We start from the raw sequence: 57,671 nt of genomic DNA on the forward strand, positions 1-57,671 counted from the left end.
AAGAAAAGCTGATAAAGAAAAATCTAAAGAAGAAGGAGAAAAAGTATCTGCTGATACAGATGCTGATTTCGATGCAGAATAATAGAAGATTTTCTTTTATATAGGAAAAACGCTGGATTTCGGTCCAGCGTTTTTTTATTATTTATATACTAAGGCTTCTTAGGACATACTGTAAATTCAGGGAAATCAGGATCTGTAGTTGGAACAACTACTCCTATTCTACATACACCACTGCAGCACATTTCGCCCATTTCGAAATTACAGCCGTCGATACAGCTTCTGTATCCTCCTTTGATTGTTCTAAGCTCACTTCTTGAGACTTTTTTTAAATTTTTCATGGTTTTAGTTTTAGTTTTTTTCCTACTCTTAACGCTTTTCGGATTCCGCGATTATTGAGTTCTAAATATAGGGAAATATCTATTACGGATGAGATTTGTAAAATAATATTTTGATTTAGTGGAATTTAGCTTTTATACAGCTATTCAAAAAAATAAAACCCACAGAATTCTGTGGGTCATATTTTAGTTTGAAAGTTTTATAGAATAAGACGTTGTGACAAATTTTGTAGATTGGTAGGCCGAGTTACAAACCACTCCTGATAATCTATAGTTTTGGTTTTTCGGAACCATGGTATATCCTATCTTTCCAGAACCAATCGGGATTTTCTTGAAGAAACTACCTCCGCTTACCGTAAGCACAATATTGCATGGAGATTGGTTTTCTACGGAAATAGAGGTCCTGGGATTCTTAGGATCATCACTGTTAAGAAGATCATTAAGAACATCAGCGGTCTCTGGTTTATAGGTCTTAATAAGTTCACTATACTCTCTTTCTGCATTGGCTCTGTTCCCGGTATTGCTTGTAGGGTAAGGGTAGGAGGTTCTTCCCGGATAGCTGCCGTAATTTACATTACAGCTGGCAAGGATCAATGAAATTCCGGTAAAAACTAATAGTTTTTTCATCCTATTTTATTTTTTGATTTTTCTTTTTTTGAAGACTTTTCCGGTGTTGGTTCCTTTTGGGCAGATTTCACTTCTGTACTAGCCTGCTTCGGATTGTCTATCGTTACAAATATACTTTTTTTAATGTCTTTCTGTGAGGAATATTTCATATCGCAGATATTGCTGTTGAGTGCATACGAATCCTTCTTAAGGACAATGAAATTTTCTGCACGAGCTGGAACAGCAAGGTTGTAAAACTCTTTTCCTTCAATTCGCAGGACGATATTACAGTCCGAATTATTTTTGAATAAAAGAATAGCTTCATTCCGGTTGATATCCTCATTAAACATGGCATTCAGTAGCTTTGCCGTTTTTTCCTTGTGCTGAACAGAGGTTTCAGCAATGAGCTTCTTAAATTCTTCAGCTTCATCTGAATTAGGATTTCTTAAAGCACTTTTGGGGATATCTGCAATCACCGGCCTTGTTTCCATAGGTTTGGCTGTACGGGCACCTTTTGTCCATTCGGAGTTTTTTAAAGCAATAAGCTTAGGTTTCAGCACACTCTTTTTCGGATCGTCAGGGTGTGCGTTCTTCAGGTATTCTTCAATTTCTTTAATGTTTGTGCTTTTTAAAATGTCTTTACTGCCTTTTTGAGCCTGTGTAAAGTTGGGAATAAGAAATGTGAAGAATAGAATCGTTAAAAATTTTTTTTTCATCAAGTTTTTCTATTTCATCAGCTGATCCGGAATTTAATGTAAGTAATCGTTTTTCCTTTCGCCGAGAAGAGCTCTTCATAATACGTTTTGATATCTCTCAAATGTTCTGTATTAGGATCGTATTCTGGAGCACCATAGATGTCATGGTGAGCAGAAATGATCTCATAACCTGCTCCCTGTAAATATCCAAGGGTATACCCATGCAGAAACTCTGAATCGGTTTTCAGGTGGATAATCCCTCCTGGCTTAAGGAATTTTTTATAACGGTCTAAAAAATCCGGATGTGTTAATCTGTGTTTTGTTCTTTTATATTTTATTTGTGGATCCGGGAAGGTAATCCATATTTCATCTACTTCATTTTCAGCAAAGAAATAATCTACAAGCTCGATCTGCGTTCTTAGGAAAGCTACATTCGTCATGTTACTATCTACAGCTTCTTTAGCACCAAACCAAAATCTAGCCCCTTTAATATCAACTCCGATAAAGTTTTTTTCAGGAAATGTTTTGGCGAGTCCTACAGAATATTCTCCTTTTCCACAACCTAATTCCAATACAATTGGATTGTCATTCTTAAAGAAGTTTTCTCTCCATTTTCCCTTAAGTTCGAAACCTTTTAAAGCATCTTCCCTGGTTGGTTGGATTACATTTGGTAATATTTTGTTTTCTGCGAATCTTGCTAATTTATTCTTGCCCATTGAGTTATAAAATGATTGCAAAAATAGTGAAAATTTATGGAGAATCTTTGCCTTTTGGAGGTAAAAGACATAGAGATAATTCGTTTTTGATTGATATTATTGACCTCCTAAAGCTACCATAATTGCCTTTTCAATTGTTTTTTGTGAAGCATATTGAGCTCCGCAAACAAGGCTGGTGAAAAGATATTGTCCTTTTTCTATAACAATTGAACCTTCGCCATGAGCAGGAACGGCCAGTCTGTATTTAGTAGTGCCCACGCCTTCCATTCTTACAATGATATTACAGTCTGATTTATTTTGAATCAATATAATAGCTTCTTTAGCATTAGGGTCATTATCAAATAAAGAATTAAGAATTTTTACAGTTTTGTTTTTATGCTCTACAGGGGAAACCGCCATAAGCATGTTGAATTCTTCTGCTTCAGCATTGGGAATTGCTGTATTAGCAGAGGTATTTACAACATAGGTATTTTGGGCATTACTTGGTGTATAAACATCGGTAGGTTGTTTGGCAGCCAATTCGGCCTTATATTTTGCAATCTGCTTTTGTTTGATGATCGCATTCATCTCATCAAAAGTGATCTTTGTAGAAGGTCTTCTCCTTAGCATGGCCAGCATTTCCTGCATATCTTTTACTTTCTGATCGGCAGGATGTGCATTTTTGATGTATTCTTTCATCATTTCCATTACCCTTGGCTTGAGTACAGATCTTCGGGGATCATCAGGATGGGCATCTCTTAAAAACGCATTGATTTCGTAGATGCTCTTACTTTTCAAAATTTCACTGTAGTCTTTCCCTTTTTTTTGAGCAGACACAGCAACGAAAAACATACAACAAAGAAGTAAAAGTACTTTTTTCATTAATTACTATTAAATTAAAAATTGGGTGCTTCTCTTTTAATTTGCTTTCTGGGTTAGTTTTTACTTGAATAACGAAATACAAGCATTTTTATTTTTAAACACTTGTTTGTGAGATAAAAATAAACATATTTTTGAATATTAGAGAATAATCTATTGTTAAAGTTAAACAATTTGTATTGAAGACATTCTAGAAAGACAGTGCTGCTAATTGTTTGGACAAAAAAATCCATGTGAAGTACATGGATTATATTTTTTTAGTTATTACTTACAACCTCTTGTAAGTGAGAGCTTTTAAGCCTTTTCTGATAGATAGGCATGTATTTTTCAATAGGAACCTTTATCGCTTCAAAATTTCCTGCCAGGACATAAGCCTGAATATTTTCAGAACTATAAACGAATTGAAGGAAGTTGTCAATCAGGTTTTCAGGAATTTTAAACCTTGTAAAATAATCTTTTCCCAAATAATTTTTGATCTGCGCAATAGAGGTATTCATCCTTTCATAAGCCTGATAACGCTGTTTTTTCTTTCTGTCACCCGAAAGGATGTCATAAATACTTTCAAGGCTAAAGGTAAGCCCACCATCCCGTAATCCGGCAACAGGTAGTTCCGGTGGAGTTCCATCACCTTTTGGTTCTGGAAGGCCGATTACTTTCTTAAGAGCATATGCTTTATCTTCTTTTCTTAAAGAATTTACATCATACCGGAGATTTCCGGTAGGTTTGAACCTGCTGAGTACAATTTCCTGAATTTCATAATAAGCAATTTTAAGCTCAACCAGATTCTTTTGCACCATGGATTGAGGAGTTAGCTTAATATCTTTTCTCTCAGTAACAATAGAGGTAAACCTGATTACATCGCCGGTATTAGCCGGGATATTAAAATTACCATTGTAATCTGTAAGAACGGTCTTTTGAGTATTCAGGTTCGTAACATATACCTGGTTAAGATATAAAATAGAGTTGTCTCTCAGAAATACCTCTCCGGAATATATTTGTGCATTAATTTTTGCCAGAAAAATCAATAGCAGTAGAGTAAACAGTTTCTTCATATAATGCGCAAAATTACGTAGAAATAAAGCAATTCTGCCTAATTAGATGATGAATAGTGGTTAAAGTTATATTAAACTTTAAGATTTAATTGTTAAGGAGTGTTAGAAATTTATCAACAACCTAAAAAAGAGTGAATATAAGTAAAGAAGCCAGAAGAAAGAATACTTGAAACTCAGTGTCTCTTTCTTCCGGCTTTCTTTGTTTTATCTGTGCTTTACAAGGAGCCAGCTTGAATATTTTACAGTGAGCGTAGAGCCGTATTCCGTCCAGGTGATAAAATACCAGTACGTTGCTGTAGGAACATATCTTCCTCCTATTCTTCCATCCCAGGTAAATCTGTTTTCCGGAGTTCCTCTGAAGACTTCGGCACCATATCTGTCAAAGATTCTGAATACAAGATTATCGTTCGCCATCAAAGCAGAATAGTCTATTCCTTCATTATAGCCATCTCCATTCGGAGTAATGGTATTGATGAGATTGATAATAGCAAATGGTTTTTTCACCTCTTCACACATTTTTGAGTCTCTCACAAATACATTGTGAGCTCCTCTTGGTACGTTGGTGAAGACATTCGAACTCTGCCATGACACTCCATCTAAAGAATATTCATAAGGAGGAGTGCCGCCACTTACCCCAACTTTTACCGTTGTTCCATCTATTTCAATAGAAGTAATCATTGGAAGCGGAAGTTCTGTAACGTTCACATACTGTTTGTAAACACAGCCATTGAAGGTAAGTTCTACCCAATAACTTCCTGGTGCAACGTTGGTGATGGAAGGGGTTGTCGCTCCCGTACTCCATAAATATCTCTCAAAGCCAGGCCCGGCATCCAATGTTGTGGTAGTTTTCGGACAAATAGCTTTATCTACTAATATATCAGATTTTTTAGGAACTTTAATATTGATGATAAGGCTACCAACTTCAGGGCATACTCCATTTTTTTGAAAACGGATATAATACGTCTGGGAAGTGGTAATATTAACAGGTGATGAAACGATATTCACATTGTTCTGAGCATCTGCTAATGTTGCATGAAAAGTGTATGTTACATTTGGATCCAGGGTAAACTGAGGTATAAACTGAGTTAAGTTGACGCTTTTTATGCCATCCAGGTTGTCATCACAAACGCTTTCTGTAACGGTTTTGGTAATCAGTGTTACTTTAGCTCCGATACTGAACTGTAAAGGTTTAATCACGGTGGCACATCCATCCGGAGAATCTACCCTGATGTAAATAGTCGTTGTAGCAGTGTAGCTCCAGTTGTTAGGGAGTGTATTGTTATTTCCGGCGTTGGCATCTGTCAGATTTGCATAATATCTTACGTTGGTAAAATAATTAGGATTATTAAGTACAATAGGAGTGACATTGGAAAGGTTCACAGTGACTGTTCCATCCAGATTATCATCACAGAAAACACCATTATAGTTATCCAGAACAATTGCTTTATTGAAAAGAGATAATGTTATCTGTGCAATACTTTTACAGCCGATACTGTTTTTTACAACAGCATATACGATAGTACCGGTTGGTGCGGTGTAAGCCGTTGTATTGGTAATCAGTGCTGCTGCATTTTCATTCTGAGCATCCAAAAGGGAAGGATAATAAGTAATGGTGACAGGTGAATTATTGGTTATGTTGGCTGTAGTCAGGTTAAATGTTCCCTGTCCATTAATGTCGCAAGCAAATAATGTGGTATTCATTACTGTAAGAGCCTGAATATTGATAGTAACGGTTACTGTTTCACAATCCGGAAAATCCGGGTCATTGCCGCAGAATGTATAGGTGAATGTATCTGTTCCAGATGTTCCGGGAGTATTTACAGTATAAGTAATCACTCCGGTTGCAGCATTTACCACTGCTGTTCCCAATGTAGGGGTTGTTGTAATCGCTACCGTATTCGGGGCTGTGGTTTGCGTAGAACTGCTTAATGCAGGAGTTATAACCTGAGAAGTACATACATTGTAGGCTTTAGTGCTTAGTTTTGTACAATTCAGTACTTTAATTTGTTCAGTGACTAAGGGAGCACAGCTTCCCATTGTAACAGAACAGGTATAATATCCGGGTAGTGTGGGGGTAATTGTAGATGTTGTAGCTCCGGGAACAATCGTTCCGTTTCTATACCACTGATAGGTGTCATAGATAAGTGGGTCTACCGTAAGAACAATTCCTGGAATACAGCCGGTTCCTGATTTTAAAATAACGGGTTGTGTAGGAAATCCTGCGAAGAATCCTCCGTATCCTACAGCATCACTTCCCGCGGTAATTCCTGCCATAATAGCTTTGTCTGAAACAACGGTGATGGTTCCGGTTACATTGGGAATTCCATAGGTAACCCAATTGGTGGTTCCAGTCATATTATAAGGTCCCGTTATGGCGAGAGGGGTTGCACTGTTTACCGTAACGTTGGCTCCTCTTTCTGTAATGAGATTCAATTTTGTTGGAATGTTCAGAACTCCTCCAACATTCCCATTGGAATGAACGAAGTTTTCGTTAATGAGCCCCAATTCATTGATCTGTTTTGGAAGATAGCAGTTTAAAGCAGGAATAAAGTTGAAACCTCCAGTAGCTGTTTCATTTCCAGAGTTGGAATCCCCGGCCAGAATCTGATAGACATAGGCATTTTTTGATGTTTTGACATACAAATTATAATGTCCGTTTCCCTGAAGGATGTATTTTGAATCAGGAATCACATAATATTTTCCTGCGTTGATGGTGGCTATTGGAGGGATTTCATTGTTGACAAAAATCTGAGTATTATCTTCAGTGGCAATAACCACAGCCCCTTCCATATTGGAGCCGATAGGTCCGTTACCTTTTACCAGGGCAAATTCATTTCCCAGTCTGTTGACCGGTACTGCCTGATCCATCAAAATATCTGAACTAGAAGGAAAATTCCCGGCATATTGCCCGTTAAAGTTTCCATTAGTGACATTGATGGGTTTATTTGAAATAATTTTTGAACCAATAAATCCGTCAAAATTTCCTGTAATATCTCCAATTCCGTCAAGAATATAAGACTGTCCTTTATTTAAAGTGAAAGTCATTGTTGGATTAGTTGCTCCTGTCATCCCATTGGAAAACTGAACAGTGGGGCTGTATCCGGAAATGGTAACGGTGGTGTTATCTTCTGTTGCCAGTACGCTGGTCATGAAGTTGAGGATATTATTGCTTACCGTGATAGGAGCGGAGGCTGCATAGAATGTCATTCCTGTAGAGGGAATTCCTTTGGATGTAATGATTTCCGCATGGTTGAATACCGAGAACCTTAGGTTAGCATAAAATGGAAATTCTGCTTTAAGATACAGCCCTTTGGTAGTTGGGGTAAATAGATCCGTCTGCTGTGTGGTAATAATATAATTCCTTAAAACATCAAATTTTTGTGGATTGTTTTTGCTGATATTCACTGTTCCGATCAGAACATTATTGTTATAAATACTTACCGGAAAAGGGGTTGTTCTACTGGTAGATAAATACAGTTTCTGGTAAGGATTGGGAGCGCCTGTCCTGTCTACCATCGGAGCAAACCAGTGCTCTCGGTCCAATTGGGCGAAGGCAGAGGTGAAAATATAAAATATAAATAGAAAAGATAGAATTTTCTTCATTCAGTATTAGTATTTATCACAAATTTAACAATAAAAAGCATTGAATGCTTGAAAACATAATAAAAAAGCCTCGATTTCAAAATCGAAGCTTTTAAAAACTTTATGACTGTAGTATTACTCTCTGTTTTTAACCATAATCCAACCAGTGAATTTTATCGGTGTTTGCTTGGCATTAGGTTCGTTCCAGCCTATTTCGTACCAGTAATTTCCTGTAGGAACTCTTTTGCTGCCATCTGCCGTTCCGTTCCATTTGTATCCGTTGGTTTTGTCTGCCTGGAAGATTTTACTCCCATATCGGTCAAAAATGTTAATGACAAGATTATTTTTAACAGCTAGCGAAGAATAATCTATAGCATCGTTTACCCCATCATTATTTGGTGTGATCACATTAATCAGATTAGGAATGGTGATATTCACCTGTATTGGTTCACAATTATAGTCATCTTTTACATAGATGGTGGCATTTCCTCTGCTGATATTGGTGAATACATTAGAATCCTGCCAATTGATATTATCCATAGAATATTTGTAGGGTAGAGTTCCTCCTGCAACATTTACGGTTACAGTATTATTTGAGATATCAATATTGGTAATAACCGGCTGTTCCGATGCATATACTTTTACAGTCTGTGTGGTTACACATTCTCCGGTTTTTAGTTTTACCCAATATACTCCTACTCCTACATTCTTTATTGTTTGGGTAGTTGCTCCAGTGCTCCATTCATAGCTTTTGAACCCTGGTCCTGCATCTAATGTAGTTTTTCCTTCCATACAGATGATTTTATCCGTCAATACATCTGATTTTACCGGAGCTAAAACTACAAGAGTTACCATGGCTACTCTGTAACATCCGTTTGCATTAATTACTTTGATATATACAACACCATTGGGCGCGATGTAATTATTAGGAGTTAAAATTTCGTTGGTTCCTGCGTGAGCATCTGCAAGGGAAGGATAATATTTCTTGGTAATTCCGGTCGCTAATGTTACGCTGACATTGGTAAGATTAAATAAACCGGTAGCAGGATTAGCTTCTAGGAAACATGTTCTTATTAAAGCGTCATTTACTATAGGGCTTTCAGATACAGTTAGATTTAAAGTCACTTCTTCACAATCTGTAAAATCTGGATTGTTTCCACAGAATTTATAAACGATTTTATCAGGGCCAATATAATTATAAGCTGGTGCATAGCTTATTACACCTGTAACCGGATCAATAACTGCATTTCCATTAGTAGGGGCGGTGATGATTGTTACAGTTCCCGGTACTACAGTTTGGATAGAACTTGAAAATGTAGGGACAATTTGTTTTACTCCATCACATACCGTATCATTGATAATCGTTTTCTTAAGACAGGTATACACTTTATATACCGGAGTGATCACTGGCGGACATGAGCCTACAGTAATTTTTACCGTATAATTTCCTGATTGTGTAGGTGTATAAGAATGATTTGTAGCCCCCGGTATAGGATTGTTTTCTTTATACCATTGGTAGGTATCAAAGCTGTCATCTACTTCAAGAACAATTCCCGGAATACATTCACCATTTTGTTTTGCAATAACGGGAATGGAAGAGAATCCTGCAAAATAGCCACCATATCCCACTACACCACTTCCTCCGGAAATACCGGCTGTAACGGCTTTTGTTGAATTAATAGTAACATCTCCTGAAATATCGGGAACAGAATAAGATACCCAGTTGGGTGTTCCTGTTACTTGATAAGGGCCTTGTGAAGCTGGCAATTGTGCTCCGTTTACAGTGACAACAGCTCCTGCTTCTGTCAGGATGTTCAGTTTAACAATATGCCCTGAAAGGGTTGTAGAATAAGGGAGATCTTTAATTTTTCCAATTTCATCAATTTTTCTTGGAAGGTAACAGTTTAATGGCGGGATATAATTAAACCCAAGTGTTGCGTTGCTGGCTCCAACCCCTGCCATAAGTTGATATACATATACATTTTTTGTGGTTCTGATGTACATGTTGTAGTGATTATTCCCTTGATTGATATAGTTGGTATTATTGATTTTGTTGACTCTGTAGCTTTCACCTTCAGCCAATGTTGCAGCTGGTGTAGTCGCGTTGTTAATATATACCTGAGTTCCGCCTTCTGTAGCAACAATTAAGGCATCTTCCATGTTTCTGCTGATGTCTCCGTTTCCTTTTACAACTACAAATTCATTTCCTAATCTGTCTACGGGTACAGACTGGTCCATGATAATATCAGAACCCTGATAGGAACCGCCCGCTGCCATGGCAAATTGACCGTTAAAATTTCCATTGGTTACTGAAATGGGTTTATCGGCCTCTATTTTAGCACCAATGAAAGCTTCTTTATTTACAGTTTTGTCACCTATGCCTTCAATGATATAAGATTGTCCTTTATTCAATGTAAATGTAAGGGTTGGATTGGTAGCTCCTGTCCATCCATTGGTAAATACCACATTGGGAGAATAGTTGGAAACGGTAACGATGGTATTGTCTTCTGTTGCCAGAATTCCGGCCGTGAAATTATACTCGCTGTTGAGTTCTTCAATGGGAGCGGTGACCGCATAGAATTTTGTGCCAATTCCTGCTTTCCCTTTTGAAGTTAATATTTCTCCATGTTGGCTTACTGAGAATCTGTAGGTGACAAAGTAAGGTTTTGAACCTTTAGTATAAAGGCCTTTATTTCCCACAGTGAATAGTTCCCCATTGATAGTGGCAACCATTCTGTTCAATGGAATATTAAATGTCTGTGGTGAGCCTTTGCTTATGGTGACTGTTCCCAATACCGTATTATTGCTGTAGATGTCTACAGTGAAAGGGGTGGCAGAATCTGTAGAGAAGTACAGGGCCTGCATGGGAGTAACTACTTTTGGAGATCTGGCCGCCATTGGGGCAAACCAGTGTTCTGTATCTCTTTGGGCAAAAAGCATGTGAATTGGTGCCCATAAGAACAGAAAAATCAATAGAGTCTTCTTCATGTATATTTAATTAGTTTTTTTACAAAAATAACAGAATAATTCATTATACATAGAAGTATTTCATTATATGTGGTGTTGAATTAACAAAATAAGCCACGATAATACAATCGTGGCTTATAAAATATAGTTTTAAACTAATTATTACTCTCTGTTTTTAACAAGAATCCAACCTGTGTATTTTATTGGAGTCTTTTCTTTGTTGGCTTCATTCCATGTGATATGATACCAGTATGTTCCTGTTCCCAGTTTTTTATCAAAGTGTTTTCCGTCCCATCTGTAGTTATTGAACTTATTTCCGGTAAATACCATATTTCCGTATCTGTCATATACTACAAAACTTAGGTTTTCTTTGTAAGCAAGCTCGCTGTAATCTATGTAATCATTTACATTATCTCCATTAGGTGTAATGGCATTTAATAGATTAGGAATTGTAATTTCTACAGAAGTAGGAGTACAGTTGTAGAAATCTTTTACATAGAAAGTGTGCTGTCCTCTGCTTAAACCTGTGAAGACATTTGAATCCTGCCAGTTAGCAGTTCCATCAACCGCATATTTGAAAGGTGCTTTACCGCCGCTCACAATTACTGTTGCTGTATTGTTGTTAATCTCAATTGTTTGGATTACCGGATCTTCAACTTTTTTCACTTTTACGGTCTGAGTAAGGAAACATCCGTTTTTACCTAGTACTACAGTGTATTCTCCAACACCTATATCTCTGATACCTGAAGAAGTCGCACCTGTGCTCCATTGGTATGAATCATATCCGGAACCTGCATCAAGATTAGTTTTTGCATCCATACAGATGTACTGATCTACCAGGATTGGAGATTTCTTGATTGGAAGTACAATTAATTCAATTTTTGCATTCGCTGTACATCCTTCAGCAGTGGTTACTTTTACATATACGAATCCTCCTGTTGATGGGAAGTTAGTAGGTGTTGTAATTTCGTTGATCCCAGCTGTAAGATCATTTAGAGTACGGTAGTATTTTTTAGTAACCGCATTATAGTCTGTTACTTTAGCTTTCGTAAGGTCAAAATAAGCATAAGGATCTACATCATACCAACATGCTTTAATAGAAGTATCTGTTACGATGAATGGTACTACAGTAAGGTTTAATGTCACCTGCTCACAATCTGTGAATTCAACTGAATTTCCACAGAATTTATAGATGATTTTGTCTGCTCCTAAATATCCTGCATTTGGAGTATAAGTGATTGTTCCGTTTGGATTCACCACTGCTGTTCCTTTTGTAGGAGGAGTTAAAATTACCACTGTACTTGGAACCACAGTTTGGGTGGAAGAAGTAAATGTAGGAGTAATAATTTTAGTAGAGCAAGCATTAAGAGCCTGTGTTGTTTCTTTTAAACACATTTGTACTTTATAGATAGGTGTTGTAACAGGAGGGCATGTTCCCATTGTTACTTTAACCGTATAATTTCCAGATTGTGTAGGAGTATAAGTAAAAGAAGTTGCCCCTGCAATAGCTACACCATCACGGTACCATTGGTAGGTTTCGTATCCGTCATCTAATTCAAGAATAATTCCCGGTACACATTCACCTGTCTTTTTAGCAATTACAGGGATGGAAGAGAATCCTGCAAAATAACCTCCGTATCCGGCAGAACTAAATCCTCCGTTAATACCAGCTGTTACAGCTTTTGTAGAAGTAATATTAATGTTTCCTGTTACCCCGGTAATTCCATAGGTAACCCAGTTGGTGTTTCCTGCCACCGGATATGGTCCGTCTGTTGCAGCTATAGGCATGCCATTTAGCAGTACAGTAGATCCTGTTTCTGTTAAGATATTTAATTTTACAATGATATCCTGAACAGCACTGGCTCCTCCGGTACCAATAGGCATTTCATTGATTTTTCCGATTTCATCAATTTTTCTTGGAAGGAAACAGTTCAATGGTGGAATATAGTTGAATCCATTGGTAGCATCACTTCCCAGAATTCCAATAAATTGATATAAATATACATTTTTAGTAGTCGAAATGAACATATTTGAATGTCCCGAAGTACCCTGAGCTACATAGCTGGTTTCATTAATTCTGTACCATTCTCCTGCAGCAAGTGTTGCAACAGAAGTACCTCCGCCATTTAAAAATACCTGAGTGTTATCTTCAGTAGCAACAATAAGACCTCCCTCCATATTCAAGTTAGGAGCAGTAGATCTTGTTTTTACCATTGCGAATGTATTTCCAAGTCTGTCAACCGGTACAGATTGATCCAGAACCGGGTCACTTCCTGATGGTGCAGTAGAGAAGTTGGCATTACAGCTTCCGTTGGTAAGTGTTATAGGTTTATCAGCAACTATTTTTGCACCAATAAAACCCGTGTTATTTGCAGACTGACTTCCTGATCCTGCAAGAATGAAAGATTGTCCTTTCTGAAGTGTAAAAGTTTGAGTGTTACCTGTAGGTGTTCCGTTAATAAAAACAACTCCGGCAGCTGCATTCCACGATACTGTTACATTAGTGTTGTCTTCAGTAGCAAGAACACCGGCTGTAAAGTTTTGGATACTGCTGGTATTGGTATTGGGAGCAGTAGCAACGAAAAATGTTTTTCCAATTCCAGCCTTTCCTTTACTGGTAATTACTTCCCCGTGAACACTTTGGGCAAGTCTTAAACTACAGTAAAAAGGTTTGGCTGCTTTTAAATACAGTCCTTTATTACCAACATTGAATGCTTCAGTAGTGGTACCTGTAGAAATAAGGCTATTGGTAACCTTGTAAGTTTGCGGGCTACCTTTACTGATGGTAACCGTAGTAACTACAGCATTGTTGTTATAAACGGTTACATCAATGGGAGTTAATGAATCAGTGGAAAGGTATAGCATATTGGTATACCCTCCAACACTGTCATAATAAGGAGCAATCCAATGCTCGGTATCCCTTTGTGCAAAGAGTGGATTAATTGTCAAAAAAATTAATACCAAACTGAGTAGAAATCTTTTCATGTGTATGGAATTAGGATTTCTACAAAATTAAAATAAAAAATGAAATACTTTTAATAAAATTTAAATAAATGTTAAAAAGTTACTCTCGATTTTTAATTAAAAGCCATCCTGAGTATGAAACTGGTAATTGGGTATCAGGTTCATTCCATCTGATAATATACCAATAAGTTCCCGTAGGAAGATTTCTTCCATTGGCTGTTCCATCCCATGTATAATTCTTGTCAGAAGACTTATAAACAGAAGCTCCGTAGCGGTCAGCCACTTCAATAATTACATTTTTTTTGATTTTTAATTCTGAATAATTGAGTACATCATTAATTCCGTCTCCGTTCGGAGTAATGGTATTGATCAGGTTGAGCACCAGAAACTCTTTGGTTACATGTGTACATCTGTCAGAACCCAATACATATACCGTATGGAGACCTCTTGATAATCCTGTGAAAATGTTGGAAGTCTGATAGTCGAAACCATTTAATGAATACTTATAAGGAGCAGTTCCTCCGGTTACAAAAACCGTTGCAGTAGTGCCTGTTACCTCTATTTTAGCAATAGTAGGAGCCTGTGAAGAGGTTATATTGACATACTGACGGTATACACATCCGTTGAATCCAAGGTCTACATAATAGGTTCCGGGTCCTACAGAAATACTAGGGGAAGCAGCACCTGTACTCCACAAATATGAAGTGAATCCGGGACCTGCATCCAGCATTATTTTTTCATCAGAACAGATCACATGATCATTCAGTTTGTTTGATTTTTTTGGAGTTTTCAGGTTAAGCGTTAAAACAGCTGTATTCGGGCATGCAGTACTACTTTGGAATCTTACATAGAAAATACTCGTCAATGAAGTAAGAGTCTGTGATGCAGAAATGGGGTTTAAGCCAGCCTGAGCATTTGCCAGGGAGGTGTAAAATGATAAGATAACACCTGGATCTGCGGTAAATAGAGCTTTATAATCATTAAGATTCACTGCTTCGGAACCATTGAGATCATTGTCGCAGATATCAGCTTGTGCATTATTGGTGATTAAAGAAATTTTATTTCCGATAGTAAAATTGATCTGGCCAAATACAGGTGCACATTCCCCGGTAACACCGGATACTCTTACATAAACAGTGGTATTAGCGGTGAATGTCCAGTTGGCAGGAAGTGTATTATTGTTTCCGGCATTGGCATCAGTCTGATTAAGATAATATTTTACCGTGAAGTTGGCAGGATTGGTAACAATTTGAGGAGTTACGTTCGTGAAATTGATACTTACAATTCCATCAAAATTATCATCACAAATAGCCGCATTGAAGTTACTTGTGTTAATATTTGGGGTAGGATAAGTATTTAAAGTAATGGTTGCTGTTTTAGAACATCCATAGATAGAAGTTACATTGGCATATATTGTTCCGGCTTGTCCTGAGTAGGCAGCTGGATTAGTAATCTGACCTGTTAAGTTTTGATTGGTAAAGTAAGTAACGGTGGCACCAGGTTCCTGAGTAACACTAGCAGTAGTAAGGTTGAATGTTCCATTTCCGTTAGCCGCTGCACAGGAATTTAATGAAGCATTGTTTACCTGAAAAACGTGGGTGTTAATTATAATTTTAAAATATTCAAAAGCTGCCGGATTTCCGTTCCCCTGAATATAATAAGTAAATGTATCTGTAGTATTGGCTGTAATACCAGCATTAGGAGTATATATAAGTTGTCCTGTTGTCGGATTTATGCTTACGTTTCCGTTCGTGGGTGATACAATAATATTTGTATAAGAAGGATCAATAGTTTGGGTTGAATTACTAAATACCGGATTGATGATTTTGGTATTACAAGATCCAATATCATAAGTAGTTGTAGTGATAGGCGGACATGCAGTATAATCAAATTCTGCAGTAAGCCTGGATTCGCAGTTTGTTCTGGTGATATAACAGGTGTATATTCCAGAACCATATAAATCTGGATTGATAGTTGGGGTAGTTGCTCCTGTAATCGGATTTCCGTTCAAATGCCATTGATAAGCATCATAACCGGATTCTACAGAAAGCTGAACTCCATTATAACAGTCTCCTGTCTTGGTAATTACCGGAACAGAAGAGAATCCTGCGAAATACCCTCCATATCCTACGGCCCCATTTCCTGCGGCAATACCTGCAGTAACCGGTTTTGTAGAACCTACAGTAATATTTCCTGTCACACTTGGAATAGAATAAGTAACCCAATTTGGATTTCCAGTTACCGGAGCGGGGCCTGTACCTGCTGCAATAGGGTTTCCGTTGATCGTTACTGCAGCACCAGCTTGAGTAATAATATTAAGTCTTGTATTGAAGGTATCAGTCCCTATTGTATTGATAAATCCGATTTCGTTGATCTCTTTAGGTAAGAAACAGCTTAATGGTGGTATAAAATTCATTCCTCCTGTAGCATAAACCGTACCTGTGGAAGTTCCTGCCAGAAGCTGATATACATATACATTATTATTGGCGGAAATACTCATATTGTAATTTCCGTTCACCTGACTTACATAGTTTGTTCCCTGAACAACATAATATTGTCCTGCATTCAGAGTAACATTATTCAAAAGCGTTCCGTTTACAGTAAGTTTTGTATTATTTACCGTAGCAATCACTACGGCTACTTCCATTCCGGAATTGGCAGGACCATTTCCTTTCATCATTACAAAATCTTTCCCCAATCTTTCTACGGGAACAGCCTGATCCATCAAAACATCTACATTGGTATTGTTTTGAGTGGTATAGATACTGTTGAAGTTTCCGTTGGTGACAGAAATAGGTTTGTTGGCAACAATTTTTGCACCTACCAGACCTGTTAAATTATTAGGATTGAGATTACTCTGCGCCTCAAGGATATATGATTTCCCTTTATTGATGGTGAAAGTTCTCGAAGGAGCGGAAATTCCATCAGAGAAAACAACAGCAGGGTTGTATCCTGATAAAGTTACAGTGGTATTATCTTCAGTTGCAGTAATTCCAATAGTGGAGTTTACATAAGGTTTGGCAGTTGTATTGGGAGCCATTCCTACAAAGAATGTTTTCCCAAGTCCAGCCAATCCTTTTGATGTAATAAATTCAGCCTGATCTTGTACAGTAAATCTGTAACTGGCAAAGAATTTTTTGCTTCCTTTTACATACAGTCCCATTGAATTGGACGTAAACAGTCCGGATGGAGTAGAGGAAATCATCATATTGTTCGGGATAGTTACCTGAACAGGATTTCCTTTGCTTACCTGAACGGTAGAAAATACATTGTTGTTATTAAATACCTGTACAGAGAAGGAGGTTGTTTCATTGGTTGAAAGATAAAGGTAACCTTTCGGAGTTCCAAGAAGGCTGCTTGCCGACATAGGAGCGATCCAATGCTCAGAATCCAATTGTGCATTCACAAATAAACAAAGAAAAGTGCAAAAAGCTAGTAGAAGTTTTTTCATGCGTTATTATAAGGGGCCGCAAATTTAAACATTAATAATCAATTTTTTATGCAAAAAAAGTTTTGAAATAACGTTTATTCTGTATTTGCTGAATATTTAAAATTCCCGTCATATTCTGTTAATAATCACATGCTTTTTTGGAATAAAAAAATCCCGGTGAACTTCACCGGGATTCTATATTTTTTGAAAAGGGTTAGCTTATAGGCTTACTCTTACAAATCCTGTTACTTTTAGGTCTGCATTTACAGATTTTACGTAGTCAGCAACTGAGATACTTCCGTCTTTAATGAAATCCTGGTGTACCAAAGTGTTGTCTTTGTAGAATCTCTGCATTTTACCTTTAAGGATATTATCGATAATGTTAGCAGGCTTACCTTCTTCAGTAAGTTTGTGTCTTTCGATCTCTAATTCCTTATCGATAGTTTCCTGAGAAACTCTAGTTTCGTCCAAAGCAATTGGGTTCATAGCAGCAACCTGCATAGAAACAGCTTTAGCAGCCTCGTCAGCTCCATCTACTTTAGCAGAAAGAGAAGAAATTGCAGCAATTTTGTTTCCAGCGTGGATGTAAGCTCCTAAGAAATCTCCCTGGATTCTTTCGAAAGATCCGATTTCAATTTTCTCACCGATAACTCCTGTTTGCTCAACTAATTTTTCAGCAACTGTCATTCCGTGGAAATCTGTAGCTAAAAGCTCTTCTTTAGTAGCAGCAAAAATTGCCATTTCAGCTAATTCGTAAGCTAGTTCAATGAACGCTTCATTTTTAGCAACGAAGTCAGTTTCGCAGTTTAGAGAGATTACTACACCTAAAGTGTTGTCCTCGTTTACTCTTGCGATTACTGCACCTTCAGCAGATTCTCTGTCAGCTCTGTTAGCAGCAACTTTCTGTCCTTTTTTTCTAAGGATGTCTACCGCTTTTTCGAAGTCTCCTTCAGCTTCAACTAGAGCTTTTTTGCAGTCCATCATACCTGCACCTGTTTGGTTTCTCAATTTTGCTACGTCTGCAGCAGCTGGTGTATAAGACATAATATCTATTATTTTTTTTATTTAAGATTAGTATTAATTTTTAGCTTAAATTTAGAGCAGTGCAAAGATAATGATTTTAATGATAAACTAAAAAATGACTTTTCACGTTATTAATATATTTAATACTATTTTAAAGATTTGATTAATGAAAAAAATCTTATTCCTTCTATTTATATGCATTTTCTCTCTTGGATTTTCCCAAAAAAAGAAAAAAACAAAATCTAAAGCTGTTGTTGAAAAAGAAACGGTCATCATCTATACAGAGCAGGAAGCTGAAATTTCAAAAGAAGCCAGAGTGATCGCCGGATTCCTGAAACAGAATCCCGGACACGCTAAAACAGATTATTTTAAAAGAAAACTGATTGATATTATTATGGCGGGTAATTCTCCTGAAGCAAAGCCTACCATTAAGCCAATCAGTAAAGAAAAAATTGAAAACATTTTAAAAAATAATGAGCTGAATAGCGGTAAAACAGTAGCTGTTAATAAAACTAATACTGTTAACGGTAAGCCTGTTTCTGATAATACAGCGGCTGCTATTGAAGCGCTAAAAGAAGAAAGAAGAACCACAACGTATGCATCAGTAGGTTCAGCAGGCTCGGCAAAAAGCGCTGGAACATCTGCAACAGGATCTAAAGCAGAACCGAGTGAGGAGAATAAAAGAAGAGCTGCAATGCTTACCCATCTTTTTAATAATGATGTGAATAAGAATGAAGCATATGTGAATATTAAAAACAGATCTGCCTGTAATCTTATCGTAAAGATAAGCGGTAAAAAATATTATAATCTAACAGTTCCTGCAAAAGGGGAAAATTTTATACTCGTAGATAAAGGAGAGTATGTAATGACAACCGCAGTATGTGATGCCAAATATTCTTCTTTGAAGAAAATTACACAGGATATTGAGATTGTACTCAACGTTGCAGAATAGAATAAGATAGAAGAAAGCTAAAGAAAAAAGGTTAAGAAGAAATTCTTAACCTTTTATTTTTTATCCTTTAAACTGACCCATTGCAATGAATTTGTCCTGTCTCTGGGTTTCAAGCTCTTGTCCTGTAAATTTGGAGAAAGCTTTAATATTTTGTAAAATTGAATTTTTCAGGTTCAAATAAGTTGTCTCCTGATCATAATGAGCACCCCCAAGAGGTTCCTCAATAATCCCATCGATGAACTTTTCTCTTAAGGCATCTGCCGGGGTAAGATTTAATGCATTGGCTGCATCTTCTTTGTGATCCCAGTTTCTCCATAAGATAGAAGAACAGCTTTCCGGAGCAATTACTGTATACCATGTGTTTTCTAACATATATACCTTGTTTCCTACACCTATTCCTAATGCTCCACCACTGGCACCTTCTCCGATGATGTAAGTGAAGATTGGAGTTTTCAGCTGTACCATTTCAAAAATATTTCTTGCAATAGCTTCACCTTGTCCTCTCTCTTCAGCTTCCAATCCTGGGTAAGCTCCCGGTGTATCTACTAAAGTTACCACAGGGATATTGAATTTCTCAGCAAGCTTCATTAATCTTAAAGCTTTTCTGTATCCTTCCGGATTTGGCATTCCAAATCTTCTGTATTGTCTTTCTTTAGTTGTTCTTCCTTTTTGAGTCCCTATGATCATTACTTTTTGACCATCAAGGGTAATCAATCCTCCAATCATTGCCGGATCATCAGCGAAATTTCTGTCTCCATGAAGTTCTAAGAAACTGCCTTTGTCTGCCATTCCGTTGATGTAGTCTAGTGTATAAGGACGATCCGGGTGGCGGGACAGTTGTACTCTCTGCCAAGGTGTAAGACTTGAATAGATTTCTTTTTTCTTTTCTAAAATCTTATCCTCAATCTGGCTGCATGCTAATTTTACATCAACACCACTTTCTTCTCCTACTAAAGAACACGTCTGGTATTGATCCATCAATTCTTTGATAGGAAGTTCGAAACTTAAATATTCCATTTCTTGAAGTAAATTAAATCTTTCAAATGTATGAAAAATTATGGTTATTTTAGTTAAAATTATTTATAGCATTCTTTATTCTGGCGATACTTTCTTCTTTACCAAGGGTTTCCAGAATGTCCGGTACGTCTGGTCCTTTCAGTTCTCCTACTAAAGACAAACGTAAAGGCATCATTACTTTACCCATGCCTAATCCCTTGCTTTCCGCGAAATCATGCATTTTTTCTTTTAAAGTTTCAGCGATAAAGTCTGTAGATTCAAAAGCAGTCGCCAATTCTCCTAAAATTGCAGATGTATCATCATTCCACGCTTTTTTCGATGCTTTTTCATCATAAGAAACAGGAGCTTCAAAGAAAAATTTCCCATTTTCATAGATGTCTTTCGGGAAAGTAGCTCTTTCTTTCATCAGCTGAATTACTTTCAACAGTTTTTCATCAGAAGTACCGGAAAGATCAAGATCAGTATTTTTTAGGATCTGAAGAAGCTCTTCATCAGATTTCATCTGAATATACTGGTGGTTGAACCACTCAGATTTTTCTTTACTGAATCTTGCACCCGCTTTATGTACTTTATGAAGATCAAATTCTTTGATCATTTCTTCCAATGGAAGAATTTCTTTATCATCAGCAGGAGACCATCCCAATAATGCTACCATATTAATGAAAGCATCAGGAAGATAACCATTTTCTCTATATCCTTTAGAAACTATTCCTGTAGCTGGATCTTTGAAATCAAGCGGGAATACTGGGAATCCGAATTTATCTCCATCTCTTTTGCTTAATTTTCCTTTTCCTTCAGGTTTTAAAATTAAAGAAAGGTGTGCAAACTGTGGTGCTTCCCACTGCATAGCCTCATACAATAAGGTGTGAAGTCCTAAAGACGGCAGCCATTCTTCTCCACGGATTACGTGAGAGATTTCCATTTCGTGATCATCAATAATGTTGGCGAAATGATAAGTTGGCATTCCATCATTTTTTACCAGCACTTTATCATCTAAAGTATTGGTATTAACAGAAAATTTTCCACGGATAATATCTTCCAGATTCAATACTCTGTCAACAGGCATTTTAAAGCGTACTACATAAGGAGTCTTTTCATTCAATAGTCTTTGAACTTCTTCCTCCGAAAGAGTAAGGCTGTTTCTAAGACCATTTCTTGTTTTATTATCATAGGAGAAAACATCACCTTTTGCTTCGTATTCCGCACGAATTGCATCTAATTCTTCTGCAGTATCAAAGGCGATATAAGCATAGTCTGTCTTTAAGATCTGTTCTGTATATCGATCGTAGATGTCTCTTCTTTCAGATTGTCTGTAAGGAGCATATTTTCCTCCTTTTTTAGGACTTTCATCAGGGATGATTCCGCACCATTCTAGTGCTTCTTCAATATATTCTTCAGCACCTTCTACATATCTGGCAGTATCAGTATCTTCAATTCTCAATACAAATTCTCCTCCTTGATTTTTAGCAAAAAGATAATCATATAATGCAGTTCTTACGCCTCCCAAATGTAACGGTCCTGTAGGACTTGGAGCAAAACGTACTCTTACTTTCTCCATTTCAATTTTAATTTTTGCAAATTTACTTAAAATTATGCGTTTACGGACTGATTTCTGACCAGGTATTCGCTTTTTGATTTTAGCTTTTGTATTTATTTCTTTAAATTTTCTTCAAATGTCGTTTTAACTGTCTCACACTATATCTTCGGATCATTTTTAATCTAAATATTACAATTCATGAATGTCATGTTGTAGAAGTTGAATCTGTAAACAAAAATTATTGAATTAGTTTTAATATTCTTTTTATGATCTGTTCAAGTTTGTTTTTATAATTGTTTTTAATTAATAAATCACTTATTTGTGATTGATAAATCCTTTATTAATGGATGATTAAGCAATTGTTAAAATCACGTATTGATGATATATATCAGTTGTGATTATGTATTTCACTCAGTATTGAAGGTTATATTTGTGAGGAATTTTAAAATAATAACTATGAAAAAACAAATTTTATTTAGCTTCAGTACAGCGCTGATGCTTTTCATGGGATCATGTTCTTCGGAAGATCTGAACACCGAAACCTCTACTTCTGACAGCCCGGCAAAAGCTAATCGTTTGTCTGCAGCAAAATTTGCAGGAGATGGAATTTATGATGTCTTAGGACACGGTTTTGATGCGGCTGGTGAGTATGCTAACGCAAATTCTGCCGGTTTTAAAGTAATTGATATCGATAGATTCAAAACGGAGCAGGCAGCGAGGCTTATTTCTGAAAATGCAAATACTCAACAATACGTTGAAGAATATGGAGAGAATGCACAGACTTATTCCAAAATGGTTTCTACGAAAGTAGATGCTACTGCCGGAATTCCTTTGTTCAAAAAAACATTATCAGTGGGATTCAACTCTGCAGTGACTACCAATCATAAATTTGATGCAAAATATATCTATGGAAGTTATAATCTTTTAATTAAGCAGAAAAGATTGAGATTTAATGCCACAACAGACATGCTTGCTGATTATGTAACACCTGAATTTACACAGGACTTGCAGACTAAATCGCCACAGCAGATTGTACAGGATTACGGTACCCATGTAATGGTTGATATTTATACAGGAGCAAAAATGGATATCATGTTCCAGTCTGAAACCAGCAACGAAAGTCGTGAACGCGCTGCAAGAATAGGAGTAAAGGTTGGAATGCTTAAAGCTTTTGATGTAGATGTTCAGAATGATGTGAATACATCAGAATCTTCCATGAACTATTCTAAAAAATTATCATACAGAACAAGAGGTGGAGATCCGTCAAAAGGTTTGGTAGGAGAGTTGAATCTTGATCAGGCTACCCCAAAAATAAATATTGCGAATTGGCAAAACAGTTCGACCGTGAATAATTCTGTTTTAGTGGAATTTGGAAATAACGGATTGGTTCTTATTTACAATTTAATAAAAGATCCTGCTAAAAAAGCTCAGCTTAAGGCTTATGTAGATCAATATTTGATTGATAATCAGATTTCATTGGAATATAATACAACGATGTTATATGGTTATCAGAATCAGGCGGACAGTAATCATTATTTTACTTTTAATACCAATCTTCAGCCTTCTTCTTACTGGACCAATGAAGGGCCTACTTTTAAAGTATTCCAGTATAAAGCACCTAATACAGTTCCTATTTACTGCTTTAAGAGTAATTCAGGAGCGCACCATTATTACACGCAGTCTAGCACATTACAGCCATCATCTTATTGGGATGTTTATATGGGAGTTGCATTTTATGCGTATAAAGATCCGGCTGGAGACAGAGTTCCGGTTTACAACTATAAAGCAAGAAATCAATCAGATCATTATCTGACAGTGAACCCGAACCTTGGACCAACAAGTTATTGGGTAAAAGAGGGAATAGCGTTTTATATTCCTGCTAATTAATTTTTGGATTTATATTAAATCAATTTGGTTATACATTTAGGTGAAGTCAGACTTTCTGGCTTCACCTTTTATTTTCAGCTATGCTGTATTGGTTAATGAACTGTATTTTAATTAATCATTAAATTCACCAAATAATGATATAAATCATTGTGTAATTATTTTTTCACTCGCTGTTGAATATTATATTTGCGGAAACTTATTAAATAATCATGAAAAAACAAATTGTATTTTGCTTCAGCTCTTTGCTGATGCTTTTTATGAGTTCTTGTTCTACAGAAGAACTAAACAGTGAGGTAACACCTGAAAGCCCGGCAGCAAAGGCTAATAACCGATTGGCTGCGTCCAAATTTGCAGGGGACGGAATTTACGATGTTCTGGGACACGGTTATAATGTTGCCGGTGAATATGCCAATGCAACAGCAGCCGGTTTTAAAGTGATCGATATTGATCGTTTTAAAGCAGAACAGACCAACAGACTAATCAGCGAAAACACATTCTCACAGGAATACACTGAAGAGTATGGTGAAAATGCTGAATCCTATTCTAAAATGGTTTCTACTAAAGTGAATGCTACTGCTGGTATTCCATTATTCAAAAAAACACTTTCTGTAGGATTTAATTCTGCCGTTACTACCAACAATAAATTTGAAGGGAAATATATTTATGGAAGCTATAACCTTACTATTAAGCAAAAAAGAGTAAGATTCAATGCTACTACAGATATGTTAGGAGACTATCTGACTCCGGAATTTGTTCAGGATTTACAGACAAAAACGCCACAACAGATTGTACAGGACTATGGAACTCACGTAACGCTTGACATCTATACAGGAGCAAAGCTTGATGTTTTATTCCAGGCAGAAACAAGAAGCCAAAGCCGTGACCGTGCAGCAAGAATTGGAGTAAAAGTGGGAATGAAAGACATTTTTGATGTAGATGTAACAAACGATGTGAACACGTCAGAATCATCTATGAACTATTCTAAGAAGTTATCATTTAAAACAAGAGGAGGAGACCCTTCAAAAGGTTTGTTGGGAGAACTGAATCTTGATACTTCAAATCCTAAAATTAATATTTCTAACTGGCAGAACAGTTCTAGTACGAGCAATTCTGTGTTGGTAGATTTTGGAAGCAACGGATTGGTTATCATCTATGACTTAGTGAAAGATGCTGCTAAAAAAGCTCAGCTTAAAGCATACGTAGATCAATATTTGATCGATAATAAAGTGTATATGGAATTCAACACAATTCCGGTTTACAGATATTATAACGGAGTAGATCATTATTATACCAAAACTCCGGGAAGCTACAGCGGATATTCTTATGAGGGAACTGAATTCAATGCATTCTTATATAAAGCACCAAATACGATCCCTATTTACAGATATTATAACGGTAAAGATCATTATTATACAAAAACTCCGGGATATTATCAGGGATATGTTGACGAAGGAATAGAGTTTAATGCTTTTGCAACACAACAGCCTAATACAGTTCCAATCTACAGATATTGGAATGGTAAAGATCATTATTATTCAAGATCCAGTGTAAGGCCATCAGGTTATGTGGCTGAAGGAATTGAATTCTATGCCTATTAATTAAAAAATATTAATATTTTACAGCAAAGAAGCCGTCTCAGTTTTGAGGCGGTTTTTTAATATAAAGAAGCAGATTTACTGTTTGTAAATATATTTTCGATTCTCTTATCATTAAAAATGTATTTTTGTAGCTTATAAATTTAGCCTATCAATGAAAAAAGCGATCTGCCTTTTTATAGTTGGAGAAAAATATCAGAGAATATTTAATAAGAGTAAGGTTCAGTTTGAGAAGTATGCACAAAAGTGTGGAGCAGATTTGATCATTCTTGACAAACCTCTGGATGAAACTTTTTATCGCCCTTTATTATCCCAAAAATTACTGATACCATCCCAAACAACGCAATATGATATCGTTTTGTTTCTTGACCTCGACATCGCGATCTCAGAAAAAGCCCCATCTGTATTTGAATATCTTCCTGATAACAAGTTTTTTGGCGCAATTCTTGATCCCAGAGGAACAGAAGAGTTTAATAAAACATGGGAACATATTCCAAGAATACTAGAAGAAACGTCTGAAATCTATTTCACAGATAGGCATTTTGATGCTCATCCTTTATTAGAGGGAAGTATTAACGGAGGGGTGTTTATTTTTCGCCCACAGAAAATAGCTGATACCTTCAAAGAGTATTATTTTTCTGAACATAATCAGGGAGAATTAAATAGTTTTGAAGAAACTCCTTTTGCTTATATTTCTCAGGTCAACGGATGGTTTGAAGCGTTGCCTCCTGAATTTAATGTTCAGGTTATGTATAAAATAAAGGGAACCAATGAGGGTAATCAGGTTGAGGTTGAGGAGAGAAATACTCCAAGATTTATAAAAAAATATTTCTATAAAAAGAGTGGATATTGCATGCTCCCAACAAAAAGATACAAAAGATTTATAAAAAATATTATTGTAGAAAATTATTTTGTTCACTTTGCAGGTAACTACCCGATAATTTATAATTAGCTCTATGAAAGTCATTAGAAGAATTTTAAAAAGATTCGTAAGCATTTCTTACGGTATAACAGTGAACAATGAAGCGGATGAAATTGCCCGACTTTTGAATGCTTTACTCCCTTCCATAAATAAAAATGATGAGGTTATCGTGCTACAGGATATTACCCATAAGAATCAAGAAGTTGCAGATATTCTGGATACATATGGCAACAAAATTAAAAGAATTGAAGCACATCTGGACGGAGATTTTGCAACATTTAAAAATAATCTGATAAAAGTTGCGTGTAAAGACTATTTATTCCAAATTGATGCGGATGAGATACCAGAGCCTTCCCTAATAGAAGAGATAAAACCTTATCTATTTAAAAAAAGAAAAATAGATGTTTTCATGGTTCCCAGAATCAATATTGTAAATGGAATTACAGATGAACATATAAAACGCTGGAATTGGCAGGTAAATGATAAAGGATATATTAATTTCCCGGATTGTCAGCATCGTATTTTTAAACTCAACGGAGGCATCAAATGGAAAAATAGGGTGCATGAAAAGCTTTGCAATTATAAAAAGATTGCAAGCCTTCCGGTTTCTGATTATTCCATGTGCCTGCTCCATATTAAAGAGATTAAGAGGCAGGAACAACAAAACTCTTTTTACGACACCATTGTATAATATTTTATGAGTATAAAAGTAATTTTAGATGCAGATGTTATAGCAGATTTCTATAAGGATAACAGGACCGGAATTTTCAGGGTTACTCTGGCGTTCTTTCGGGAATTAAGTAAGAATAATGCTATTGAAACATTTTATTCCCATCTGAGCGTACTCCACAACGAAACATCTACGAAAGAAGTAAATGATTTTTTTTCTGAGAATTCAATATCAATAAAAGAAACCAATAAAAGACATAGGAGAACATTCTTACCCTTCAGAAAAGAAAAGCTTTTCCGCTATTTTTATAATAAAATAGGAATTTATAATTATAAGAATGTCCATTTTGAAGAAGTTCTTGGAAAAGCTAAAATTTTTCATTCATTCTATTATCCTATCAATAATGATATAAGGAAGTATGGAAATTTAAAAAAAGTGATTACTATTCATGATTTAATACCTATTTTGTTCCCGGATCTGCATTTTAATGCAACGTTTATAGAGAATATTATAAAAAGTATAGGAGAAGATGGATATGCTGTCTGTGTCTCGGAAAACACAAAAAAAGATTTACTCAATTATGCTCCTCATCTCAATCCTGAACATGTCTTTGTTAATTTACTGGCTGCATCAGAATCCCTTTTTTATGAGTGTAACGATGTTGAGAAATTTAGCTCAATAAAAGAAAAATATAACCTTCCGGAAAAATATTTTTTAAGTGTAGGCACACTAGAGCCACGTAAAAATGTAGATTTTGTAATCCGTAATTTTATTAGGGTAATTAAAGAAAATGACATTGATGACTTAGGGTTAGTATTAGTAGGTGCAAAAGGATGGGATTATGATAAAATTTTTGATGAGTACAATAATGCTCAGGAATTAAAAGGTAAAATTATAATCACGGGAAGGGTACCGGATGAAGATCTTGCCAGTTTGTACAGCCATGCTCATTCTTTTTACTACATGTCTTTTTACGAAGGCTTTGGGTTGCCCCCTTTAGAAGCTATGCAGTGTGGAGTGGCAACGGTAACATCTAATACATCATCTTTGCCGGAAGTTGTTGGAAACGCTGGGATTATGTTAAGCCCAGATGATGATGAATCACTATCTCAAACAATGCTGAATTTATATGTAAATGAAGATTTGAGAAAAGAATATGCGAAAAAAGGATTGGAGCGCTCCAAGCTGTTTTCCTGGGAAAAAAGTGCAGATGAACTCGTTTCGATCTACCAAAAGATTAGTGATCATTGATGGCTGGTTATAACTAAATCAAAAGAATTATAATTCAATATAATAATTGCTAAATCATCCATTACTGTAAAATACTTTGCCATTTTTCTATTACTTTTTCTGAAGAGAAATTATTTCTAAAATACTCCTCAGCCTGTTTTTTCATATCCAGATAATAAGATTTATCTTGTAGCAAAGATATTATTTGATCTTTAAAAATTTCGGGGTTATCACTTACCAAGCAGCCATTTGAAGTTTTCGAAGGGAAGCCGTCAATAGCTCTTTCTGTTCCTACAATTGGAAGCCCATAAGATAATGCTTCTATTACTTTTATTTTGATACCAGTACCTTCCAGCATTGGACAAATTGCAATTTTTGATTGGTGATAGTATTCCTCTAAGCTTTCTGTAAATTCTACTAATTTAACTCCTTTTCTTTCTTCAATATGCTTGCTTATCTTACCAATTACGATAATATTGATGTTTGAGGGAAGTAAAGGATGCACATTGTCAAAGAACCATTGCATTGATTGTACATTGAAAATATTTTCAGACCCCACAAAAATTAAATCATACTTTTTATCAGGAGTATTTTTTTCGAAATGAGGAGTGAATGAAGGAGGAATATTTATTACCTTTTCCCCTAAAAATCTTTTAAAAACAAGATGCTCATCTTCGGATATAGTAATCACTTTATCAAACTTTGAAAGGTTGCTTAGTTCCTCATTGAAGCGCTTTCCGATATCTAATGATTCGTTTTTGTAAAATTCATTGAGTGTAATCCAATCATGTGTATCTATAATTTTTAAAGTGTTTTTCATAGACCCATTATCAACTAATCCCGTCCAAAATTCATAATTGATGATTATCACATCATATTTAGTCTTATTGAAAATATTTTGAAACTCTTTCTTCGCAAAATCTGTTAGCAGGTGATTATATTCATTAGGTTTTTGGTAAAATTTTGATATTTTGTGTTTCCAATAATCTAATGAAGTCTTTATTTTTGGTGGGTTTTGTTTGATCAAAAACAGATTGTCAACAATATTTTTATCAATTTCCGTTGTGTCGTTTTGCCACCTATAAATCTCAGCAGATCCTACCAAATCAATATCATAACCCATTTTTTTTAAAATAGTAAGAGTCATTTTTGCTCTGGTGGTATTTCCTGCCCAGTTTGAAAAAGGATTTTCTGGAAAAAAAAATAGAATTTTTGTCATTTATAAAGATTTGATGGCTGAATTAAATTTGTTGATAATAACATCCCATGAATAGTTTTTCAATACATAATTTGTTGCTTTATTCCCTTCTAAAACAAGCTCTTTCTGCGTTTGTTGTAAGTAAAAAACCAGAGCCTGAGAAAATTCAGTGCTTTTTGTAAAACTTTTCCCGGTTTCGCTTTTTTCAACATGCGAATATAAAACTTCACAGTTTTTATTTACAATGATAGGAATTTTCAGTAACATAGCTTCCAATGTAATTAATGAGAGGCTTTCATAGAATGAAGGCATGATGAGCGCACTTGCATTCACCAGTAAAGCATTTTTAAGCTTGTGGTCTACAAATCCTGTTAGGATAATATCATCTCCTTGGATTATTTTTTCATCAAGAGAATTTTTACCTACCAGAACTAATTTTATATCTCGGTATTCAGGATGTGTTTTTTTGAAATCTTTAAAATATTCAATCATCATGATACAGCCTTTGTCTTCAATGATTCTTCCTATATAGATAAAATATTTGCTTTGATAAAGATCTTGGGGCAAATCACTTGATGTAGCATCATAATCGTCAAACCCAATTCCTGCAATTTCTGATTTCAGCTTTTGTGCCTGCGGATAAATATTCTCCACAAAATCTTTTTCAATTTGTGTATTATATATAATAAACTTTGGTAGAGAAAACAATTGTGAATATCCATCAAGATAAAATTGAGGTTCATCATGGGCGGTTGGAATGAGAATGCTTTTTTCAGCGACTTCTCTCACCCCAATATTGGTAGGATGATATAGATAAGTAAAGAAAATAAAAGCCTTATAATCTTCTTTTTTTTCTTTTATAAAATCAATTAAATCACTGGAAAATGGCCCCTGTACTTCTAGCCATTCATTGAAATTAAAAGCTTTTTTATTGTATTTAAGTCTTTTATAAAGCAAATAAGGAAAATTGAAAAAACTTAGATTTCTGCTATAATACTTATATAGGCTGTAAACTACTTTACTGAGCTTATTAAATTTTTTCAGATCTTTCTTTAAAGTCTTAAATCTTCTTACCTTAATATTATTGATGATTTCAATTCCTGCAGGATAATGATTATCCCAGTATTGATTTTCTATTGCACAAGTTGTAATAATTTCTACATTATAAATTAAGCTTAGTTTTTCTGCAAGTAAACGTGCGTGAAGTTCTGCGCCGCCATTTATTTCTAATCCATATCTCTGTACAACTATTGCGATTTTTTTCATCTATCTTCCCTTTATTTTTTTTAATAAAGTATTCACTTGTTTTCTTACTTTATTATAAAGTCCTTTTTCTAAATAAAGTACTTTTTTTTCAAGAAGCATTTTTTCGCTCATTAATTTTACTAGATTATCTCTCACATGTGTATCGTCTCTTTCGGGTAAAATTATATTTTCAATTATATCCAATCTTTTTTTCATTTTAGCCCCAATTGCAGCTAAGGAAAAATAATTTTCAATATCTTGTTTTGCTCGTTTTCCTATCTCAATAGCATACCCTTGGTTTTCAAATACAAATTTCATCATTTCTGCAGCATGATCCGTATCAGGTTCTGACCAAAAATTGTCTTTAGGTAAGACTCCCAAATCATCTTCTTGTTTTATTATTTTATACTTAACAAGAAAAGAATTGCTAATATTCATGTAATCCAAATTTCCGGAATATCCTGTTGCTATTACTGGTTTTCCTAGAGCCATCGCTTCCGCCATAGTAAGTCCAAAACCTTCAGAACGATGTAAAGAGATATAGCAATCTGCCTTGTTCATTAAAGCCAGTAATTCTCCTCTTCTTAGCATTTCTTCTTTATAGATAATACTTTTGTTATCACCAATTTTTGCTAAAACTTTTTCTTTAGATTTTGGATGATGATTCGGAATGGAGGTTTTTAGTATAAGCTTTACTTTTTCATTGTTTTTACCAAAAGCTTTTTCGTAAGCCTCAATTAACCCTAATGTATTTTTACGTTCAATCAGACTATTATAATCGAAAACAAACAAGAAATTATAACAGTTTTCTTGCATTTCTGTTTCAAAATCCGGGATAATTTCTTCAGTCTCAATATTAATAGGATGTGGTATATTTATTACAGGAACTGTAGATTTTAAAGAAATAGAATCTAAACAATATTTGGAACATGTCCAGATTTCATCATAATATTTAAAATATTCTGTATAAACGTCTGGAAACTCCTCTAATTCCCATGCCCAATAACCAATATTATATTTATCTTTAAAAAATTCAGAAGATTTTTCTTGTAAAAAACTTCCAATCGTATCCATATTGACATGAATAATATTTACAGGATAATTATTGATATTATCATCATAGCTTACCGAGGTGTCATTCAACCTATGGCGAAGATTCATGTTGAAATTAATTGGTTTTGCAGGTATATTAACCGTTTTCAAAGCTTTTAGATTATTTCTAATTGCTTCTCCGAAACCAATTTCAGCATTGAAAAACCCAGACATATTAACTCCGAAAATTTCTTTATTCTCTTTCATATTATACTATTGCAAAAATTTCTTTTAATTTCTTTTCAAATAAGATCTCCTCGTTTAAAACAATTTTTGTATACTCCTCAAAGTTAGAAATATGTTTAGGATAATTCTCTAAAACATCTTTTATTTTTGCAATAATTTCAGAAATTTTATCTTCACTAAAATTGAATTTGTATTCATCGGGAATCATCAGATCTTCATAAAAAGCAGAAGATCCGTTTCTTCCGGAAATAATACAGCAATTCTGAGATACTGATTCTCTCAACATTTTATCTCTTCCCGGATTTTCACCAAAATCAACATATAATAGTGATTTTGCCATCAAATCTTTAATTTGATCTGCATTCATATTTTGTACAGGAATCCATTGTAAATCAGGGGATTTTTTGATTAATGCAGCAACTTCTTTTTTTCCTTTTCTAGGATTGTATAAAATAGTTTTGTTGGAAATATCTTTTTCGATTCGAGTTGTATTTTTTAAAAAGCTAGGATTAATATAATCACAAACAAAATCTATTTGATCAGCAGGAATTCCATGATCTTTTAGGTAAATTGAAGACCTGTAAGACTGAGCCCATTGATATACTTTTGGCAAATGTTCAAAATGATATTCTTTATCGTTTTGCTTATAAAATAATTTGCTAAAGAAACTTTGTCTTCGTATCCTATGATCCATTAAGATTTTATAAAAATCTACACTTAACCACCAAATTACTTTTTGACTCTCATTATATTTTTTCACTAAGAAAGTCATGGATTCCGGAATAATCAGAATATTTTCAGGCCTATCTTCTACAATTTCAATTTCTTTTGTAGTATAAACATTATAATTGACAGGTTTTGCATTTTTTCTCTGAGGAATATAATGCATAAAAACATTTTTAATTCCTAAGTGAAATAGCTTGTCAGCAAGTTGGTGCAATGCTTCGGGACCTCCTGTAACACTATTTGGAGGACAAAATATGATGATTTTAGATTGATCTGTATATGTAAGCATGATTTTTAGTTCACGATATATTTAAGATAATTGAAAAACTCTCTTTACCCAACTATCCAGAGTGTATCGTGCATAGATTTCCTCCGGAATTTTTTCATAAGGCGTTTCAAAGAAAGATTTGTCAAGATTACTAATATTTTTGTTTAAAATCAAAATATTATTGGGATTGTAAAAATCATAGGTTTTAATGGCTTCATTATCAGTAATGATTTTCTTCTCCAGAGACATGGCTTCAAATACCCTGAAACTAAGCCCATATTGGCCTTCACGCATAAGATCCAATAAAACCCTTGAATTTTTATAGTATTTAGGAAGGTCATTATGAGGAATCTTTTTGATGCTGAAAATCAGAAAAAGATTTTTAGGCACCGTTATGAACATATTTGTCAGCTGATGTTTCCAGGATTTTTTACCAATAATCATAATCTGGAATTTGAGTCCCTGTTCAATCAGTTTTTTGGCCAGTAATTTAATCAGCGAAACCCTTCTGTTATCATATGATGTAATATAGAAAAGATCCATTTCCGGATGCTGGTTTTCTTTTACGCAGTGAGGCAGATAAATGTAATTCGTTAATTTTTCAAATCCGTGCTTTTTGACATCTATGTGATCAAAGGAAAATACTTTGTCAAAAAGGTACAGTTTATCTTCTACAGGAACCCTTTCAAGATTGTCATAAAGATAAGTAACCAGACGGTCTGTATATTTCCGGATTTTTTTTAGAGTAGAAAGATCAAATGTATCTGGATTCATCACCAGTATCTGATCCTGATGTCCTAGTTTTTCCAGGGAATCAAGAACATACTTTTGTCTTTTTTCAGTCTTAAGATTTTTATTTAAAAAAGTTTTGCTTAAAGCATTTACAGCTCTTTCATTGAAGTTGGAATGAGTAACGGTACTGATCTTTATATGATGAGCATCAATACCTCTTTTGCATAATGTTTCAACAATATACTTATCATAATCCCAAAAATCATAACTAATGATACAAATCTTCATTCAACTAATTTTGCTCTTTTTTTAATGATTCATAGGTCTCAAAAACGCTTAAAGATTGTAGGTAAGATAATTGATACCCTTCTTTTCCGTCTAAAATCCCCAGTTTCATTATGTAGGCTTTAAAGAATTTAAAAGCTGTTTTAAGATATTGAACTAAAACACTGTACTTTTTCCCTTTTGCAGCCAGTTCTTTCCCCTTTAAAACTCCGTAATGAATCATCTTTTCTCTATATGATTCATAGTCTGAAACGGAGTAATGTAGTAATTTATTTTTTAAGATCCCAATGCTTCCGTCTACTTCCAGAGTTTCATGTACTTTTTTATCAGCCATGTATCTGGCCTTTGATTTTCTGAACAGTCTGAAGTTTTTATCAGATTGTGTTCCTGAAAAGTGAATTGGTTTCTGGGCAAAAAAGAACTTCCTGTAAAAATAGTAGGCATCTTTTTGCCTTGGTTTATTCAGCTCATCAATGATTTCCTGTTTCAGAGCCGGAGTAATTCTTTCATCACCATCCAAAAATAAAACCCAGTCATTTTTTGCAGCATCCAGAGCCAAATTTCTTTGCTTTGTAAAATCTTCAAATTTATTCTGAATCACCTTTACATTAGGGAATTCTTTTGCAATTTCTACAGTTTTATCTGTACTAAAAGAGTCTACTACTATTATTTCATCACAGAAATCAAAAGACTCCAGTACTTCCTGTATGTTTTTTTCTTCGTTATATGTTATGATTAAACCACTTATATTCATCACAACGGGTTATTAGATAAGGAAGTACGTAAAACGCCTCCTTAAAATTGTTTTTTAAAATAGTTTTAATCTGCCAAAGATAAGTTTTAATTTGAACTTTATTATCGAATCTTTGCCTTTTATATCAACTCTGCATAGTTCGTATGGATGCTGGGTTGGATAGTAATTAACTCTATTTCCAATTCTTACTGCAAAATCAATTCCTATTTTTTTTAAAATAGAAAAAAATGCAGTTTTTTCCTCTTCTTTATTCGGGTATTTACCATATGGATATGCTAAAACCTTTGAATATGCTATGCTATGGGCATCGAGAATTTGCATATTCTTTTCTAGATCTTTTTCTATAAGATCAAAAGATCTGTTTTTGAGGTTTTCATGGGTATGAGTGTGAAGAGCAATCTCAAAATATTTTTTATCCAGATTTCGGATCTCATCAAAAGTCATCATAGGGTAATTTTTATACCCATTTTCTATGAATCCTGTTGGAATAAAAATGGTAGCCTTCAGATTGTATTTCTTCAATAGAGAAGGCAGATATTCAAGATTATTTTTATATCCGTCATCAAAGGTAATGATAATATTTTTTTTCGTTGAAATATGAAGTTCTGAAAAAAAATGGGAGGTGTATTTCTTGCGGTTTAGATATGAAAACTGTTGTTCAATGTTTTTTAAACTGACGGTAAGATCTTCATGACTTTCCTTTTCAACCTGATGGTACATAAGAATGACCAATCTGTTGTGCGGAAAAGCAAAGAGATACAGACGGAAATAGACGACGATAAATACCGAAAGTAAAACAGAAGTAATATACAGAATCATACTACTTTACTGTATTTTGTTCACTTTCATACAACTTTATTTTTTCACGTAATTTAATGTATTTCAAAAAAGTGTAATAAGACATCGTTTTGGCAATATAAAATCCAGGAAATCCATCCAAAAAGCCTCGTTTGAAAATAAATACTTTGATAAATTCAAAGATAGGACTTACAATGATTTTGAATCTATTGATTCTTTTTCCTCTTTCAAACATTTTTTCCGCCATCATATCAGAATATTTATTGATTTTTGTGACGTGATGATGAATACTTTTGTAAGTGTAATGATTTAGCTTTCCTTCTATAAGTCCGGATTTCTGATCGGTAATCAAAAATTCGTGTACCTTATCATCAGAATATCGGGCGTATTTCTTTCTGAAAAGCCTGTCACGGTATACATTTCCCCATCCTCCGTATTTGATCAGGTGCATCCCAAGATGGTTATTGAATTTGGCCATATAAACATTGAATTCCGTGCTTTCTGAAGAAACGATCTTTTTTATGGATTTTTTCATTTCTTCATCAGGAACCTCATCAGCATCCAGAAACAGAACCCATTCATGAGAGCATAAATTAAGGGCATGGTTTTTTTGTTCACCATACCCATTAAATTTTTTCTCAAAGAATTTTACCTGAGGATATTTCTGAGTGCAAATCTCTTTGGTTTTATCTGTAGAAAAGCTATCAACAATAATAACTTCATCTGCTGTATCTGCAAGAGAATTTAAAAGTCTTACGATATTCTCTTCTTCATTATAAGTGATGATTGCAAGGGAAATTGGCATTTATATTTAAAATTCTAATATGGTTTTCTCAATAATTCTGACGCAATCCAACAATTGCTCTTCAGTAATTATCAAAGGTGGTGCCAACCTGATAATGTTACCATGAGTAGGTTTTGCAAGTAATCCGTTTTCTTTTAGTTGTAAGCAAAGATTCCATGCAGTGGAACTGTCAGGGGTATCATTGATCAGAATAGCATTTAAAAGTCCTTTTCCTCTTACTTTGGTAATAAGGTCAGTCTTTTCGATTAACTTGTCAATTTCAGCTCTAAAAAGCTGTCCCAATTCTTCAGCTCTTTCAGATAGCTTTTCGTCTGCTACCACATCCAATGCAGCTATAGCTACTGCGCAAGCAATCGGATTTCCTCCGAATGTAGAACCGTGCTGCCCGGGCTTAATGACATTCATGATGTTATCATTTGCTAAAACAGCTGATACAGGGTACATTCCTCCTGAAAGTGCTTTTCCTAAAATTAGGATATCCGGCTGTACATCTTCATGATGACAAGCGATTAGTTTTCCTGTTCTTGCGATACCGGTTTGAACTTCATCTGCAATAAAAAGAACATTGAATTTTTTACATAGTTCAGAAGCATTTTTAAGGAAGTTTTCATCCGGAACATATACTCCTGCTTCTCCCTGAATAGGTTCTACAAGGAATGCTGCAATATTTTCCGCTTCTCTGCTAAGAACTTCTTCCAGGGCTGCAATATCGTTGTAAGGAATTTTGATAAATCCTGGTGTAAAAGGGCCATAATTTTGGTTAGCATCAGGATCATTAGAGAAAGAAACGATAGTTGTTGTTCTTCCATGGAAGTTATTTTCGCAGACGATTATTTTTGCTGCGTTTTCCGAAATTCCTTTTACTTCATAGCTCCATTTTCTGGCAAGTTTTACTGCTGTTTCCACAGCTTCAGCTCCGGAGTTCATGGGTAAAACTTTATCAAACCCGAAGAGAGTAGTTATTTTCTGTTCGTATTCTCCTAATTTAGAATTGTAGAATGCTCTTGAAGTTAAAGCCAGTTTTTTTGCCTGCTCTACCAATGCATTTACAATTTTAGGGTGAGAATGCCCCTGATTCACTGCAGAATATGCTGAAAGAAAGTCATAATATCTTTTGCCCTCTACATCCCAAACGAAGACCCCTTCTCCACGATCCAGAACTACTGGAAGGGGGTGATAATTATGTGCTCCGTGTTTGTCTTCAAGGTCAATAAAATACTGTGAGTTTTTTGTTTGTTCTGCTGTTGACATATATTTTGGTTTTCAACAAAATTACACAATATTAATGATATGGATGAACAAATGCGCAGTATGGTTTTGGGATATAATTGGAGTAGATTTTGGGTGTAATAATGTCGTATTAGAAAATATTTTCTTTGTTGACAGATAGTTTTTAGGTATTATATCTTTCTTATTGCAGGTTTTTTATTTTCTGCTTCTTGATTAATTTTTATTAATGAAAGTTCCAGTTATCTTTATAATATTTAGTTTGAGCAGATTCTGTATTAGTGATCAAAAATAAAAACTGCCTCAAAAAGAGGCAGTTCCATAGTATATTTTTAAATAATCTTAGTGATTATCATATTTTCTATCCATTACAAAATCCTCCATGAATTTTGTAGTATAGTTTCCTGCAAGATAATCTTCATTATCCATCAGTTGTCTGTGGAAAGGAATGGTAGTTTTTACTCCTTCAATATAGAATTCCTCAAGGGCACGTCTCATTTTAGCAATAGCTTCTTCACGGGTCTGAGCCGTAGTGATAAGCTTAGCAATCATAGAGTCGTAGTTAGAAGGAATAGAATATCCGGAATAAACGTGAGTATCTACTCTGATTCCGTGTCCGCCAGGGATGTTTAATCCTGTGATTTTTCCCGGAGATGGTCTAAAGTCTGCGTAAGGATCTTCTGCGTTGATTCTACACTCGATGGAGTGTAATTTCGGGTAATAGTTGATTCCTGAGATAGGAGTTCCTGCAGCAAGAAGAATTTGTTCTCTGATCAGGTCATAATCAATTACCTGCTCAGTAATAGGGTGCTCTACCTGGATTCTTGTATTCATCTCCATGAAATAGAAATTTCTGTGTTTGTCTACAAGGAATTCGATAGTTCCTACCCCTTCATATCCAATGAATTCAGCAGCTTTTACAGCAGCGTCACCCATTTTCTCGCGAAGTTCATCTGTCATGAAAGGAGAAGGAGTTTCTTCAGTCAATTTCTGATTTCTTCTCTGTACAGAACAGTCTCTTTCAGAAAGGTGGCATGCTTTACCGAATTGGTCACCAGCAACCTGAATTTCGATGTGTCTAGGCTCTTCAATCAGTTTTTCCATATACATTCCTCCGTTTCCAAAGGCAGCTACAGCTTCCTGAATTGCAGATTCCCAGTGATCTTTAAGGTCTTCAGCTTTCCAAACAGCTCTCATCCCTTTTCCACCACCACCGGCAGTAGCTTTGATCATTACAGGATATCCTGTTTCTTCAGCTACTTTCACAGCATGTTCGTAAGATTCAATCAAACCGTCAGAACCTGGTACACATGGTACACCTGCAGCTTTCATGGTAGCTTTAGCGTTGGCTTTATCTCCCATTTTTTCGATCTGTTCAGGAGAAGCACCAATAAATTTGATACCGTTCTTTTCGCAGATTCTTGAGAAGTTAGCATTTTCAGATAAGAATCCGTAACCTGGGTGAATAGCATCTGCATTGGTAATTTCTGCAGCCGCAATAATGTTAGGGATTTTAAGATATGAGTCTTTACTCATTGCAGGGCCAATACATACCGCTTCATCAGCAAATCTTACGTGAAGACTGTCTTTATCAGCAGTAGAGTATACTGCAACGGTTTTGATCCCCATTTCTTTACAAGTACGTAAAATACGCATTGCAATTTCGCCACGATTGGCTATTAATATTTTTTTGAACATCTTCTTCAATTTGAAAATTAGATAATTTGAAAATTAGATAATGTTATTTTAATGTAGAATTTAATCTAACATCTAATGTCTAACATCTAACTTCTAAATTAAGATGGATCTACTAAGAATAAAGGTTGGTCATACTCTACAGGAGTAGCATCGTCAACTAGGATTTTAACAATTTTTCCGCTGATTTCAGATTCAATCTGGTTGAATAATTTCATCGCTTCAATAACGCAAACTACTTTACCAACAGAAACTTCGTCACCTACATTTACAAATACATCTTTATCAGGAGATGGCTTTCTATAGAAAGTACCGATCATTGGAGACTTGATCGTTACATATTTACTGTCATCAGATGCAGCTTCAGCTTTCTCAGCAGCAGGAGCAGCAGGAGTTGCAACAGGTGCCGGAGCAGCTACTGCTTGAGGTGCAGTGTGGTATACTGCAGGTTGTGCATAAACAGCATCGCTTCCAGCTAATGGAGTTTTAATAGTGATTTCGAAATCTTTAGTTTTGTACTTCACTTCTGAAACTTCAGCTTTAGATACAAACTTGATAAGATTTTGTATGTCTTTAATGTCCATAAATTTGATATTTGATTTTGGTTCAAAGATACCAAAAAAACGTAAAAAACAACAAAAAACCGCCGAATTTTATCAAAATTGGGCGGTTTTTGTATTAAAATGAGGCTTTTTCAGTGAAAAGCGTCTCTTAGTTTTCTTCAGTAGCAGCTACTTCTTTTTCCAATACTACTTTACCTCTGTAGTAAAGTTTTCCTTCATGCCAGTGAGCTCTGTGGTATAGGTGAAGCTCTCCTGTTGTTGCATCTTTAGCTAATTGAGGAACTACAGCTTTGTAGTGAGTTCTTCTTTTATCTCTTCTTGTGGACGATTGTCTTCTCTTTGGATGTGCCATTTTCTAATAACTTTTTTAATTGATGAGCGATGAGATTCATCATCTCATCATATTTAAATTATTCTATTTAATTATTGTCTTTTAACTTTCTTAAAGCATCCCATCGGGGATCACTTTCATGTTCTTCCTCCTCATTTTCTTCAATATCTTTTGGGCTGAACTGGTCAAGAATTTTAAGATCTTCATCATTGACGTTCGGTGAGATTTTTTTCATCGGGATAGAAAGCATTACATTTTCATAAATCAAATGTGCTACATTGAAAGCATGCTCTGTGGTAGGAATAGTAATGACATCTTCATTGCTGTCATCATATTCTTCCCCGAAATTCACCAAAATCTTGATTTCATTCTCAATAGGATAGTCGAAATCTTCATTTGTGATGTCACAAACCAACTCTACCAATCCTTTAATTTTAATCTCAAATTCTAAAAAAGTAGTATGCTTATCCAGGGATACGTGTACTTCTATTCTAGGATTTGTAAATTCCTGTTCAGTGTCAAATAATTGAAAGAACGTATTATCTATCTCAAACCTGAACTCGTGTTTTCCGTTTTTTAGTCCGGAAAAGCTTACGTCATAGTTTCTTAACTTGTCCATAAAATGAGTGTGCAAAAATATGCATTTTTTTTATAATAACAAATAAAATCTGAAACAAATTAATTTAAAATTTGTTTTAAAGATTTATGCTTCAGTTTCCTCCGGTAGATCTTCATCTATTCCGTTGTCTACAACCATTTTTCTTGGCTGAAGGCGGTCGTTCATCAGTTCGCTGTATTCGCTTCTGTTCTTGAAAACTTTGATGGCTGTGAAGATCGCTTCTGTAAAACTCTGTTCATCCGCCACATTTTTTCCTGCAATATCATAAGCAACTCCATGATCCGGAGATGTTCTGATAAAAGGAAGTCCTGCCGTATAATTTACTCCTTCTTCATACGCAAGCGTTTTGAAAGGTGCCAGTCCCTGGTCATGGTACATCGCTAGAACAGCATCGAAATTTTTGTATTTACTAGGCTGGAAGAAGCTGTCTGCCGGGAAAGGACCGAATGCCAGTATTCCGTTATCAGAAAGTTCTTTGATTGCCGGGCTGATGATTTCAATTTCTTCATTTCCGATGACCCCGCCATCTCCTGCGTGAGGATTTAACCCCAACACTGCAATTTTAGGTTTTTGAATACAGAAATCTTCTATCAATGTCTGGTTTAATACTCTGATCTGTTTCTTTATTTTTTCCTTGGAAATATTTTCAGCAATCTGTGCAATAGGGATATGATGCGTAGAAACGGCTACTTTAAGATCTTCAGTAACAAGGAACATCAGTCCCTTTTTGTTGAATTTCTCTTCAAAATAGCCTGTATGTCCTGCATGCTTAAAGCCCATTTTTACCATTTCATCTTTGTTGATAGGAGCTGTTACCAGAACGTCAATATCTCCTTTCATCAAAGCTTCAGTAGCTGCCTCCAGGGAGTCTATCGCCATTTTCGTGGATTCTTCTGTAGGAACTCCCAACTCTACATTTACGTTTTCTTTAGTAAGGTTCACCATATTAAGCTTTCCTGCCTGAGCCTGCGAAGCTTCGTTAACATAGTTGAAATTAAGATTCAGCTTGAAAATATTTTTCTGATAAGTGAACAATTTTCCCGAACCAAAAATTACAGGAGTGAAAAAATCCGTAATAGTTTTGTCTTTCAGAGATTTCATAATGATCTCCGGGCCGATGCCATTGAAATCACCGATTGAAATTCCTACTCGTACTTTATGGTTTTTTGGGCTCATTTTGATTATCTTTGAAGATTATAATTTACAAATTTAGCAAAAAATAATATGTTCACAGGAATTATTGAAGCAGTTGGTGTTATTGAGAAGATTGAAGAAAAAGGAAGCAATATAGATTTTACCCTGACTTGCCCTTTTACAAACGAGCTTAAAATTGATCAGAGCCTTGCTCATAACGGTTGCTGCCTTACGGTTGTTGAAATAAAAGACAATCAATATGTGGTAACTGCGATCAACGAAACTCTTGAAAAAACCAACCTTGGAAAATGGGAATTGGGTACTGTTGTGAATCTTGAGCGATGCATGAAGATGGATGGAAGACTGGATGGTCATATCGTTCAGGGGCATGTTGATAAAACCGGTGAAGTAGTGGGAATTGAAAATAAAGACGGAAGCTATTTTATTACCATGAAATATGATAATGACGGAAGTTTTGTGACAGTGCCACGGGGTTCAATCACAGTAAACGGGATCAGTCTTACAGTGGCAAAAAGTGAAGACGCGCAGTTCTCTGTAGCCATTATTCCTTATACATGGGAATTTACCAATATGAAACATTTGAAAATTGGAGACAAAGTAAACCTGGAATTTGATATCATTGGTAAGTATATTGCTAGGTTAATTAAAAAGTAGAATGTCAATTAATAAGTATAAAGGATATAGCTTAAGGAACCGGGTCTTTTTTGGTTTCCTGCTGGTATGTTTTTTAAGTGTTGTAGCTACTTCACTTGTGCCGTACTTTGTGTTAAGGAATAATTCCATGCAGCAAAGTAATATTGACATGCAGGAGAAAACCAATGCTGTCATGCGGTATCTGGATTATGCAGTTAGCCAGACTCTTGTAGAAACGAAAGATCTTCCGAATGTTTTAGGCAATAAAATCTTTGAAATAGCAGATATCAACCAACATGATATTGTTATTTATGATCTGAAAGGTAATTATCTGCTCTCCAATAAAGACGAAGCTCTGGTTGAGCAGAAAACAATTCCCTTGGAGATTGTTAATAGAATTCTGGCTACTGATGCAAGAGTAGATATGGTCAGATATGATACTGCTAAAGATGCTAAGCTTACTTCTTCCTATCTTTTGTTGAAAAATAATGAGCTGGAGCCAGTAGGGATTGTTTATATTCCTTTATATCATAATGAATCTGCTTATCTGGATGTCCTTCACCAGTATGTAAAATATATTCTTTTAGTTGATATTTTCCTTATTCTGTTTAGTGTATGGATCAGCTGGGTGACTTCTAACAGTCTGGCGAAGACTATTACGAAATTCTCTGATATGATTACCCGTATTACATTGTTTGAAAATGAAATGCGTCCTATCAGATATTATAAAAATGATGAGCTTAATGCTTTAGCAAGAGCTTATAACAGAATGATTCTACAGATTCAGGATCAGAAAGAGAGGCTTAGGTTTAAGGCATCTGAAGAAGCCTGGAGAGAAATGGCGAAACAAGTTGCACATGAGGTGAAGAACCCACTGACTCCTATGAAGCTGACGATTCAGAATTTTGAAAGAAAATTTGATCCGGAAGATCCGAATATCAAAGAAAGAGTAAAACAGATGAGTAAAACTATCGTTGATCAAATTGACCTGATTGCAACGGTAGCTTCAGCTTTCTCGGAATTTGCGAAACTTCCTGAAAAAAATAATGAAGTAATCAATCTGAATACAGAAGTTGAAGATATTCTCCGTGTATTCAATGATGACAGTATCTTTATGCATGCTAATAAGAATAATATTATGATCAATATGGATAGAATTTATCTTTCCAGGATTATAACTAATCTTGTTACCAATGCAAAACAGGCAGAAAGTGATGAAAGGAAACTGATCATCAACGTAGATGTTGAACAGCATCAGAGAAGAGTGATTATTTCTGTTCAGGACAACGGAGTCGGAATTCCTGAAAATATGTACGAAAGAATTTTTGAACCGAATTTCACTTCTAAAAGCAGTGGAATGGGGCTTGGTCTGTCCATGGTGAGAAAGATGATTGAGGATTATAAAGGAGAGATCTCTGTAAAATCAGAAGTAGGGAAGGGATCCACATTCATAATTACGCTGCCTACCAATTTATAGTGAAGCCTTTTACATTTAAGCAATTTCAAATTCAGCAGTCTAAAGACGTCTTTCGTGTAGGAACAGACGGTGTTCTGCTTGGTGCTTTAGCTGATGTTGAACACGCTTCCAATGTTTTGGAAGTGGGTACGGGCACGGGATTGATTTCCTTAATGCTGGCACAAAGAAATACAAAGGCTCATTTTTTAGGACTGGATATTAATGGAGAAGCTTCTGTGCTCACCCAGCTTAATTTCAAAAATTCTCCTTTTCAAGCAAGGCTTAAAAATGCTTTTCAGGATTTTAAAACTTTCGAAACAGAAGAGCGTTTTGACTTGATTGTTTCCAATCCTCCTTACTTTGAAGAATCAGGATCAGAGAAGGATAAGGTGGCCCGCCAGACTGTGGAATTAAACTTTATGCAGCTAATATCCAAAGTATCACAACTTTTATCGGAAGATGGGATTTTTTCAGTCATTATTCCTGTTGAGGCAGGAGGTATTTTTATTTCAATAGGAACAGAAAATAATCTGTTTCTAAATCGAAGAGTCAATATCAAAGGAATTGAAAATTCAAAGACTAAAAGATTAGTTCTGGAGTTTTCCTCAAAAGAAAAAGAAATCAAAGAATCTGATTTTATTATAGAAAAAAGCCCGAGACAATACTCGGACCAATATCTTGAACTCACTAAAGAGTTTCATGTTTTTAAATAGAGAAGTTAGAAATTAGATTTTAAAAGCAGTTGCTTTCTCAATTTCTGATATTTAACTTTTATTCGAATAACTCAGATGTATCCAATACAGAAACTTTTCCGTCTTCACATCTGATGGCTTCACCAGGGAAGTTTTGAATCATATGATAATCGTGTGTTGCCATTACTACGGCAGCGCCATTTTCAAGGGCAACCTGCTTTAATAGCGTCATAATTTCGTTGGAAGTTTCAGGGTCAAGGTTTCCTGTAGGCTCATCTGCTAAGATAAGATCTGGGTGGTTAAGAAGGGCTCTTGCAATGGCAATACGCTGTTGTTCTCCTCCGGAAAGTTCGTGAGGCATTTTGTGCTTTTTGCTCTTCATGTTCACACTTCCCAAAACCTCGTTGATGCGGTCTTCCATTTTTACTTTATCGCTCCATCCTGTTGCTTCAAGAACGAATTTTAAGTTTTTCTCAACTGTTCTGTCTGAAAGTAACTGGAAATCCTGGAATACAATTCCTAGTTTTCTTCTTAAGTTTGGAATATCAGACGGTTTTAATTTTGCCAGATCAAATCCTACCACAGCTCCATGTCCTGATGCTAATGGAATGTGTCCGTAAAGTGTTTTCAGAAGTGAGCTTTTTCCGGAACCTGTTTTCCCGATAAGGTAGCAGAATCTACCTTTTTTAATGTTAAGATTCACATCAGAAAGTACAGTAAAGTTTTTTTGCGCAATCTTTGCACTTTGTAAACTTATAATATTGTCTCCGGCGATATTGGTATGTGGCATAATTTAATTTTAAAGACTGTTTCTAACAAAAATATTTCAACTTTTAAAAATAGAAAAAAGATGTTGATCTAGCCTAAATTTTAGTAAATTTTAACAACAAAAAATGCCTGAAAAGAGACTTCTCAAGCATGTTTTGTATATGATAATAAAAAGATTATCTCTTAGCGCGTGATGCACTTACAGTTAAACTCTTTCTGCCTTTAGCTCTTCTCGCAGCCAAAACTCTTCTTCCATTTGGCGTAGACATTCTTTCTCTGAAACCGTGTTTGTTTCTCTTTTTTCTTTCTGATGGCTGGAATGTTCTTTTACTCATTACTATATGTTTAAATCGTAATTAATCTATTAATTTTCAGGTTGCAAAGATATATAAATTTTTATAAGTTACAAACTTTATATATCTTTTTTTAAAATTAAATGGAATGTTTTTCGGCCGGATATTTACAAACCCTTATAGGAAAACCATTTTCCGGTGCAAAAATAATATTTAAATGATTTATATAAAAGCTCTATCTTTGAAAACTTTAATTTTAACGAAAAAAAAACACCGGATGTTTACACCAGCAGAACTTTTAGATATCAATACATTACTTACTCAAGATAGCAAAATCGTTATCCTTACCCATTATAATCCGGATGGAGATGCTATTGGTTCAAGCTTGGGATTGAAACATTATCTGAAAGCAAAAGGAATTCATGCAGAGGTGATCGTACCCAATGATTTTCCAAAATTTCTGAAATGGATGCCGGAGGCTAAAAAAGTTATTATTGCTGAATATAAAAGAAAGCTGGCTTCTGATATGATTGCTGGTGCAGATGTTATTTTCTGCCTGGATTTTAATTCTCCATCAAGAATCGGATTATTAGGTGATTGGTTGGTAAAAGCTCCGGGAAAGAAAATTCTTATCGATCACCACCAACAGCCGGAAAAATTTGATTTCGTTTATTCCGATACGGTAATCCCTGCCACTTCACAGATGATCTATCATTTTATTGAAGCAATGAATGATGAAAAACTGGTGAATCAGGATATGTCGGAATGTCTTTATACCGGAATTATGACCGATACAGGTGGTTTCCGTTTTCGTTCTACCAGTGCCACTACACACAGAATTATTGCTAATCTTATTGAACATGGTGCAGATCCTGCCATGATCACATCCAATACATGGGATACCAATACTGTTTCCCGTCTGCATTTGCTTGCTTTGGTTCTGGGAAGAATAGAAGTTGTAAATGACGGAACAGTAGCCGTTCTAAGTCTTACAAGAAACGAACTGAAAGAATTTGGCTTCCAGAAAGGAGATACTGAAGGTTTTGTCAATTATGGGTTGAGTATTGCCGGAGTGAAAATGTCTGCATTTTTCATGGAAGATCTGTATGAAGACTTCGTTAAAATTTCTTTCAGAAGTAAAGATGATGTGGATGTGAATCAATTCTCAAGAAAATATTTCAACGGTGGTGGGCACATTAACGCAGCCGGAGGAAAATCTTTAGATTCTTTAGCCGGAACTATTATCAATTTTAAAGAGAAAGTAAAAGAGGAAGGTTTGTAGGAGCTGAGTGGAGGACTATAAATTTTCCATATCTCAAATTCCTAAACACTTTTACGAAATCCTTTTTCTTCAAGTTCCTGGCAGGTATAATCGTATACCTGTTGAAACATTTCATCTATATATCTTTTGTTAAAAAGACTGTATTTAGTCATTTTGGGTGGATCTAAGAATATATTACAGAATTTCGCTTTTGAATACACGGATTTTGCGATGGCTAAGTGGAGAATCCGGTCGAATTCTTTCATCAGACTCATTTTGTTTAATTGATCATAGCTGATCGAGTTCACATGGGAGGCAATAAGAAAATTACATTTATCCATGATCGGTTCAATAGGAAGGTTATCCAGAACACCACCATCCACATAGATTTTCTCCCCCATCCTTACCGGAGGGAGAATGAAAGGTACGCTGGAAGAAGCCAGTAATGGCCCGAAAAGTTCTCCTTCAGAGAAGAAGTCTACAATGCCATGAGTCATCTCTGTTGCAGCAACGTACACAGGGATTTCCAAAATATTGAAATTGTCTTCCGGTAAATAATCTTTGAGCAATTTTAAAATAAAGTTGGAGCTAAAAATGCCATTTTTTGATAATTTTAAAGATGATCTTGAGAAAAATGAGGTCTGTCTTACAATTTCCATCATTTCATCCGGCGTTTTGCCAAAAGAATAAAAAGCACCAATAATAGATCCAGCACTGGTTCCGGAGATAATTTGCGGTTTCAGATTGTATTCTTCTAAAGCTTTCAGTACGGCAATATGAGCAATCCCACGCATTCCTCCGCCTGAAAGTGTAAGTCCGATAACCCGTGGTGCCGGTGGTTTCTTTTTTTTGAATGAAAATAAAGCCATTACGAAAATTATCCTCTACTAATATACAGGATTTTTTTGTTAAACACGACTTTAATCTGTTATGAAAACGATGTTATAAAACCAGTTTTTTAGGAAGGTTGTGAAGAAGTTCCGTGTTGATGATTTCAGCACAAATGCCAGGTTTTTCCCAATGGCCATTATGTCCGCAGTCCAGAATATAAGATTTGATATTTGTTCTGTCCGGAAGATGTTTTATCATCATATCGGTTTTTACAGTATTGTCATGTTTGCCGGCCAATACTAAGATTTTTGCTTCCAAGTTTTCCAGGATGTGTTTTTTATCAGTTCTTTCTACCATTCCTTTCACACAGGCTAGCGCACCCAGATTGTTGGTGGAAAGTGCCGTTTCAAGAGCGGTTTCTATTTTGCCTTCAAGGATATCCCTTTCATTGGGATTGAATAAATTGGGAATGCCAACTCTTGCATAATGGGCAAAAGCATCTTTTATGATTTTGTAGCTCTTGATTCGCTGCTGTTTTTTCTCCTCATCATCCGGAAAATAGGTAGAGAAAAATAAAGTAAGGCTTTTTAAAGAGTTGGGATATTTTTCAGCAAAAGCAAGGGAAGCATATCCTCCCATAGAATGGCCCAGAAGGTGAACTTTTTCTAAATGCTGATGATCTAAGACTTTTTTTACTTCCTCAGCCATCAGTTCCATGGTGTGAACATCTGCAAGAATTTCGGACTGCCCATGACCTGGAAGGTCAATTTTGAGCAATGAAAAATCTTTGGAAAGATGAGGTTCCATATCACTCCATATAGATAGATTTTCCATAAACCCATGAAGAAGTACCAAAGTTTCTTTTCCGTTTCCTTTTCTTTCAAAGTTTAGCATGATTCCAAAATTATAGAAGGTTAAAAATAGTGCAGTCAGTTATGTATTGCAAATCCGTTTCTCCTTTCAAATGTAAACAAAAAAGAGCATTTTTAAAATGCTCTTCGTTTTTTATTGAGTTAATTCCTTATAAACCTTTGTTTCCCAAGGTTTGATGTCTGTTACCCCATATCTTTCCTTTTTAGATATAGCAAGGTTGTCCAGCATGTCTACAAAATTTTTGTAATTGGCGTCGTCGGTTGGTTTTACAATAACTGTGAATTTTTCCTGAGCCGGAGCTTTTTGATAAGCTTCAGCAATGATCTTTGAGATTTTTATTCCACTGAAATCCGTTTCTCTGAGGTTTCCTGTATTCAGATCTTTCTGATTGCTCTGATGATAGAATACACGGTTGTCTTTTCCAAGAATAAAGGTAATCTGATTTTGATCTCCGATTACAGGAATATTTGTTGGATGGGGATTAGGATCTTTTGCTGGTAACCCCAGATCCATTACGTTAGGTTTTGTAAAATTAGTGGTGAACATAAAGAATGTGATGAGTAAGAATCCCAGATCTACCATTGGAGTCATGTCTACTCTGATCATTTTTTTCTTTTGTTTGCCGCCTTGTTTCTCTTGTGCGATTACTTCTGCCATGATTAAATTTTTTTAAATGTTAAACGGTGTTTGTTGAAAAATTCTTACAAAACGCATGCCTTGTTTACGGTATAATCAATAGATTCATGAATCTATTGATTGTTTTTATAATTAATTTTAAATATTCACGCTTCTTTTAATCTGTTTTTAAAAAAAATATATAATTATGACATTATTGGTTTGTGGAGTGTTGAGTTTTCAGGATCATCTTTGTCTGAGAATCTGCACAAAAAAACTCACACCAAAAAGTGTGAGTTTTTAAACGATATATAAATAATTTATTTGTTCTTTTTGTAGAAATTAACGCCGCATTCAAGGAATTTTTTGAAATCCTCTTTTGGCATATATCCTGAAACAGGCGTATTGATCACTTTTCCGTCCGGAGTTATTAAAACATAGTGAGGTTGAGAGTTATTATTAAAATTAACCTGTTGGAATAAACTCCATCTGTCACCAATTGTTTTTACTTTTTTAATCTGCCCGTCACCAAGGTCAATTTTAGTTTTTTGATCCTCAGGAAGTTCTTCTTTGTCATCTACGTATAGAGAAGCCAATACCACATCATTCTGTAGGATAGGTAAGATATCTGGTTCACTCCATACAAATTCCTCCATTTTTCTACAGTTTTCACACCCGTATCCGGTGAAGTCGATCAGGATGGGCTTATCTTCTTTTTTGGCCAGTTCTACTGCTTTGAAGAAATCGTGTTCCGGGTGCATTCCTAGAATTCCGTCTTTTTCATCATGGAAATAGCTTACGTTCAATGGAGGCAAAATTCCACTTAATAATTGAAGTTTCGGACGGTCAGAAGGGATTAAACCTTGAACCAGGTAGATCACAAAACCGATTCCCAATACGCCCAATATTTTTCTTGTGATAGAAATTTTAGGTTTTTTATCATCATGCGGGAATCTGATTAATCCTAACAAATATATTGCTAATCCTAATGCAATAATGATCCAGATCGCAATGAAAAGTTCTCTTTTTAGGAAGAATGTTTTAGATACAAGATCTGCTTTAGATAAGAATTTCAATGCTAATGCCAATTCTACGAAACCTAAAACTACTTTTACCGTATTCATCCATCCTCCGGATTTTGGAAGACTTTGTAATGCCTGCGGGAATAATGCCAGCAATCCAAAAATAATAGCCCACGCCAGCCCGAATCCTGCCAAAGCAAATGTCAACAGCATAGGAACGTTTGTAGAACCTGTTACTGCACTTCCCAATAAACTTCCTAAAATAGGTCCTGTACATGAGAAAGAAACAATCACCAATGTCAATGCCATGAAGAAAATTCCGATAATTCCTCCTGCTTCTTCAGCTTTAGAAGATTTGTTGGCTATTGAACTTGGTAACGTGATATCATAATACCCGAAGAAACTTCCGGCAAAGAATATGAATATAATGAAGAAGGCAATATTCAGCCATACACTGGTAGAAATCTCGTTGAAGATATTTCCGGCAATTCCATCAATAATATGGAAAGGGATACTCAATAAAACAAAGATCAGAAGAATGAAAAACCCATAAATAAGAGCATCTCTTTTTCCTTTTGCTTTGTTTTTACTTCCTTTTGTAAAGAATGAAACCGTTAGTGGAATCATCGGGAAAACGCAAGGCGTAAGCAAAGCGATTAACCCTCCGATAAACCCAAGGAATAAATACGTCCAATAATTTTCATCCACTTTCGTAGACGCTGTACCACAATCTGTCAATGGGTTTTTGAAATCAATCGTTTCAATTTTCAGCTTCTTAGGATCCAGTTTTGAAGTTTCTGTGATCGTAGCTTCTGTTTTTGCAGGATTTTCAGTAATCGTTTCTGTTGTTTTTACAGAATCTTTTGCTGGACCTGCTGTTTCCTCAGTGGCAACCTCTTCCGTAGCTCCTTTTGGCGTGACTTTTTGATTGAATTCTAATGTATTGGGAGCCAGACAAACTCTGTCGTCACACGTCTGATAAGTAATCTCAGAAGTGACATCTGCAGGTTTTGTAGGATCTTTTAATTTAAATTTTTGCTTAAATCCAGCTGAATTGGAGTAGAAAACAATTGTTCCTCCAAATGCTTCAGAAAATTCTTCATGTTTTTTACCTACTTCCGTGAATTTTCCGATCAATTCGATGTTCTTTCCTGTCACTTTATACTCAGTCGGAATTCCGGTATCTTCCGGTAAATCTTTTGAGTAAATATGCCATCCGCTTTCCATCGTGGCATTCAATACCGCTTCGTATTGATTGTTTCCAAGATCGTTGATGGTAAATTTAAATTTTACAGGATTTTTTATCTGTGCATTAATTCCTGTCGCTAAAAATAGTAGAATTAATAAAAACCAATTTCTAAATTTCATTGTTCCTTTCATTAAAAATTTTGAGACTCCACTTTGTCTTCTCATTCTTTGTATATCTTCCATTCTGTCTGAAAAAGGGTGATTCCAAGTAGGGAATCATTACTGTCAGTCAGTATCCAGATTTTTGCCTCGCTAAAATAGATAATTTTTCGTCCCTAAAAAACTTAGAAACTTTCTTTTTTTAAGCCTGATGTTTAAAATATTCCGTCTTCTGCCCTGATTGCAATAAAAGCATCATTTATTTAACCATTCAAAATGATTATTGATTTTGTGAATTCGGTTGATTTGGTATTATGATAAGAATTCTTCCAAGGCAAAAAACTTTATGAAAATCAATTCAGGTTTTTTACAATATCTTCTACAGATGCTCTCTTTTTATAGTCTGTATCAAAATGCCTCCATGTAATTTCCTTACCCTCGTTAACGATGAAGGTTGCCGATACAGGAAGTCTTCCGGAATTATCCGATCTGCTGTTGGAAAAATCCTCCTTTAATTTCGAGTTATAGAAATTAAGAGTTTCACTGTCGGGAGTATAAAGAACGTCAAATGCTTCTGCAATTTTATATCCTTCATCATATAAAACAGTGTAGTCTGTCTTTGTTTTGCTAATCGTCTTTTCTATAAATTCAGGTTTTTCAGGAGAGATGATAACCAGTCTTGCATTTTTCGACTTCAGTTCAGGAGCCAGATTTTGTAGGGTTTCAACATATTTGTTGCAGTAAGGACACCATTGTCCACGGATAAAAACAATCACCAGTTTTTTGTTTTCTTTTGATGAAGAAAATGTATTTCCCAAATGATCTTTTGCATTGAAATTATCAATTTTATCTCCTATCATCTTTCCTTTTACCTGATCTAACATTTTTCCGGATTGAGGCTTTCTTTTTTCCAGAACAGAGGATCCTACTCCTAAAAACTGTTCAGGATTATAATATCCGAAATCATACTGAACCAATTTTCCTTTTGAATCCAGAAATAAAAAAGAAGGATAGTTTACCACTTTAAATTCTTTCGCTAGGTTGATTCCTTCCTTTTCTGCGTCTATAGCAAGATTTACAAAATTTTTGTTGAACATCTCACCAATTTTAGGGTCAGTAAAGGTTTTTTTTGCCATGAGCTTACAAGGTCCGCACCAGGTTGTGTACAGATCAATGAAGATCAGTTTATTTTCTTTTGCTGCAATTTTTTTCGCAGCCTCTAAATCAATTTTCTGAAAATTGATACCCGTGCTTTGTGCATTAAATGAAATTCCTACTAGTATAAGAAGGCTCAATACGATTTTTTTGAACATATATTTCTTTTCTTATGATGTTCCCTGAAAAAGAAAAAAATCACCCATAAATTAAATAGATTTATGTAATTATTTGATTTTCAGATTGAAAAAATGCTTTTATTTTTAATCTTTTTGATTTGCTCTACACATTTATACTTTTGGTTCTGAGCATTATGCTTACTGGAATAATGATATTTGTCCTGGATTTCCTCAATACTTTTATTTTCAATAAAAATGTCATGGATCAGATTTTGACAATGTGAAGAGATAGACTTCATATAACCAACCAGCTTTTCCCAATAATATTTTTCATTTTCTATAGCAGCACTTATTTCCTGCTGATGTTCCATGAAATAACTTTCAGGAGATTCTATATAAAAATTTCTGTTTTTTAATTTCTTTAACCACAAATTTTTAACAATTCCAATGATATAATTTCCCAGACAGGTTTGAACCTTGAATTCATCGGCATTCAGTTTTTCATAAAGAATCAGCAGTGCATCCTGAAAAATGTCTTCTGCATCTTCCAGATTCCCTTTATTATTAAGAACGAATTTTTTGGTATAACCGAAGTACTGTTGGTATAAAATTCCAAAAGCTATATTGCTGTCTTTCTTAAAATCATCAACAGCTAACGAATTAGTTGTTCTTCTGTCCACTTTACAGTTATCTTTTTTTGAGTAGTTCTGTCTGCCTGGTATCTGCGATCCTGTCTAAAGGGGATGACTCCCAAAATATGGTTTCCGGAGTCACATAATAACCATATTTTTTCCCTGGCCAAAGCAGATAATTTTTCGTCCCTAAAAAATTTAGAAACTTTCTTTTTCCCTGAAAACCCTGTAGGATAAAATTCATCTCCATCCTGCTGTCTTCTTAAAAGGAGTGGAAACTGAAGCTTTTCAGCATCGAAATCCCATTCAAATCCTTTATTAATTTCGTCAATGTTTTCAATATCATCTACGAGATTGATGCTGATCTGGTTTTCGGAAAAATCAAAATGTTCAATCAGTAATACTTCTTCTTTACTTTCCTTTTTGTCATTTTTATCAATAAAAATTAATTCATTGCGATTGACAATCAACTGATATTCTTTTGAGAAAAAAGAACTGTTGTTTTCTGCTTTAAAAATTTTGGGGATTTCTTCCTCCTGATTGAAACCGTATTTTTTTAAGATTTCAAATTTTACGAAATCGCTTTCCTCATCCAGCTTTTCCTTTGATAGAATTTTACAGTCTTTGTTAAATATTGTAAGACGATTTTCTATTTCCTGAATCTGTTCCTGAACAAAATCTTTGGTTTGATTCATCAACACAGAACTCTTTCTGAAGTTTTCCAGAAAGTGATCATTGGTTTCCATCAGCATGGGAACAATCTCATTTCTAATCTTATTCCTTAGATAATCATTTTTTTTATTCGAAAGATCTTCCCGGAATTCAATCGTATTCTGCTCAGCAAACTGATAAATTTCTCTTTTTGAAAAACTTAAAAGGGGACGAAGAATATGATTGTCATTCGATGGAATCCCGCTTAGTCCATTGATACCGGCAGCTTTGGAAAGATTGATGATAAAAGTCTCCAGCTGATCATTCAGATGATGGGCTGTAACGAGAAACTTCAGCTTTTCTTTTTCCTGAACTTGTTTAAAAAAGGCATAGCGAAGTTCTCTTGCCCAGAGCTGAATAGAGTTTTCTGGTTTCTGATCTTTTTCCGAAACTTCATACAGATGAAATTTTATATGATTTTTCTCACAAAAATCCTGTACTGTTTTCTGATCCAGATCCGAATCATTGCCACGAAGTTTATAATTGATATGAGCTACCTGAAACCGGAACTTATAATCTTTAATTTCATGCCCGAAATCCCTGAACAAAGAGGCTAAAACCATAGAGTCGGCACCTCCGCTTACTGCCAGAAGATAGGTGTGATTTTCCGGCTCGTGAACGAGATTTTTTAATTGATTGATAAAGGTTAATTTTTTCAACATATATGTTGAGAATTTCTTTTATGCAAAGATAACCGATATAATTCAATTGAATTTCCCTAACTTTGAGTAGTCTAAAAATGATTATTTATGAAGATTTTAAAAGTTTTAGCAGTTTCTGCAATGGCGCTGGGGATGACATCTTGTGTCAGCAAAAAGCAGTATGATGCTTTGAGTTCCAACTATAAGCAGTGTATTGAAAACATTGGAGAAAGACAGAGAGAAATTCAGGATTTGAAATCTCAGAACTCTGCATTGACAGGTGAAAATAACTTGCTGAAAAGCCAGCATGATGCTTTAAAATCATCCCTTGATGCGTGTCTTTCCAATACAGGAAAAAGTTCTGCTAATATTGATAAACTGGTAGGAGAAATCAATGCTTCCAATTCTTATATCAAGCAATTGATCTCCAATAATGCTAAGAATGACAGCTTAAACCTTGCATTGTCTAACAAATTGAAGAGATCTTTGGATAATGTTTCTGATGAAGATGTACAGGTAAAAGTATTGAAAGGAGTGGTAATGATCTCTCTTTCTGATAAAATGTTATACAAAACAGGTGACTACAACATTTTGCCTGCAGCTCAGGAGGTGTTAGGTAAAGTAGCGAAAGTAATCAACGATTACGACAAATATTCAGTATTAATTGAAGGTAATACAGATAACGCTCCGTTGAATTCTCCAAATCTTCCAAGAGACAACTGGGATCTTTCTGCATTAAGAGGTACTTCTGTTGCTAAAGTTCTTCAGACTCAGTTTGGAGTAGATCCGGCAAGAATTACAGCTGGTGGACGTTCTGAGTACAACCCTAAAGCGACTAATATGAGCGTTTCAGGTAGAGGAGAAAACAGAAGAACAGAAATTATCATTATGCCTAAACTGGATGAGTTTATGAAACTGATGGATATTGCTCCTAAGAAATAATCACTAAAACATATATCATAATAAATCCCGAAGCAATTCGGGATTTATTTTTTTATGAGTTAATATGTTTCGGTATATATTGAGTTGATAGTTTTTTCTTTGATGAAGTGACGGCCTTTTTAGCGGGTTGTTCAAAATAGAAATTAGTGATATTCCATACAATCATAATGGCCGAAAAGTAATATAAATTGAGAACGAGTGCAATGCCTATATGCATGAAAACAGTTAGGAAAAGCCATGTTTTCTGGGTTGGCTTATACCAGATGAAAATCGGATAGCACATTTCAATAATAATGGTACTCCATCCGATGAGGCTTAAAATGTAAGAGTGTTCTATCAGCCAGCTGAAATCAATATTCAGATCTCTGTTAGAGTAGGGAAGATGAATGGCTTTCCAGATAGATTCTCCGTTCCACCAGTTGAACCCTAATGCTTTATCCAATCCGGAAAAGAAATAAGCAATAGAAATATGAATCTGAAATAATCTTTTCACCGGAGTAATATTTATAGGTCCGGGTTTTCTGTTGAAAATAAAATTTCTCAGTGAAAAATGCTGATCAGCATGGAAAAGAATCAGATAAAATAAAGACATGCTTGTGAAAAAATCTGCACCATAAGCAAAGAAAGAACTTCCCTTAAGTAATGCGATCTGTAGCATAAGCAAAAAAACTGCAGAAATTCTGGAATAAAATCCGGTAATAACAAATACACACAGTACAATAAATGATACTTTGGTAATCATAATTGTTGTAGTTTCTTCAATTCCAAAAGTTTGTAAAAAGCTGACAATTTTTGAGAAGGTAATCAGCCAGTCAGGAGTGAAAACACTCATGATATCCTGTGGAATGATACTGCTGCTAGAAAATAATTTGTCAAAATCTGGCAATACTGCAGTAAACTGTAAGAGGATAACGATTCCTATGGCAACCCGGAAGAAGCTTAAGAACTCTGCCTGGTTATCCTGTTTGAAAAAGAAGTTTTCAATTTTAGTGTAGAATGCATTCAGCTTTTTCATCACTTTATTATTTAAATTCATCAATGAGAATAAGATTTTCATTCGTTTTTTCCTGTTTGAAATTGGCAATTGTAGGGTAGTCATACAGATAAAGTTTAGTGGTGACACTGGCTGCTTTCGGATTTTCCTTCATGACATGTGCTGCAATCTGTCTGATAATAATATCCAGATATTGATAATACTTTTTGTCGTATTTATTCTTGTCAGAAATTTTATCCAAAAACATATTAAATACAGTGGTATATCTCACTCTGCTCTCCTTGTTCTTAAAATAAGGAAGGTTTTTCTGTTCCAGGATATTTCCATTTTGATCTTTTAGTTCAAAACTCATGACAAAATCGCTGGCAACATTCGGTGCGTAGAAACCATATCCCGTATCAAAACCAGTGTAAGAAGTAAATATGTTGACAGGCTTTGACTGGGTAATGTCTTCAGCAATACTATAGGCCAGTGGTTTTTCATAGTTTTTGTCTTCATAATAAAAACCATAATATCCATCAAATGTTCCTTTCAGACCTATAATAAAGACTACCAGCAGGATCATGAAAATTCCGGATAACTGAAGCTTTCTTTTCATGGCAAAAGATTTAAGAAAAGGCTGTCTTCGGACTAAAAACAGCCTTTTGTGATTATTTGTAATTCATCAATACACTGTTCAGTTTTACATTGATTCTGGGATCAATAGCTGTATTGACTTTGTAAGATTTTATGATCACATTGGTAAGATTTCTTCTTCCCATGGTTGGCGGGCAGATGGTGTATTCTTCAGCACCTCTTACTGTTAATTTACTTAAAGAGGCAATGTCCTTCTGGCTTAATAATGCTGCATTAGTAGCAACCTGGTTGTTTTGAATAGCATAATAGTCTGCTCCTAATTCTTTAGCTCCGTATTTTTTCAGAATTCCTTCCACTTTTGCTCTTAAATCTCCGTATTTGTTCCAATCGATG

At 35.2% G+C, this 57,671-nt stretch carries 51 protein-coding genes (2 of these 51 cut by a window edge); 12 read left to right on the forward strand and 39 right to left on the reverse strand.

Going from position 1 to position 57,671, the window contains the following annotated elements:
- Nucleotides 1–82, forward strand: partial view of a 30S ribosomal protein S2 gene (gene rpsB, locus ACM6F9_RS01105; protein WP_034692922.1) — the end only. The gene continues 680 nt to the left of window position 1, outside the view; only the last 82 of its 762 coding nucleotides appear in the window; the start codon falls outside the window, past its left edge; its stop codon occupies nucleotides 80–82.
- Nucleotides 83–149: 67 nt separating this feature from the next.
- Here the strand turns inward: rpsB and ACM6F9_RS01110 are convergent, their stop codons facing one another.
- The 11 genes from ACM6F9_RS01110 to tsf form a co-directional block, all read right to left on the reverse strand.
- Nucleotides 150–338, reverse strand: a complete 189-nt coding sequence (locus ACM6F9_RS01110) for a bacteriocin-like protein (RefSeq protein WP_414844031.1) — start codon at nucleotides 336–338, stop codon at nucleotides 150–152.
- A gap of 183 nt (nucleotides 339–521) precedes the next feature.
- Nucleotides 522–962 carry a DUF6759 domain-containing protein gene (locus ACM6F9_RS01115; RefSeq protein ID WP_414844032.1) on the reverse strand — a complete coding sequence of 147 codons (441 nt, stop codon included), beginning with the start codon at nucleotides 960–962 and terminating at the stop codon, nucleotides 522–524.
- Entirely contained in the window at nucleotides 959–1,657 is a 699-nt protein-coding gene (locus ACM6F9_RS01120; RefSeq protein ID WP_414844033.1) for a DUF6759 domain-containing protein, read from the reverse strand. Before ACM6F9_RS01120 ends, ACM6F9_RS01115 begins: the two co-directional genes overlap by 4 nt.
- A gap of 17 nt (nucleotides 1,658–1,674) precedes the next feature.
- Nucleotides 1,675–2,352: a tRNA (guanosine(46)-N7)-methyltransferase TrmB gene (gene trmB, locus ACM6F9_RS01125; protein ID WP_414844034.1), complete on the reverse strand. Its 678-nt coding sequence runs from the start codon at nucleotides 2,350–2,352 to the stop codon at nucleotides 1,675–1,677.
- A 96-nt stretch (nucleotides 2,353–2,448) separates the two neighbouring features.
- Entirely contained in the window at nucleotides 2,449–3,213 is a 765-nt protein-coding gene (locus tag ACM6F9_RS01130; RefSeq protein WP_414844035.1) for a DUF6759 domain-containing protein, read from the reverse strand.
- Nucleotides 3,214–3,467: 254 nt separating this feature from the next.
- Nucleotides 3,468–4,262 carry a hypothetical protein gene (locus tag ACM6F9_RS01135; protein WP_414844036.1) on the reverse strand — a complete coding sequence of 265 codons (795 nt, stop codon included), beginning with the start codon at nucleotides 4,260–4,262 and terminating at the stop codon, nucleotides 3,468–3,470.
- A gap of 204 nt (nucleotides 4,263–4,466) precedes the next feature.
- Nucleotides 4,467–7,865: a T9SS type B sorting domain-containing protein gene (locus ACM6F9_RS01140; protein WP_414844037.1), complete on the reverse strand. Its 3,399-nt coding sequence runs from the start codon at nucleotides 7,863–7,865 to the stop codon at nucleotides 4,467–4,469.
- 114 nt (nucleotides 7,866–7,979) lie between these two features.
- Nucleotides 7,980–10,832 (reverse strand): T9SS type B sorting domain-containing protein, encoded by a 2,853-nt coding sequence (locus ACM6F9_RS01145; RefSeq protein ID WP_414844038.1) that lies wholly within the window; start codon nucleotides 10,830–10,832, stop codon nucleotides 7,980–7,982.
- 141 nt (nucleotides 10,833–10,973) lie between these two features.
- Complete coding sequence (locus ACM6F9_RS01150) at nucleotides 10,974–13,796, reverse strand: gliding motility-associated C-terminal domain-containing protein (protein WP_414844039.1); 2,823 nt, start codon at nucleotides 13,794–13,796, stop codon at nucleotides 10,974–10,976.
- 79 nt (nucleotides 13,797–13,875) lie between these two features.
- Nucleotides 13,876–17,226, reverse strand: a complete 3,351-nt coding sequence (locus ACM6F9_RS01155; RefSeq protein ID WP_414844040.1) for a T9SS type B sorting domain-containing protein — start codon at nucleotides 17,224–17,226, stop codon at nucleotides 13,876–13,878.
- Nucleotides 17,227–17,424: 198 nt separating this feature from the next.
- Nucleotides 17,425–18,249, reverse strand: a complete 825-nt coding sequence (gene tsf, locus ACM6F9_RS01160) for a translation elongation factor Ts (protein WP_047385945.1) — start codon at nucleotides 18,247–18,249, stop codon at nucleotides 17,425–17,427.
- 145 nt (nucleotides 18,250–18,394) lie between these two features.
- Between tsf and ACM6F9_RS01165 the strand changes: the two genes are divergently transcribed.
- The gene (locus ACM6F9_RS01165; RefSeq protein ID WP_414844041.1) at nucleotides 18,395–19,180 is read left to right on the forward strand and encodes a DUF6759 domain-containing protein; all 786 of its coding nucleotides are present in this window, start codon (nucleotides 18,395–18,397) and stop codon (nucleotides 19,178–19,180) included.
- Nucleotides 19,181–19,240: 60 nt separating this feature from the next.
- Here the strand turns inward: ACM6F9_RS01165 and ACM6F9_RS01170 are convergent, their stop codons facing one another.
- The gene (locus ACM6F9_RS01170) at nucleotides 19,241–20,197 is read right to left on the reverse strand and encodes an acetyl-CoA carboxylase carboxyltransferase subunit alpha (RefSeq protein ID WP_414844042.1); all 957 of its coding nucleotides are present in this window, start codon (nucleotides 20,195–20,197) and stop codon (nucleotides 19,241–19,243) included.
- Nucleotides 20,198–20,246: 49 nt separating this feature from the next.
- Entirely contained in the window at nucleotides 20,247–21,755 is a 1,509-nt protein-coding gene (gene gltX / locus ACM6F9_RS01175; RefSeq protein ID WP_414844043.1) for a glutamate--tRNA ligase, read from the reverse strand.
- Between the two features lie 435 nt (nucleotides 21,756–22,190).
- On the opposite strand from gltX, the gene ACM6F9_RS01180 reads away from it, so the two are divergent.
- From ACM6F9_RS01180 to ACM6F9_RS01200, 5 genes are all read left to right on the forward strand, one after another.
- Complete coding sequence (locus tag ACM6F9_RS01180) at nucleotides 22,191–23,621, forward strand: MAC/perforin domain-containing protein (RefSeq protein WP_414844044.1); 1,431 nt, start codon at nucleotides 22,191–22,193, stop codon at nucleotides 23,619–23,621.
- A gap of 209 nt (nucleotides 23,622–23,830) precedes the next feature.
- The gene (locus ACM6F9_RS01185) at nucleotides 23,831–25,219 is read left to right on the forward strand and encodes an MAC/perforin domain-containing protein (RefSeq protein WP_414844045.1); all 1,389 of its coding nucleotides are present in this window, start codon (nucleotides 23,831–23,833) and stop codon (nucleotides 25,217–25,219) included.
- Nucleotides 25,220–25,370: 151 nt separating this feature from the next.
- Nucleotides 25,371–26,168, forward strand: a complete 798-nt coding sequence (locus ACM6F9_RS01190) for a hypothetical protein (protein WP_414844046.1) — start codon at nucleotides 25,371–25,373, stop codon at nucleotides 26,166–26,168.
- Between the two features lie 4 nt (nucleotides 26,169–26,172).
- Nucleotides 26,173–26,829, forward strand: coding sequence for a glycosyltransferase (locus ACM6F9_RS01195; RefSeq protein ID WP_414844047.1), 657 nt, complete (start codon nucleotides 26,173–26,175; stop codon nucleotides 26,827–26,829).
- Nucleotides 26,830–26,835: 6 nt separating this feature from the next.
- Complete coding sequence (locus ACM6F9_RS01200) at nucleotides 26,836–28,059, forward strand: glycosyltransferase family 4 protein (protein ID WP_414844048.1); 1,224 nt, start codon at nucleotides 26,836–26,838, stop codon at nucleotides 28,057–28,059.
- Nucleotides 28,060–28,120: 61 nt separating this feature from the next.
- Here ACM6F9_RS01200 and ACM6F9_RS01205 read toward each other — a convergent pair whose 3' ends face one another.
- The 14 genes from ACM6F9_RS01205 to pdxA all read right to left on the reverse strand — a co-directional run bounded on the left by ACM6F9_RS01205 (nucleotide 28,121) and on the right by pdxA (nucleotide 41,738).
- Nucleotides 28,121–29,185 carry a glycosyltransferase family 4 protein gene (locus tag ACM6F9_RS01205; protein ID WP_414844049.1) on the reverse strand — a complete coding sequence of 355 codons (1,065 nt, stop codon included), beginning with the start codon at nucleotides 29,183–29,185 and terminating at the stop codon, nucleotides 28,121–28,123.
- A gap of 72 nt (nucleotides 29,186–29,257) precedes the next feature.
- Nucleotides 29,258–30,502 carry a glycosyltransferase family 4 protein gene (locus ACM6F9_RS01210; RefSeq protein ID WP_414844050.1) on the reverse strand — a complete coding sequence of 415 codons (1,245 nt, stop codon included), beginning with the start codon at nucleotides 30,500–30,502 and terminating at the stop codon, nucleotides 29,258–29,260.
- Nucleotides 30,503–31,780, reverse strand: a complete 1,278-nt coding sequence (locus tag ACM6F9_RS01215; protein ID WP_414844051.1) for a glycosyltransferase — start codon at nucleotides 31,778–31,780, stop codon at nucleotides 30,503–30,505. It lies immediately after the preceding gene.
- A 1-nt stretch (nucleotide 31,781) separates the two neighbouring features.
- Entirely contained in the window at nucleotides 31,782–32,774 is a 993-nt protein-coding gene (locus ACM6F9_RS01220) for a hypothetical protein (protein WP_414844052.1), read from the reverse strand.
- A 21-nt stretch (nucleotides 32,775–32,795) separates the two neighbouring features.
- The gene (locus tag ACM6F9_RS01225; RefSeq protein WP_414844053.1) at nucleotides 32,796–33,773 is read right to left on the reverse strand and encodes a hypothetical protein; all 978 of its coding nucleotides are present in this window, start codon (nucleotides 33,771–33,773) and stop codon (nucleotides 32,796–32,798) included.
- 4 nt (nucleotides 33,774–33,777) lie between these two features.
- Nucleotides 33,778–34,524: a glycosyltransferase family 2 protein gene (locus ACM6F9_RS01230; protein WP_414844054.1), complete on the reverse strand. Its 747-nt coding sequence runs from the start codon at nucleotides 34,522–34,524 to the stop codon at nucleotides 33,778–33,780.
- Between the two features lie 54 nt (nucleotides 34,525–34,578).
- Nucleotides 34,579–35,343 carry a polysaccharide deacetylase family protein gene (locus ACM6F9_RS01235; protein ID WP_414844055.1) on the reverse strand — a complete coding sequence of 255 codons (765 nt, stop codon included), beginning with the start codon at nucleotides 35,341–35,343 and terminating at the stop codon, nucleotides 34,579–34,581.
- 1 nt (nucleotide 35,344) lies between these two features.
- Entirely contained in the window at nucleotides 35,345–36,127 is a 783-nt protein-coding gene (locus tag ACM6F9_RS01240) for a glycosyltransferase family 2 protein (RefSeq protein ID WP_414844056.1), read from the reverse strand.
- Between the two features lie 6 nt (nucleotides 36,128–36,133).
- Nucleotides 36,134–37,378 carry an ornithine--oxo-acid transaminase gene (gene rocD / locus ACM6F9_RS01245; RefSeq protein ID WP_414844057.1) on the reverse strand — a complete coding sequence of 415 codons (1,245 nt, stop codon included), beginning with the start codon at nucleotides 37,376–37,378 and terminating at the stop codon, nucleotides 36,134–36,136.
- 318 nt (nucleotides 37,379–37,696) lie between these two features.
- On the reverse strand, nucleotides 37,697–39,052 hold the full coding sequence (gene accC, locus ACM6F9_RS01250; protein ID WP_115970525.1) for an acetyl-CoA carboxylase biotin carboxylase subunit: 1,356 nt from the start codon (nucleotides 39,050–39,052) through the stop codon (nucleotides 37,697–37,699).
- Nucleotides 39,053–39,150: 98 nt separating this feature from the next.
- The gene (accB, locus tag ACM6F9_RS01255; RefSeq protein ID WP_047385964.1) at nucleotides 39,151–39,633 is read right to left on the reverse strand and encodes an acetyl-CoA carboxylase biotin carboxyl carrier protein; all 483 of its coding nucleotides are present in this window, start codon (nucleotides 39,631–39,633) and stop codon (nucleotides 39,151–39,153) included.
- Nucleotides 39,634–39,760: 127 nt separating this feature from the next.
- Nucleotides 39,761–39,964, reverse strand: coding sequence for a 50S ribosomal protein L32 (gene rpmF / locus ACM6F9_RS01260; protein WP_002976251.1), 204 nt, complete (start codon nucleotides 39,962–39,964; stop codon nucleotides 39,761–39,763).
- Between the two features lie 67 nt (nucleotides 39,965–40,031).
- On the reverse strand, nucleotides 40,032–40,562 hold the full coding sequence (locus ACM6F9_RS01265; protein ID WP_414844058.1) for a YceD family protein: 531 nt from the start codon (nucleotides 40,560–40,562) through the stop codon (nucleotides 40,032–40,034).
- An 84-nt stretch (nucleotides 40,563–40,646) separates the two neighbouring features.
- The gene (gene pdxA, locus ACM6F9_RS01270; protein WP_129037608.1) at nucleotides 40,647–41,738 is read right to left on the reverse strand and encodes a 4-hydroxythreonine-4-phosphate dehydrogenase PdxA; all 1,092 of its coding nucleotides are present in this window, start codon (nucleotides 41,736–41,738) and stop codon (nucleotides 40,647–40,649) included.
- 48 nt (nucleotides 41,739–41,786) lie between these two features.
- Here pdxA and ACM6F9_RS01275 point away from each other — a divergent pair, with 48 nt between their 5' ends.
- Genes ACM6F9_RS01275 through ACM6F9_RS01285 form a run of 3 tightly spaced genes read left to right on the forward strand, consistent with a single transcriptional unit; the run spans nucleotide 41,787 to nucleotide 44,519 of the window.
- Nucleotides 41,787–42,371 carry a riboflavin synthase gene (locus ACM6F9_RS01275; RefSeq protein ID WP_414844059.1) on the forward strand — a complete coding sequence of 195 codons (585 nt, stop codon included), beginning with the start codon at nucleotides 41,787–41,789 and terminating at the stop codon, nucleotides 42,369–42,371.
- A 1-nt stretch (nucleotide 42,372) separates the two neighbouring features.
- Complete coding sequence (locus tag ACM6F9_RS01280; RefSeq protein ID WP_414844060.1) at nucleotides 42,373–43,827, forward strand: ATP-binding protein; 1,455 nt, start codon at nucleotides 42,373–42,375, stop codon at nucleotides 43,825–43,827.
- On the forward strand, nucleotides 43,827–44,519 hold the full coding sequence (locus tag ACM6F9_RS01285; protein WP_414844061.1) for a tRNA1(Val) (adenine(37)-N6)-methyltransferase: 693 nt from the start codon (nucleotides 43,827–43,829) through the stop codon (nucleotides 44,517–44,519). Before ACM6F9_RS01280 ends, ACM6F9_RS01285 begins: the two co-directional genes overlap by 1 nt.
- Before the next feature lie 58 nt (nucleotides 44,520–44,577).
- Here the strand turns inward: ACM6F9_RS01285 and ACM6F9_RS01290 are convergent, their stop codons facing one another.
- Both ACM6F9_RS01290 and rpmH read right to left on the reverse strand, forming a co-directional pair.
- Nucleotides 44,578–45,288, reverse strand: a complete 711-nt coding sequence (locus ACM6F9_RS01290; protein ID WP_105701182.1) for a cell division ATP-binding protein FtsE — start codon at nucleotides 45,286–45,288, stop codon at nucleotides 44,578–44,580.
- 154 nt (nucleotides 45,289–45,442) lie between these two features.
- Nucleotides 45,443–45,601 carry a 50S ribosomal protein L34 gene (rpmH, locus tag ACM6F9_RS01295; RefSeq protein WP_040997588.1) on the reverse strand — a complete coding sequence of 53 codons (159 nt, stop codon included), beginning with the start codon at nucleotides 45,599–45,601 and terminating at the stop codon, nucleotides 45,443–45,445.
- A 235-nt stretch (nucleotides 45,602–45,836) separates the two neighbouring features.
- Here rpmH and ACM6F9_RS01300 point away from each other — a divergent pair, with 235 nt between their 5' ends.
- Nucleotides 45,837–46,841, forward strand: a complete 1,005-nt coding sequence (locus ACM6F9_RS01300; RefSeq protein ID WP_414844062.1) for a DHH family phosphoesterase — start codon at nucleotides 45,837–45,839, stop codon at nucleotides 46,839–46,841.
- A gap of 41 nt (nucleotides 46,842–46,882) precedes the next feature.
- Here the strand turns inward: ACM6F9_RS01300 and ACM6F9_RS01305 are convergent, their stop codons facing one another.
- The 7 genes from ACM6F9_RS01305 to tilS all read right to left on the reverse strand — a co-directional run bounded on the left by ACM6F9_RS01305 (nucleotide 46,883) and on the right by tilS (nucleotide 54,787).
- Nucleotides 46,883–47,689 (reverse strand): patatin-like phospholipase family protein, encoded by an 807-nt coding sequence (locus tag ACM6F9_RS01305; protein WP_414844063.1) that lies wholly within the window; start codon nucleotides 47,687–47,689, stop codon nucleotides 46,883–46,885.
- Nucleotides 47,690–47,762: 73 nt separating this feature from the next.
- Nucleotides 47,763–48,545: an alpha/beta fold hydrolase gene (locus ACM6F9_RS01310; RefSeq protein WP_414844064.1), complete on the reverse strand. Its 783-nt coding sequence runs from the start codon at nucleotides 48,543–48,545 to the stop codon at nucleotides 47,763–47,765.
- Nucleotides 48,546–48,656: 111 nt separating this feature from the next.
- Nucleotides 48,657–49,181 (reverse strand): biopolymer transporter ExbD, encoded by a 525-nt coding sequence (locus ACM6F9_RS01315; protein WP_414844065.1) that lies wholly within the window; start codon nucleotides 49,179–49,181, stop codon nucleotides 48,657–48,659.
- 278 nt (nucleotides 49,182–49,459) lie between these two features.
- Nucleotides 49,460–51,529, reverse strand: a complete 2,070-nt coding sequence (locus tag ACM6F9_RS01320) for a cytochrome c biogenesis protein CcdA (protein ID WP_414844066.1) — start codon at nucleotides 51,527–51,529, stop codon at nucleotides 49,460–49,462.
- Between the two features lie 332 nt (nucleotides 51,530–51,861).
- Nucleotides 51,862–52,821, reverse strand: coding sequence for a redoxin domain-containing protein (locus ACM6F9_RS01325; RefSeq protein ID WP_414844067.1), 960 nt, complete (start codon nucleotides 52,819–52,821; stop codon nucleotides 51,862–51,864).
- An 80-nt stretch (nucleotides 52,822–52,901) separates the two neighbouring features.
- Nucleotides 52,902–53,462, reverse strand: coding sequence for an RNA polymerase sigma factor (locus ACM6F9_RS01330; RefSeq protein WP_414844068.1), 561 nt, complete (start codon nucleotides 53,460–53,462; stop codon nucleotides 52,902–52,904).
- Nucleotides 53,435–54,787: a tRNA lysidine(34) synthetase TilS gene (tilS, locus tag ACM6F9_RS01335; protein WP_414844069.1), complete on the reverse strand. Its 1,353-nt coding sequence runs from the start codon at nucleotides 54,785–54,787 to the stop codon at nucleotides 53,435–53,437. The genes ACM6F9_RS01330 and tilS overlap by 28 nt, the downstream gene beginning before the upstream one ends.
- A gap of 87 nt (nucleotides 54,788–54,874) precedes the next feature.
- Between tilS and ACM6F9_RS01340 the strand changes: the two genes are divergently transcribed.
- On the forward strand, nucleotides 54,875–55,708 hold the full coding sequence (locus ACM6F9_RS01340) for an OmpA family protein (RefSeq protein ID WP_414844070.1): 834 nt from the start codon (nucleotides 54,875–54,877) through the stop codon (nucleotides 55,706–55,708).
- Nucleotides 55,709–55,760: 52 nt separating this feature from the next.
- On the opposite strand, the gene ACM6F9_RS01345 is transcribed toward ACM6F9_RS01340, so the two are convergent.
- The 3 genes in view from ACM6F9_RS01345 to ACM6F9_RS01355 are tightly spaced (at most 52 nt apart) and all read right to left on the reverse strand, a layout consistent with a single transcriptional unit that may run on beyond the window.
- Nucleotides 55,761–56,723, reverse strand: a complete 963-nt coding sequence (locus ACM6F9_RS01345) for a hypothetical protein (RefSeq protein WP_414844071.1) — start codon at nucleotides 56,721–56,723, stop codon at nucleotides 55,761–55,763.
- A gap of 7 nt (nucleotides 56,724–56,730) precedes the next feature.
- Nucleotides 56,731–57,300 carry a hypothetical protein gene (locus tag ACM6F9_RS01350; protein ID WP_414844072.1) on the reverse strand — a complete coding sequence of 190 codons (570 nt, stop codon included), beginning with the start codon at nucleotides 57,298–57,300 and terminating at the stop codon, nucleotides 56,731–56,733.
- Nucleotides 57,301–57,352: 52 nt separating this feature from the next.
- Nucleotides 57,353–57,671, reverse strand: the 3' portion of a protein-coding gene (locus ACM6F9_RS01355) for a hypothetical protein (protein ID WP_414844073.1). 275 nt of this gene lie beyond the right edge of the window; the window shows 319 of its 594 coding nt (coding positions 276–594); its start codon lies beyond the right edge, outside the window; its stop codon occupies nucleotides 57,353–57,355.

It is taken from the genome of Chryseobacterium sp. IT-36CA2, from assembly GCF_949767875.1.
GTDB lineage: Bacteria > Bacteroidota > Bacteroidia > Flavobacteriales > Weeksellaceae > Chryseobacterium.

Excerpts from the sequence above, each read along its gene's own strand:
- ACM6F9_RS01110 (WP_414844031.1), bottom strand. The coding sequence starts at position 338 with ATGAAAAATTTAAAAAAAGTCTCAAGAAGTGAGCTTAGAACAATCAAA.
- ACM6F9_RS01205 (WP_414844049.1), bottom strand. The coding sequence starts at position 29,185 with ATGACTCTTACTATTTTAAAAAAAATGGGTTATGATATTGATTTGGTA.
- ACM6F9_RS01345 (WP_414844071.1), bottom strand. The coding sequence starts at position 56,723 with ATGAAAAAGCTGAATGCATTCTACACTAAAATTGAAAACTTCTTTTTC.
- pdxA (WP_129037608.1), bottom strand. The coding sequence starts at position 41,738 with ATGAGCCCAAAAAACCATAAAGTACGAGTAGGAATTTCAATCGGTGAT.
- trmB (WP_414844034.1), bottom strand. The coding sequence starts at position 2,352 with ATGGGCAAGAATAAATTAGCAAGATTCGCAGAAAACAAAATATTACCA.
- ACM6F9_RS01170 (WP_414844042.1), bottom strand. The coding sequence starts at position 20,197 with ATGGAATATTTAAGTTTCGAACTTCCTATCAAAGAATTGATGGATCAA.
- ACM6F9_RS01240 (WP_414844056.1), bottom strand. The coding sequence starts at position 36,127 with ATGCCAATTTCCCTTGCAATCATCACTTATAATGAAGAAGAGAATATC.
- ACM6F9_RS01200 (WP_414844048.1), top strand. The coding sequence starts at position 26,836 with ATGAGTATAAAAGTAATTTTAGATGCAGATGTTATAGCAGATTTCTAT.
- ACM6F9_RS01130 (WP_414844035.1), bottom strand. The coding sequence starts at position 3,213 with ATGAAAAAAGTACTTTTACTTCTTTGTTGTATGTTTTTCGTTGCTGTG.
- accB (WP_047385964.1), bottom strand. The coding sequence starts at position 39,633 with ATGGACATTAAAGACATACAAAATCTTATCAAGTTTGTATCTAAAGCT.
- ACM6F9_RS01210 (WP_414844050.1), bottom strand. The coding sequence starts at position 30,502 with ATGAAAAAAATCGCAATAGTTGTACAGAGATATGGATTAGAAATAAAT.
- ACM6F9_RS01145 (WP_414844038.1), bottom strand. The coding sequence starts at position 10,832 with ATGAAGAAGACTCTATTGATTTTTCTGTTCTTATGGGCACCAATTCAC.
- ACM6F9_RS01230 (WP_414844054.1), bottom strand. The coding sequence starts at position 34,524 with ATGAATATAAGTGGTTTAATCATAACATATAACGAAGAAAAAAACATA.
- ACM6F9_RS01140 (WP_414844037.1), bottom strand. The coding sequence starts at position 7,865 with ATGAAGAAAATTCTATCTTTTCTATTTATATTTTATATTTTCACCTCT.
- ACM6F9_RS01350 (WP_414844072.1), bottom strand. The coding sequence starts at position 57,300 with ATGAAAAGAAAGCTTCAGTTATCCGGAATTTTCATGATCCTGCTGGTA.
- ACM6F9_RS01120 (WP_414844033.1), bottom strand. The coding sequence starts at position 1,657 with ATGAAAAAAAAATTTTTAACGATTCTATTCTTCACATTTCTTATTCCC.
- ACM6F9_RS01235 (WP_414844055.1), bottom strand. The coding sequence starts at position 35,343 with ATGATTCTGTATATTACTTCTGTTTTACTTTCGGTATTTATCGTCGTC.
- ACM6F9_RS01115 (WP_414844032.1), bottom strand. The coding sequence starts at position 962 with ATGAAAAAACTATTAGTTTTTACCGGAATTTCATTGATCCTTGCCAGC.
- ACM6F9_RS01325 (WP_414844067.1), bottom strand. The coding sequence starts at position 52,821 with ATGTTCAAAAAAATCGTATTGAGCCTTCTTATACTAGTAGGAATTTCA.
- ACM6F9_RS01305 (WP_414844063.1), bottom strand. The coding sequence starts at position 47,689 with ATGGCTTTATTTTCATTCAAAAAAAAGAAACCACCGGCACCACGGGTT.
- ACM6F9_RS01315 (WP_414844065.1), bottom strand. The coding sequence starts at position 49,181 with ATGGCAGAAGTAATCGCACAAGAGAAACAAGGCGGCAAACAAAAGAAA.
- ACM6F9_RS01225 (WP_414844053.1), bottom strand. The coding sequence starts at position 33,773 with ATGAAGATTTGTATCATTAGTTATGATTTTTGGGATTATGATAAGTAT.
- tsf (WP_047385945.1), bottom strand. The coding sequence starts at position 18,249 with ATGTCTTATACACCAGCTGCTGCAGACGTAGCAAAATTGAGAAACCAA.
- ACM6F9_RS01280 (WP_414844060.1), top strand. The coding sequence starts at position 42,373 with ATGTCAATTAATAAGTATAAAGGATATAGCTTAAGGAACCGGGTCTTT.
- ACM6F9_RS01220 (WP_414844052.1), bottom strand. The coding sequence starts at position 32,774 with ATGCTTACATATACAGATCAATCTAAAATCATCATATTTTGTCCTCCA.
- ACM6F9_RS01300 (WP_414844062.1), top strand. The coding sequence starts at position 45,837 with ATGTTTACACCAGCAGAACTTTTAGATATCAATACATTACTTACTCAA.
- rpmF (WP_002976251.1), bottom strand. The coding sequence starts at position 39,964 with ATGGCACATCCAAAGAGAAGACAATCGTCCACAAGAAGAGATAAAAGA.
- ACM6F9_RS01265 (WP_414844058.1), bottom strand. The coding sequence starts at position 40,562 with ATGGACAAGTTAAGAAACTATGACGTAAGCTTTTCCGGACTAAAAAAC.
- ACM6F9_RS01340 (WP_414844070.1), top strand. The coding sequence starts at position 54,875 with ATGAAGATTTTAAAAGTTTTAGCAGTTTCTGCAATGGCGCTGGGGATG.
- ACM6F9_RS01180 (WP_414844044.1), top strand. The coding sequence starts at position 22,191 with ATGAAAAAACAAATTTTATTTAGCTTCAGTACAGCGCTGATGCTTTTC.
- ACM6F9_RS01190 (WP_414844046.1), top strand. The coding sequence starts at position 25,371 with ATGAAAAAAGCGATCTGCCTTTTTATAGTTGGAGAAAAATATCAGAGA.
- gltX (WP_414844043.1), bottom strand. The coding sequence starts at position 21,755 with ATGGAGAAAGTAAGAGTACGTTTTGCTCCAAGTCCTACAGGACCGTTA.
- rpmH (WP_040997588.1), bottom strand. The coding sequence starts at position 45,601 with ATGAGTAAAAGAACATTCCAGCCATCAGAAAGAAAAAAGAGAAACAAA.
- ACM6F9_RS01310 (WP_414844064.1), bottom strand. The coding sequence starts at position 48,545 with ATGCTAAACTTTGAAAGAAAAGGAAACGGAAAAGAAACTTTGGTACTT.
- ACM6F9_RS01215 (WP_414844051.1), bottom strand. The coding sequence starts at position 31,780 with ATGAAAGAGAATAAAGAAATTTTCGGAGTTAATATGTCTGGGTTTTTC.
- ACM6F9_RS01275 (WP_414844059.1), top strand. The coding sequence starts at position 41,787 with ATGTTCACAGGAATTATTGAAGCAGTTGGTGTTATTGAGAAGATTGAA.
- rocD (WP_414844057.1), bottom strand. The coding sequence starts at position 37,378 with ATGTCAACAGCAGAACAAACAAAAAACTCACAGTATTTTATTGACCTT.
- ACM6F9_RS01195 (WP_414844047.1), top strand. The coding sequence starts at position 26,173 with ATGAAAGTCATTAGAAGAATTTTAAAAAGATTCGTAAGCATTTCTTAC.
- ACM6F9_RS01155 (WP_414844040.1), bottom strand. The coding sequence starts at position 17,226 with ATGAAAAAACTTCTACTAGCTTTTTGCACTTTTCTTTGTTTATTTGTG.
- ACM6F9_RS01150 (WP_414844039.1), bottom strand. The coding sequence starts at position 13,796 with ATGAAAAGATTTCTACTCAGTTTGGTATTAATTTTTTTGACAATTAAT.
- ACM6F9_RS01135 (WP_414844036.1), bottom strand. The coding sequence starts at position 4,262 with ATGAAGAAACTGTTTACTCTACTGCTATTGATTTTTCTGGCAAAAATT.
- ACM6F9_RS01290 (WP_105701182.1), bottom strand. The coding sequence starts at position 45,288 with ATGCCACATACCAATATCGCCGGAGACAATATTATAAGTTTACAAAGT.
- accC (WP_115970525.1), bottom strand. The coding sequence starts at position 39,052 with ATGTTCAAAAAAATATTAATAGCCAATCGTGGCGAAATTGCAATGCGT.
- ACM6F9_RS01320 (WP_414844066.1), bottom strand. The coding sequence starts at position 51,529 with ATGAAATTTAGAAATTGGTTTTTATTAATTCTACTATTTTTAGCGACA.
- ACM6F9_RS01165 (WP_414844041.1), top strand. The coding sequence starts at position 18,395 with ATGAAAAAAATCTTATTCCTTCTATTTATATGCATTTTCTCTCTTGGA.
- ACM6F9_RS01185 (WP_414844045.1), top strand. The coding sequence starts at position 23,831 with ATGAAAAAACAAATTGTATTTTGCTTCAGCTCTTTGCTGATGCTTTTT.
- tilS (WP_414844069.1), bottom strand. The coding sequence starts at position 54,787 with ATGTTGAAAAAATTAACCTTTATCAATCAATTAAAAAATCTCGTTCAC.